General features: G+C 72.2%; 50 protein-coding genes, 1 tRNA gene, 1 pseudogene and 1 riboswitch. Of the genes and pseudogenes, 27 read left to right on the forward strand and 25 right to left on the reverse strand.

Annotated elements, in window-relative coordinates; genetic code table 11:
- Window positions 1–146 precede the first annotated feature (146 nt).
- Window positions 147–803, forward strand: coding sequence for a nucleoside triphosphate pyrophosphohydrolase (mazG, locus tag LP52_RS16050; RefSeq protein ID WP_052809935.1), 657 nt, complete (start codon window positions 147–149; stop codon window positions 801–803).
- 7 nt (window positions 804–810) lie between these two features.
- Here mazG and LP52_RS16055 read toward each other — a convergent pair whose 3' ends face one another.
- Entirely contained in the window at window positions 811–2,250 is a 1,440-nt protein-coding gene (locus LP52_RS16055; protein WP_052809921.1) for an FtsW/RodA/SpoVE family cell cycle protein, read from the reverse strand.
- 222 nt (window positions 2,251–2,472) lie between these two features.
- Window positions 2,473–3,399 (reverse strand): sulfite exporter TauE/SafE family protein, encoded by a 927-nt coding sequence (locus tag LP52_RS16060; RefSeq protein WP_040274616.1) that lies wholly within the window; start codon window positions 3,397–3,399, stop codon window positions 2,473–2,475.
- A gap of 594 nt (window positions 3,400–3,993) precedes the next feature.
- Here LP52_RS16060 and eno point away from each other — a divergent pair.
- Both eno and LP52_RS28775 read left to right on the forward strand, forming a co-directional pair.
- Entirely contained in the window at window positions 3,994–5,277 is a 1,284-nt protein-coding gene (eno, locus tag LP52_RS16065) for a phosphopyruvate hydratase (RefSeq protein ID WP_040274617.1), read from the forward strand.
- Between the two features lie 11 nt (window positions 5,278–5,288).
- Window positions 5,289–6,293, forward strand: a complete 1,005-nt coding sequence (locus LP52_RS28775) for an FtsB family cell division protein (protein ID WP_084723249.1) — start codon at window positions 5,289–5,291, stop codon at window positions 6,291–6,293.
- 49 nt (window positions 6,294–6,342) lie between these two features.
- On the opposite strand, the gene LP52_RS16075 is transcribed toward LP52_RS28775, so the two are convergent.
- A complete protein-coding gene (locus LP52_RS16075; RefSeq protein WP_040274620.1) occupies window positions 6,343–6,960 on the reverse strand; it encodes a DsbA family protein in 618 nt (205 codons plus the stop codon).
- Between the two features lie 106 nt (window positions 6,961–7,066).
- On the opposite strand from LP52_RS16075, the gene LP52_RS16080 reads away from it, so the two are divergent.
- From LP52_RS16080 to LP52_RS16100, 5 genes are all read left to right on the forward strand, one after another.
- Window positions 7,067–7,669 (forward strand): DUF501 domain-containing protein, encoded by a 603-nt coding sequence (locus LP52_RS16080; RefSeq protein WP_084723268.1) that lies wholly within the window; start codon window positions 7,067–7,069, stop codon window positions 7,667–7,669.
- Complete coding sequence (locus LP52_RS16085; protein ID WP_040274622.1) at window positions 7,666–8,691, forward strand: Ppx/GppA phosphatase family protein; 1,026 nt, start codon at window positions 7,666–7,668, stop codon at window positions 8,689–8,691. Before LP52_RS16080 ends, LP52_RS16085 begins: the two co-directional genes overlap by 4 nt.
- 407 nt (window positions 8,692–9,098) lie before the next feature.
- Entirely contained in the window at window positions 9,099–10,478 is a 1,380-nt protein-coding gene (locus LP52_RS16090; protein WP_040274624.1) for an NAD(P)/FAD-dependent oxidoreductase, read from the forward strand.
- Between the two features lie 234 nt (window positions 10,479–10,712).
- Window positions 10,713–10,786: transfer RNA gene (locus LP52_RS16095), tRNA-Leu, on the forward strand.
- A 624-nt stretch (window positions 10,787–11,410) separates the two neighbouring features.
- Window positions 11,411–12,271 carry a nitroreductase/quinone reductase family protein gene (locus LP52_RS16100; protein ID WP_052809922.1) on the forward strand — a complete coding sequence of 287 codons (861 nt, stop codon included), beginning with the start codon at window positions 11,411–11,413 and terminating at the stop codon, window positions 12,269–12,271.
- Window positions 12,272–12,743: 472 nt separating this feature from the next.
- On the opposite strand, the gene LP52_RS16105 is transcribed toward LP52_RS16100, so the two are convergent.
- Window positions 12,744–14,480, reverse strand: coding sequence for a PucR family transcriptional regulator (locus LP52_RS16105; protein WP_040274776.1), 1,737 nt, complete (start codon window positions 14,478–14,480; stop codon window positions 12,744–12,746).
- A 203-nt stretch (window positions 14,481–14,683) separates the two neighbouring features.
- Between LP52_RS16105 and pruA the strand changes: the two genes are divergently transcribed.
- The 3 genes from pruA to LP52_RS16120 all read left to right on the forward strand — a co-directional run bounded on the left by pruA (window position 14,684) and on the right by LP52_RS16120 (window position 18,650).
- Complete coding sequence (pruA, locus tag LP52_RS16110; protein ID WP_040274625.1) at window positions 14,684–16,309, forward strand: L-glutamate gamma-semialdehyde dehydrogenase; 1,626 nt, start codon at window positions 14,684–14,686, stop codon at window positions 16,307–16,309.
- 147 nt (window positions 16,310–16,456) lie between these two features.
- Window positions 16,457–17,383: a proline dehydrogenase family protein gene (locus LP52_RS16115; RefSeq protein ID WP_040274627.1), complete on the forward strand. Its 927-nt coding sequence runs from the start codon at window positions 16,457–16,459 to the stop codon at window positions 17,381–17,383.
- Between the two features lie 376 nt (window positions 17,384–17,759).
- The gene (locus LP52_RS16120; protein ID WP_193790002.1) at window positions 17,760–18,650 is read left to right on the forward strand and encodes a Bax inhibitor-1/YccA family protein; all 891 of its coding nucleotides are present in this window, start codon (window positions 17,760–17,762) and stop codon (window positions 18,648–18,650) included.
- Between the two features lie 147 nt (window positions 18,651–18,797).
- On the opposite strand, the gene LP52_RS16125 is transcribed toward LP52_RS16120, so the two are convergent.
- The 3 genes from LP52_RS16125 to LP52_RS16135 form a co-directional block, all read right to left on the reverse strand.
- Window positions 18,798–19,055: a DUF4287 domain-containing protein gene (locus LP52_RS16125; RefSeq protein ID WP_040274631.1), complete on the reverse strand. Its 258-nt coding sequence runs from the start codon at window positions 19,053–19,055 to the stop codon at window positions 18,798–18,800.
- Between the two features lie 244 nt (window positions 19,056–19,299).
- The gene (locus tag LP52_RS16130) at window positions 19,300–20,523 is read right to left on the reverse strand and encodes an acetyl-CoA C-acetyltransferase (protein WP_040274633.1); all 1,224 of its coding nucleotides are present in this window, start codon (window positions 20,521–20,523) and stop codon (window positions 19,300–19,302) included.
- Window positions 20,524–20,586: 63 nt separating this feature from the next.
- Window positions 20,587–21,687 carry an SGNH/GDSL hydrolase family protein gene (locus tag LP52_RS16135; RefSeq protein WP_193790005.1) on the reverse strand — a complete coding sequence of 367 codons (1,101 nt, stop codon included), beginning with the start codon at window positions 21,685–21,687 and terminating at the stop codon, window positions 20,587–20,589.
- A gap of 367 nt (window positions 21,688–22,054) precedes the next feature.
- Between LP52_RS16135 and LP52_RS16140 the strand changes: the two genes are divergently transcribed.
- From LP52_RS16140 to LP52_RS16150, 3 genes are all read left to right on the forward strand, one after another.
- Window positions 22,055–23,422, forward strand: coding sequence for a cystathionine beta-synthase (locus tag LP52_RS16140; protein WP_040274635.1), 1,368 nt, complete (start codon window positions 22,055–22,057; stop codon window positions 23,420–23,422).
- A gap of 181 nt (window positions 23,423–23,603) precedes the next feature.
- Complete coding sequence (locus LP52_RS16145) at window positions 23,604–24,398, forward strand: hypothetical protein (RefSeq protein WP_040274638.1); 795 nt, start codon at window positions 23,604–23,606, stop codon at window positions 24,396–24,398.
- 134 nt (window positions 24,399–24,532) lie between these two features.
- Window positions 24,533–25,243, forward strand: coding sequence for an acyltransferase (locus tag LP52_RS16150; protein ID WP_238580945.1), 711 nt, complete (start codon window positions 24,533–24,535; stop codon window positions 25,241–25,243).
- Between the two features lie 77 nt (window positions 25,244–25,320).
- On the opposite strand, the gene LP52_RS16155 is transcribed toward LP52_RS16150, so the two are convergent.
- The gene (locus tag LP52_RS16155) at window positions 25,321–26,325 is read right to left on the reverse strand and encodes a lysylphosphatidylglycerol synthase transmembrane domain-containing protein (protein WP_052809923.1); all 1,005 of its coding nucleotides are present in this window, start codon (window positions 26,323–26,325) and stop codon (window positions 25,321–25,323) included.
- 142 nt (window positions 26,326–26,467) lie between these two features.
- Here LP52_RS16155 and LP52_RS16160 point away from each other — a divergent pair, with 142 nt between their 5' ends.
- On the forward strand, window positions 26,468–26,866 hold the full coding sequence (locus LP52_RS16160) for a DUF6416 domain-containing protein (RefSeq protein ID WP_040274639.1): 399 nt from the start codon (window positions 26,468–26,470) through the stop codon (window positions 26,864–26,866).
- Window positions 26,867–26,997: 131 nt separating this feature from the next.
- Here LP52_RS16160 and LP52_RS16165 read toward each other — a convergent pair whose 3' ends face one another.
- Window positions 26,998–27,927: an alpha/beta fold hydrolase gene (locus LP52_RS16165; RefSeq protein WP_052809924.1), complete on the reverse strand. Its 930-nt coding sequence runs from the start codon at window positions 27,925–27,927 to the stop codon at window positions 26,998–27,000.
- Window positions 27,928–28,157: 230 nt separating this feature from the next.
- On the opposite strand from LP52_RS16165, the gene LP52_RS16170 reads away from it, so the two are divergent.
- The 4 genes and pseudogenes from LP52_RS16170 to LP52_RS28435 all read left to right on the forward strand — a co-directional run bounded on the left by LP52_RS16170 (window position 28,158) and on the right by LP52_RS28435 (window position 32,907).
- On the forward strand, window positions 28,158–28,865 hold the full coding sequence (locus tag LP52_RS16170; protein ID WP_157036358.1) for a class I SAM-dependent methyltransferase: 708 nt from the start codon (window positions 28,158–28,160) through the stop codon (window positions 28,863–28,865).
- 165 nt (window positions 28,866–29,030) lie between these two features.
- Window positions 29,031–31,658, forward strand: a complete 2,628-nt coding sequence (locus LP52_RS16175) for a bifunctional FO biosynthesis protein CofGH (RefSeq protein WP_084723252.1) — start codon at window positions 29,031–29,033, stop codon at window positions 31,656–31,658.
- A 387-nt stretch (window positions 31,659–32,045) separates the two neighbouring features.
- A pseudogene (locus LP52_RS28430) lies at window positions 32,046–32,456 on the forward strand (RNA polymerase sigma factor); the annotation flags it as partial.
- A 52-nt stretch (window positions 32,457–32,508) separates the two neighbouring features.
- Window positions 32,509–32,907 (forward strand): hypothetical protein, encoded by a 399-nt coding sequence (locus LP52_RS28435; RefSeq protein ID WP_169775378.1) that lies wholly within the window; start codon window positions 32,509–32,511, stop codon window positions 32,905–32,907.
- A 277-nt stretch (window positions 32,908–33,184) separates the two neighbouring features.
- Here the strand turns inward: LP52_RS28435 and LP52_RS16190 are convergent, their stop codons facing one another.
- The gene (locus tag LP52_RS16190) at window positions 33,185–34,180 is read right to left on the reverse strand and encodes a chitinase (protein ID WP_040274649.1); all 996 of its coding nucleotides are present in this window, start codon (window positions 34,178–34,180) and stop codon (window positions 33,185–33,187) included.
- Between the two features lie 436 nt (window positions 34,181–34,616).
- Between LP52_RS16190 and LP52_RS16195 the strand changes: the two genes are divergently transcribed.
- Window positions 34,617–34,892: a DUF397 domain-containing protein gene (locus LP52_RS16195; RefSeq protein WP_084723254.1), complete on the forward strand. Its 276-nt coding sequence runs from the start codon at window positions 34,617–34,619 to the stop codon at window positions 34,890–34,892.
- A gap of 271 nt (window positions 34,893–35,163) precedes the next feature.
- Here LP52_RS16195 and LP52_RS16200 read toward each other — a convergent pair whose 3' ends face one another.
- The 7 genes from LP52_RS16200 to LP52_RS16230 all read right to left on the reverse strand — a co-directional run bounded on the left by LP52_RS16200 (window position 35,164) and on the right by LP52_RS16230 (window position 42,630).
- The gene (locus LP52_RS16200; RefSeq protein ID WP_040274652.1) at window positions 35,164–35,919 is read right to left on the reverse strand and encodes a DUF1266 domain-containing protein; all 756 of its coding nucleotides are present in this window, start codon (window positions 35,917–35,919) and stop codon (window positions 35,164–35,166) included.
- A 211-nt stretch (window positions 35,920–36,130) separates the two neighbouring features.
- Complete coding sequence (locus tag LP52_RS16205) at window positions 36,131–36,613, reverse strand: PaaI family thioesterase (RefSeq protein WP_040274654.1); 483 nt, start codon at window positions 36,611–36,613, stop codon at window positions 36,131–36,133.
- Window positions 36,614–36,688: 75 nt separating this feature from the next.
- Window positions 36,689–38,098 carry an L-serine ammonia-lyase gene (locus LP52_RS16210; RefSeq protein WP_040274656.1) on the reverse strand — a complete coding sequence of 470 codons (1,410 nt, stop codon included), beginning with the start codon at window positions 38,096–38,098 and terminating at the stop codon, window positions 36,689–36,691.
- 103 nt (window positions 38,099–38,201) lie between these two features.
- Window positions 38,202–39,473, reverse strand: coding sequence for a serine hydroxymethyltransferase (locus LP52_RS16215; RefSeq protein WP_040274658.1), 1,272 nt, complete (start codon window positions 39,471–39,473; stop codon window positions 38,202–38,204).
- Window positions 39,474–39,477: 4 nt separating this feature from the next.
- On the reverse strand, window positions 39,478–39,858 hold the full coding sequence (gcvH, locus tag LP52_RS16220; RefSeq protein ID WP_040274660.1) for a glycine cleavage system protein GcvH: 381 nt from the start codon (window positions 39,856–39,858) through the stop codon (window positions 39,478–39,480).
- Window positions 39,859–40,027: 169 nt separating this feature from the next.
- Window positions 40,028–41,149, reverse strand: coding sequence for a glycine cleavage system aminomethyltransferase GcvT (gene gcvT, locus LP52_RS16225; protein ID WP_040274662.1), 1,122 nt, complete (start codon window positions 41,147–41,149; stop codon window positions 40,028–40,030).
- 141 nt (window positions 41,150–41,290) lie between these two features.
- Window positions 41,291–41,390: riboswitch (glycine riboswitch) on the reverse strand.
- 184 nt (window positions 41,391–41,574) lie between these two features.
- A complete protein-coding gene (locus LP52_RS16230; RefSeq protein WP_040274664.1) occupies window positions 41,575–42,630 on the reverse strand; it encodes a 3-deoxy-7-phosphoheptulonate synthase in 1,056 nt (351 codons plus the stop codon).
- A 451-nt stretch (window positions 42,631–43,081) separates the two neighbouring features.
- Between LP52_RS16230 and pip the strand changes: the two genes are divergently transcribed.
- Together pip and LP52_RS16240 are read left to right on the forward strand one after the other, a co-directional pair.
- A complete protein-coding gene (pip, locus tag LP52_RS16235; protein WP_040274666.1) occupies window positions 43,082–44,041 on the forward strand; it encodes a prolyl aminopeptidase in 960 nt (319 codons plus the stop codon).
- Between the two features lie 111 nt (window positions 44,042–44,152).
- Entirely contained in the window at window positions 44,153–44,344 is a 192-nt protein-coding gene (locus tag LP52_RS16240; protein ID WP_040274667.1) for a ferredoxin, read from the forward strand.
- Here LP52_RS16240 and LP52_RS16245 read toward each other — a convergent pair.
- On the reverse strand, window positions 44,328–45,545 hold the full coding sequence (locus tag LP52_RS16245) for an NAD(P)/FAD-dependent oxidoreductase (protein WP_193790003.1): 1,218 nt from the start codon (window positions 45,543–45,545) through the stop codon (window positions 44,328–44,330). The genes LP52_RS16240 and LP52_RS16245 overlap by 17 nt on opposite strands.
- Before the next feature lie 182 nt (window positions 45,546–45,727).
- A complete protein-coding gene (locus tag LP52_RS16250; protein WP_040274669.1) occupies window positions 45,728–46,690 on the reverse strand; it encodes an asparaginase in 963 nt (320 codons plus the stop codon).
- Window positions 46,691–46,830: 140 nt separating this feature from the next.
- Between LP52_RS16250 and LP52_RS16255 the strand changes: the two genes are divergently transcribed.
- On the forward strand, window positions 46,831–47,796 hold the full coding sequence (locus LP52_RS16255; RefSeq protein WP_238580946.1) for a 3'-5' exonuclease: 966 nt from the start codon (window positions 46,831–46,833) through the stop codon (window positions 47,794–47,796).
- A 51-nt stretch (window positions 47,797–47,847) separates the two neighbouring features.
- Here the strand turns inward: LP52_RS16255 and LP52_RS16260 are convergent, their stop codons facing one another.
- The 3 genes from LP52_RS16260 to LP52_RS16270 form a co-directional block, all read right to left on the reverse strand.
- Entirely contained in the window at window positions 47,848–48,042 is a 195-nt protein-coding gene (locus LP52_RS16260; protein ID WP_040274671.1) for a hypothetical protein, read from the reverse strand.
- Window positions 48,043–48,172: 130 nt separating this feature from the next.
- Complete coding sequence (locus LP52_RS16265) at window positions 48,173–48,796, reverse strand: TetR/AcrR family transcriptional regulator (RefSeq protein ID WP_040274785.1); 624 nt, start codon at window positions 48,794–48,796, stop codon at window positions 48,173–48,175.
- 86 nt (window positions 48,797–48,882) lie between these two features.
- Window positions 48,883–49,611 (reverse strand): biliverdin-producing heme oxygenase, encoded by a 729-nt coding sequence (locus LP52_RS16270; RefSeq protein WP_084723256.1) that lies wholly within the window; start codon window positions 49,609–49,611, stop codon window positions 48,883–48,885.
- A 326-nt stretch (window positions 49,612–49,937) separates the two neighbouring features.
- Here LP52_RS16270 and LP52_RS16275 point away from each other — a divergent pair, with 326 nt between their 5' ends.
- From LP52_RS16275 to LP52_RS16290, 4 genes are all read left to right on the forward strand, one after another.
- The gene (locus LP52_RS16275; RefSeq protein ID WP_157036359.1) at window positions 49,938–51,170 is read left to right on the forward strand and encodes a PP2C family protein-serine/threonine phosphatase; all 1,233 of its coding nucleotides are present in this window, start codon (window positions 49,938–49,940) and stop codon (window positions 51,168–51,170) included.
- On the forward strand, window positions 51,167–52,984 hold the full coding sequence (locus tag LP52_RS16280) for a sensor histidine kinase (protein ID WP_052809925.1): 1,818 nt from the start codon (window positions 51,167–51,169) through the stop codon (window positions 52,982–52,984). The genes LP52_RS16275 and LP52_RS16280 overlap by 4 nt, the downstream gene beginning before the upstream one ends.
- Window positions 52,981–53,427: a response regulator gene (locus tag LP52_RS16285; protein ID WP_040274675.1), complete on the forward strand. Its 447-nt coding sequence runs from the start codon at window positions 52,981–52,983 to the stop codon at window positions 53,425–53,427. Before LP52_RS16280 ends, LP52_RS16285 begins: the two co-directional genes overlap by 4 nt.
- A 65-nt stretch (window positions 53,428–53,492) precedes the next feature.
- Entirely contained in the window at window positions 53,493–54,026 is a 534-nt protein-coding gene (locus tag LP52_RS16290; RefSeq protein ID WP_040274791.1) for a low molecular weight protein-tyrosine-phosphatase, read from the forward strand.
- Between the two features lie 146 nt (window positions 54,027–54,172).
- On the opposite strand, the gene LP52_RS16295 is transcribed toward LP52_RS16290, so the two are convergent.
- From LP52_RS16295 to LP52_RS16305, 3 genes are all read right to left on the reverse strand, one after another.
- The gene (locus LP52_RS16295) at window positions 54,173–54,859 is read right to left on the reverse strand and encodes a methylated-DNA--[protein]-cysteine S-methyltransferase (RefSeq protein ID WP_052809926.1); all 687 of its coding nucleotides are present in this window, start codon (window positions 54,857–54,859) and stop codon (window positions 54,173–54,175) included.
- Window positions 54,860–54,942: 83 nt separating this feature from the next.
- Window positions 54,943–55,503: a hypothetical protein gene (locus tag LP52_RS16300; protein WP_040274677.1), complete on the reverse strand. Its 561-nt coding sequence runs from the start codon at window positions 55,501–55,503 to the stop codon at window positions 54,943–54,945.
- On the reverse strand, window positions 55,500–55,838 hold the full coding sequence (locus LP52_RS16305) for an SHOCT domain-containing protein (RefSeq protein ID WP_052809927.1): 339 nt from the start codon (window positions 55,836–55,838) through the stop codon (window positions 55,500–55,502). The genes LP52_RS16300 and LP52_RS16305 overlap by 4 nt, the downstream gene beginning before the upstream one ends.
- Window positions 55,839–55,919: the final 81 nt, after the last annotated feature.

Raw genomic sequence — 55,919 nt, forward strand, 5'->3', positions numbered from 1 at the left:
CCGGTGGGGTGGTGGCGGGAGACGGGAGGGACATGAACACCGATACCGGCGGATCCGAGGAGAGCGGCGGTGCTGAGCCGAGCGGAGGCGCCTCCGGCGCCGACCGGGCCGCTCGCGGCAGCCGGGTGCTGGACCTGGTCGAGGTGATGGACGTGCTGCGGCGCGAGTGCCCGTGGGACGCCGCCCAGACCCATTCCTCGCTGGCCAAGTACCTCATCGAGGAGGCCTACGAGACTCTGGAGACCATCGAGCAGGGCGACCTGGCGACGCTGCGCGAGGAGCTGGGCGACGTGCTGCTGCAGGTCGTTTTCCACTCCCGGGTGGCCGAGGAGCGCGGTGACGACGGCTTCACCGTCGACGACGTCGCCGCCGGCATCGTCGACAAGCTCACGCGTCGCCATCCTCATGTGTTCGGCGCCACCGAGGTCGAGGGAGCCGACGACGTGCGCGCGAACTGGGAGACCATCAAGGCCGCCGAGCGCGCCGAGAAGGGCCGCGGAGCGTCGGTCCTGGAGGGCGTGCCCTTCGGCCAGCCCGCTGCGCTGCTCGCCTACGAGCTGCAGAAGCGGGCGGCGCGCAACGGCGTCCCCGAGGACCTGATCGGCGACGACGGAGAAGGCGGGGGTGCGCTGTTCGCCGGTGTGGCCGAGGAGCGCCGCAGCGGTGCCGACCCCGAGATGGACCTGCGCTCGGCCGCGCGCCGCTTCGACGCGCGGGTGCGTGCGGCCGAGGGCCGTGCGCGGGACGACGGGCTCGACCCGCGTTCGCTGACTCCCGAGCAGTGGCGCGCCTACTGGGAGTGAGTCGAGTTCACGGGGCTTGGAACAGCGCCCGGGTCGGCTGCGGACCGGCGTCGGGCATCCCGGCGGAGTCGCGCGCGGGCGCGGCCGAGCTCGGGCGGCGCGCTGTGTCGCTGAGACGCAGCCACAGCCCCAGGATCATCCACGTCGACACCAGGGACGACCCGCCCGCCGACAGCAGCGGCGTGGTCATGCCCGTCATCGGGATCAGCCGCGTCACGCCGCCCAGCACGACGAACGTCTGGAAGGCCAGCAGGAACGCGCTTCCGGACGCGGTGAGCTTGGCGAAGACGTCGCGCGAGACCAGGGCTGTGCGGTAGCCGCGCTCCGTCAGCAGCAACAGCGTCAGGAGCACGGCCGTAAGCCCGGCCAGCCCGAACTTCTCCCCGATGGAGATGAGGATCAGGTCGCTGTCGGAGGCGAAGAGCGTGGCCGTGCGCCCGTGTCCGAACCCGATGCCCGTCAGGCGGCCGTCGGCCAGCGCGAACAGGCCCTGCACGAGCTGGTGACTGCCGCCGACGGACTGGTAGACGTCCTGGTCGAAGGGGTCGAACCAGATGGTCACCCGTTGGCGCACGTGCCAGAAGACCGCCCAGGCCGCCACGGCGCCGGCGAGGAACATGGCCAGGCCGATGCCCACCCAGGATTTGCGGCGGGTGGCGGTGTAGAGCATCGCCAAGAAGACGGAGAACAGCACGAGCGAGGTGCCCAGGTCGCGGGTGCCCACCAGGAGCAGGAGGGCCACCGCCCAGGCCGCGGTCATCGGTCCCAGGTCGCGCATGTGCGGGAGGCTGAAGATCTTGACCGGGCCCACTCGCAGTTGGCGGGCGGCCAGCGACAGGACGTCGCGCTTGTGGCCGAGGTAGCCGGCCAGGAAGACGATCAGCAGGATCCGGGCGAACTCGGAGGGCTGCACGGTGTAGCCGCCGAAGCCGATCCAGCGTCGCGCGCCGAAGACCTCGATGCCGACGACGGGCAGCATCGGCAGCATGATCAGCGCAAGACCGGCGGTGAGGGTGATGTAGCGGTAGCGCTGCAGAAGTGCGGGCCTGCGTATCGCGGCGAATACGGCGACGCAGGCGGCCATGCCCAGTGCGGTCCACAGCAGCTGGCGGTCGGATTCGGCCGGGCCGTCTCCTGCGGCGGTGTGCAGCCCCCAGATCACGGCCAGACCGATGCCGTTGAGCGCGGTGGCCAGCGGCAGGATCAGCGGGTCGGCCCAGGGGGTGAGGAAGCGCACGGCGATGTGGGCGGCGGCCGCAAGCCCGCCGAACGTGCACGTGTAAAGGGCGAACCGGTCGGGGACCCGGTCGTCGATCTGCAGCCCGGCCAGGCACAGGCACAGTGCGGTGAGTGCGACGGCGGCGACGGTCAGCACCAGTTCGGCGTTGCGCCGCCGCGCCGGGACGTTCGGCGGTGGAGCGCCCGCGCCGGGTGCTGGAGTGGCCATTCCGTCTCGCCTCGAAGTCGCCGGTCGGTTCCGCTTTCCGCGTGGTGCGGCACGCGGCCGCCGAGGGGCGGGGTATGGGGGCGTGAGGGGAGGGGCACCGGTCGCGGTGGGTGGTTCTGGGCACTATAGGCGCGCGTGAGCGGCTTTCCCTACAGGCGCGACGGAAAACGCGGTTTCGGGCGTGTCTGCGGCGAACGCGCGCGAATCGCCGGCCGTGTCGGCTCAGTCGGCGGCGTCGGCGGCGGCGAAGTGCTCGGTGGTCGTAGCGGCGGTCCGGTGCTCGCGCCGTTCGATGCTGTGGGCGCGCAGCGACCAGCCGACGGCGCCCGCCCACACGAGGGCGACCGCGCAGTAGACGGCCAGGGAGGCGCCGGGGGAGGCTTCGACGGCTTCGCTGCCCATCAGCACGCGGGTGTTGGTGAAGACGATCAGCCCGCCCACCAGCGAGCCGAGCATGCGCGCGGGCACGTGGCTGGCGAGCCAGGCGGCGATCGGCGCGGCGAGCAGCCCGCCCAGCAGAAGCACCGCCACCCAGGTGATGTTGATGCCGGTGAAGCCCAGCCCGACGGCGAACCCGATGCTGCCCGCGACCACGACGGCCGATTCGCCCACGCTGATCGACCCGATGACCTTGCGCGGTTCCAGCCGCCCGCTGGCGAGTAGCGCCGAGGTCCCCACCGGGCCCCACCCGCCGCCTCCCGTGGAGTTCATGAAGCCGGCGAACAACCCGACGGGGGCGAGGAACACGGTGCGCAGCGGACGGCTGAGATCGGGCCGGGGCAGCTTGCGGAAGGTGAAGCGCGCGAGCAGGTAGGTGCCCAGAACGAGCAGGATCGTCGACATCAGCGGACCGGCCGCATCGGTGGAGAGGCGGCTGAGGAAGACAGCGCCGGCGAACGATCCCGCGGCGCCGGGCACGGCGATGCGCCAGACCACCGCCCAGTCGACGTTGCCGAACCGCCAGTGGGCGAACCCCGAGGCGAATTGCGAGCCCACCTGGGAGAGGTTGACGGTGGCCGAGGCCAGCGCCGGGCTGGTGCCGATGACCAGCAGGGCGCTGGTGGTGCTGATCCCGTAGCCCATTCCCAGGCTGCCGTTGATCAGCTGCCCGAGAAGGCCGACGAAACCCAGGAGTACGAGGGTCTGCATAGCGGGCGGCCTTCCGAGTTCCGGGTGTGCCCCCGGCCGGCAGCCGGGTGCGTCAGAGCAACACCTCTATTTATACCTCTTTGGTAGGGATAGACGCCATGCGTCGCCGAGCGGTTGCCCGCAACCGCACCGCCGTTTCGCTGCGGTCCGCTTTTCACGTGCCGTTCACCGCGTGCGGCGACGCTGTGCGGTCGACTCGCGCCGCTGAGAGAAAGCGGGTCCGGCGGCGTGTCGCCGGGCGTGTCGCGCGGCACCCGCGTCTGTGAGCCCCTGCTGGGCTGGACCGCCAGGGAGCGGAGTTGCGGATGCCCGGTGTGGACTAGACCAATTCTCGGTGGCCCGCGAGACCGCGGCAGGCCCTACTCGCTAGGGTGTCGGGTGGATGGGCGCTGGACGCGCCGCACACCGCGGGCGCCGTCGGCGCGGGCGGCCGGCGGACCGGCGGGCGCCCGTCGCACACGCCCGTGGCTCGGGGCGGATCGCACAGGGTGACGGGTGGGGCCTGCGCCTGGAAAGCAGGAGGCCGCACCTGCCGTGTCCCATCCGCGTAAGCGCCGGAGCCGCGTCCGCACGCGAATCGAAGGAGTTGCAACGTTGTCGTCGATCGAGGCAGTGCAGGCGAGGGAGATCCTCGACTCCCGCGGTAATCCGACGGTCGAGGTGGAGGTCCTGCTCGACGAAGGGACCACAGCACGCGCGGCGGTCCCCAGCGGCGCGTCGACCGGGCAGTTCGAGGCGGTGGAGCTGCGCGACGGCGGCGACCGCTTCGGCGGCAAGGGCGTCGAGAATGCGGTGGCCGCCGTCAACGACGACATCGCCGACGAGCTGATCGGTTTCGCGCCCGAGGAGCAGCGGCTCATCGACCGCGCCATGATCGAACTGGACGGCACCCCCGGAAAGTCCCGCCTGGGCGCCAACGCCGTCCTCGGCGCGTCCCTGGCCACCGCACACGCCGCGGCCGACAGCTCGGGCCTGCCCCTGTTCCGCTACATCGGCGGCCCCAACGCCCACGTGCTGCCGGTGCCGATGATGAACATCCTCAACGGCGGCGCCCACGCCGACACCAACGTCGCGATCCAGGAGTTCATGATCGCGCCGATCGGAGCGGGGAGCTTCCGTGAGGCGGTGCGCTGGGGCGCCGAGGTCTACCAGGCGCTGAAGTCGGTGCTCAAGGGCTACGGCCTGGGTACGGGCGTCGGCGACGAGGGCGGGTTCGCGCCCGACCTCGACAACAACCGGGCGGCTCTGGACCTGATCATCGAGGCGGTGCAGAAGGCCGGTTACACCCCCGGTCGCGACATCGCCCTGGCCCTGGACGTCGCCGCCACCGAGTTCTGCACCGACGGCGTGTACGACTTCGAGGGCAAGTCCCGCAGCGCCGAGGACATGGCCGCCTACTACGGGGAGCTGGCCGACGCCTACCCGCTGGTCTCCATCGAGGACCCGCTGGACGAGGACGACTGGGCAGGTTGGGTCCACCTGACCTCCACTCTGGGCTCGCGCCTGCAGATCGTGGGCGACGACCTGTTCGTCACCAACCCCGAGCGCCTGCAGCGCGGCATCTCCGAGGGCGCGGCGAACTCGCTGCTGGTCAAGGTGAACCAGATCGGCACGCTCACCGAGACCCTGGACGCCGTCTCGATGGCTCAGCGCAGCGGCTACACGGCGATGATCTCGCACCGCTCCGGCGAGACCGAGGACACCACCATCGCCGACATCGCCGTGGCCACCAACGCCGGCCAGATCAAGAGCGGCGCTCCGGCGCGCAGCGAGCGCGTAGCCAAGTACAACCAGCTGCTGCGGATCGAGGAGGAGCTCGACGACGCGGCGCTTTACGCCGGCGTGTCGGCCTTCCCGCGCTACCGTCGGCAGGACTAGTCTGCCCGCTCATGCCCGAGGTGCCAGAGGAGTCGAAGCGGTCGCGGAGCGCGAAGGCGCGGCCGCCGGCCTCTGGCGCCTCAGGCGGCGGCAGCGGCGGCCGGCGGGGCCGCGCCGGAGCGAAGGCGGAGAAGTCCGGCACGGGCGGCAGACGGAAGGCGGCCACGACGGGCGCGTCCGCCAAGGGCGGCTCCGCCGGCTCCGCGAAGACGGGCGGTGCCGCCAGGACCGCCAAGGGCGCGAACTCCACCGGTTCCGCGAAGACCACCGGTTCCGCGAAGACCGGCGGTGCCGCCAAGGGCGGCGGCACTGCGCAGGCCGGTAGGACCGGCGGCGCGGCCACGACCGGAAAGTCCGCCAAGGCCGGTGACGCGGCGGCGCCGAAGAAGGCCGCCCCCGGGAAGAAGAGTGCGTCGGGCTCGAAGGTGGTGCCGATCGACGCGGCGCCCTCGTCCAAGGGCCGCGGCGGCGCGGCCAAGGAGAAGGCGGAGGGCGGCCGCGCCAAGGGCGGCGGTTCCGCCGGGGGATCAGGCCGCGGCGGCGGAAGCGGCTCCGGTCCGCGCAGCGGTGGCACGTCCGGTTCCGGCGGCGGTTCGGGCTCCGGCGGCGGGCGCCCCCGCCCGGCTCTGACCAGCCGCGCCGCGATCCTCGCCCTGGTGATCTGCATGATCGCGCTCAGCCTGGCCTACCCGCTGCGGGAGTACCTGGCCCAGCGGGCGCGCATCGCCGAGTTGCGCGAGGAGAAGGCCCAGACCGAGCAGGCCGTCGACGAGCTGCGGGAACGCCGCGAGCACCTGAAGGACCCCGCCTACATCGAGCGCGAGGCCCGCACCCGGTTGCACTACCAGTATCCGGACGAGCGCGCCTACGTCGTCGTCTCCGACGAGGACCAGCAGGATGCCGCCGCCGACGCCGGTTCCGGCGAGCCGTGGTTCACCCGCCTGTGGCAGTCGGTCCTGGAGGCCGACAGCCCGAAGCAGGAGCCGGAGATCCCCGAGGCCGAACCGACCGGCTGACGGTGCGATCGGGTTTCGCCGAGGCGCCGTCCCGCCGTGTGGACGCGGCTCAGTCGCCGATCTCGGCCTGCGGCGGCCCCTGGATGGTGTGGAAGCCCGGCGTGCCCGCAGCCAGCACCGTGCCGTCCCACAGCCGGCCGGCGGCCTCGCCGCGCGGCACCTGCGAGATCACCGGGCCGAACACGGCGGCGACGCGCGTGCCGTCGGGCGCCGCCGCGGCCAGGATCGGGCTGCCGACCTCGCCGCCGACGAGCCCGAGGCCCGTGGAATGGGAGGCGCGCAGCGCGCCGTCGTAGGAGTCGGCGAAGCCCGCCTGCGCGAGTTCGGCGGGCAGGCCGGCGTGGGCCAGCGCCTCCTCGAACCCCGTGATCCGCTCGCCCCCGCTGTGCTCGCGCGCAGCCCACAGCGCGTCGTAGAAGCGGCCCAGCGCGTCGTGCCCGTGTTCGACCTGCACCGCGGCGCAGATCCGGGCGGGGATCCACAGATAGCCTTCCGAGTCGCCTTCGGGATCGTCGTCGCGGCCCTCGTTGAGCACCGCCAGGCTCATCACCCGCCAGCGCAGGCTGATCGGACGCACGTGTGCGGCCTCCGCCAGCCACCGTGCGGTCAGGCGCGAGTAGGGGCAGGACGGGTCGAACCACAGATCCGCGGTCCAGGTGTCGGACATGGCTCCACCCTAGGGTGTGCCGCCTCTGCGCGCAGTGAACGACGGACGCGGCGCGGCCCAGGTCGGGTGCGCGGCGGGTGCCGCCGGCGGCTACGCTGAGAGCGCGATGACTTCCGCCGACCACACATCAGCCCCAGACCGCGTCGCCGACTCCGACGCCGCGGCGGTGCAGCGCCAATTGGGGCGCCCGCCGCGCGGCCTGCGGGCGGTGGCCCACCGCTGCCCGTGCGGGCTGCCCGATGTGGTGCGCACGGCGCCGCGTCTGGAGGACGGCACGCCGTTCCCGACGCTTTACTACCTCACCTGCCCGCGCGCCGCCTCGGCCATCGGCACCCTGGAGGCCGGCGGACTGATGCGCCGGATGCAGGAGCGCCTGGCCGAGGACCCCGAGTTGGGCGCGGCCTACGAACGGGCGCACCGCGACTACCTGGAGGAGCGCGCCGAGCAGACCCGGCGCGACGCCTCCGCGCCGCTGCCCGAGGGCATGCAGAGCGCAGGCGGCATGCCCGAGCGGGTCAAGTGCCTGCACGCGCTGGTCGCCCACGAGCTGGCGCGGCCGGGCGCCAATCCCCTCGGCGGTGAGGCGCTGGATTCGCTGCCCGAGTGGTGGGCAGAGGGGCCCTGCGTGTGCGCCGGCCGGGACGGCGGCGGCAGCGCGGCGGGCGACCCGCACTCAGCAGACGACGACACCGAGGGGACGACCAGGTGACCACCGTGGCCGCCGTGGACTGCGGCACCAACTCCATCCGCTTGCTCATCTCGGCGCTGATCGGGATGGAGGACGAGGAAGTCGAACTCGTCGACCTCGAACGGCGCATGGAGGTGGTCCGCCTGGGCCAGGGAGTGGACCGCACCGGCGCGTTCGCCCCCGAGGCGCTGGAGCGCACGTTCGCCGCCCTGAGCGAGTACGCCGACCTGATGCGCGAGAACGGCGTGGAGTTCGGCCCGGAGTCGGTGCGCATGGTGGCCACCAGCGCCACCCGCGACGTGCGCAACCGCGGCGAGTTCGTCGAGGGCGTGCGCGGGATCATCGGCGTGGAGCCCGAGGTGATCACCGGCGACGAGGAGGCGGAGCTGTCCTTCATCGGCGCGACGGCCGAGTTGGAGGACGAGGACACCGGCTTCGACCCTCCGTTCCTGATCGTCGACATCGGAGGCGGGTCCACCGAGTTCGTGCTGGGCCGGCCCGATCCACGCGGCGCCCCCGACGACGCCGGGCCGGTGCGCGCGGCCCGCTCGGTCGACATCGGCTGCGTGCGCCTCGCCGAGCGCCACCTCACCGACGACCCGCCCACGGCCGAGCAGGTGGCCGCGGCCACGGCCGACATCGACGCCGCGCTGGAGGAGGCCGCGGGGTCGGTGCCGCTGGAGGAGACGGCCTCGCTGGTGTGCGTGGCAGGCACCGCGACCACTGTCGCGGGCATCGCCATGGATCTGCCCGAGTACGACCCCGAGCGGATCCACCACGCCTGGGTTCCGGCTGCGCGGGTGCACGAGATCTCCCAGGAGCTCCTGGGGATGGACCACGACCGGCGGGCGGCGATCGGCGTCATGCACCCCGGCCGCGTGGACGTGATCGGCGCGGGCGCGCTCATCCTCTCCCGCGTGGTGGCCCGCACCGGAGCGAGCGGGTTCGTGGCCAGCGAGCACGACATCCTCGACGGGATCGCCTGGGGCCTGTGCCTCGGCGCGCCGGAGGGGAGCGCACACGGCGCCGCGGACACGCCGTAGTCCGCCCGGGGCCGTCGGCGGCGGTGACGCGCCGCTTTGGGCCGCCGATCGCCGCGCTGCGCTGGGGTGGAGCGGCGCCGTTCGTGTGACCTCGACCGGAGTCCCCGGTGAGACGCGTCACCTGCGATCTGGCGCGTGAATCCATTCACAAGGTCTCTGACCTGCATGAATGCGTCGCAGGGTCGGTATTTCATGGTCTAAACCTGTACGGCTCCTCGCTTTAATGTTACGAGGGGCTTGTGAAAGAATGCACAAGCAAGGCGAGATAGAGGGACCCTCGGCTCCCTTGGCAAAGAAGAGCATTCTTTCCGTTGAAAGCCGATCGGGAACATGCCAGTCAACGAAGACTTACCGAACTTCGCGCCTCGGACTGGGGGCGCGGAACGGGACTCAGGGGCGGATGCGCGATGACCGAAGGCAGGAACTACCGCCTGGTGCACGGCGGCGGTGACGAGGACCAGATCCCGCACGTACTCGTCGTCGGCGGCGGGTACCTGGGGATGTACACCGCGAAGCGGCTGGAGAAGCAGCTGGGGCCGGGCGAAGCCCGCATCACCATCGTCGACCCCAACTCCTACATGACCTACCAGCCGTTCCTCCCGGAGATCGCGGCGGGCAGCATCTCCCCGCGCCACGTCGTCGTTCCGCTGCGCGACGTCTTCGACCGGGTGCGCGTGCTCACCGGGCGCGTCATCCACGTGGACCACGCCAACCGCTCGGTCGACTTCGAGCCCGTGGTCGGCGAACCGCGCAGGATCGCCTACGACCACATCGTGATGGCCGCAGGCGCCGTCTCCCGCACGCTGCCCATCCCCGGGCTGGCCGAGTGGGGGATCGGCATCAAGACGGTCGAGGAGGCCGTTTACCTGCGCAACCACGTGCTGGACCAGCTGAACATCGCCGACTCCACCGACGATCCCGAGATCCGGCGCAAGGCGCTCAACTTCGTCTTCGTCGGCGGCGGCTTCGCCGGTGCCGAGGCGATCGCCGAGCTGGAGGACCTGGCCCGCGACGCCACGCGCATCTACTCCTCCATCGACGTCGACGACCTGAACTTCTACCTGGTCGAGGCCGCCGACAAGATCCTGCCCGAGGTGGGCCCCGACGTCGGTGAGAGGACGCTGAACCAGCTGAAGCGGCGCGGGATCGACGTGCGGCTGTCCACCTTCCTGGAGTCGGCCGTCGACCAGCGGATCAAGCTCAGCGACGGCGCCGAGTTCGACGCGGGAACCCTGGTGTGGACCGCAGGCGTCAAGCCCAGCCCCGTCGTGCAGGCGGGGGACCTGCCGCTGGGGCCCAAGGGCCACATCGACACCAGCGAGTACCTCACCGTCAACGGTGTGGAGAACGCCTTCGCCGGCGGCGACAACGCCCAGGTGCCCGACGGCAAGGGCGGCTTCTACCCGCCCAACGCCCAGAACGCGGTGCGCCAGGCCCCGGTGCTGGCCGACAACGTCATCGCCGCGCTGCGCGGCCGGGAGATGACCCCCTACGTGCACGGCAACCTGGGCGCCGTGGCCGGACTCGGCCTGCACAAGGGCGCCGCCCAGCTGTTCGGCAGGATCAAGCTGACCGGCAGGCTCGCCTGGTACGCCCACCGCGCCTACCACCTCTACGCGGTGCCGACCTTCAACCGGAAGGCGCGCGTCCTGGCCGACTGGATCGTCGGCTTCATCCTGCGGCGCGACTACGCCGCGCTGCCGGAGATGCAGGAGCCGCGCCAGGCCTTCGAGGAGGCGGCCAAGCCCCAGGTGGAGAACGGGCAGCTGCTGCGCCGCGTCAGCTGAGGCGGCGGCGCGTCGAGCCACGGCCGGTCCCCGACGGGGGCCGGCCGTTTCCATCGTGTGCGGACCCGTGTGCGCCGCGGCCGCGTCGCCGCGACCGGTCGCGACCCTTCGGTCGCCGTGGCCGGGCGGCGTGCGAATCGGCCACCTGCACCGTACGGAGGGGCCGTTTCGTCCGTCGCCAGGCCGAAGCAGCGCGAATCCCGCTGAATCGGCCATCCCCGGTATGATGGTGCCGCCCTCGTAGCCCAATGGTAGAGGCAGGCCCCCTAAAAGGGTCACAAGTGTCGGTTCGAGTCCGACCGGGGGTACCGCTTCGTGCCCAGCGGCGCACGTCCGGTGCTGGGCGCCGTCGAGCGGCGGCGCACAGCACGTCGGCACGCCCGCACGGCGCTTCGTCCCGCCCCTCGCCCCCGGCCCGGCATCGCCGTGGCCGAAGCCGGTCGCCGCCGCGTTCGGCCGTTGACAGCGGTCCACGCGTGGGATTGGATTCTTCGCGTGCCGACTGCCGCCGGGGATGGATGCGGCTCGCGGGCGGCACCCGGACCGCCGAAGGGGATGATCGTGTGAGCAGCCGTTCCACAGGCGCCGCCTGACCCCTGCGAAGCCGCGCGCCGTCCCCGCTTTCCACGGTGCCCCGCACAGCAAGGGCCTGTTCGCCCCGTGCCGTCCTCGAAGGCGGCGCTGTGTATCGTGCCGCCGCCTTTTCGCACACCGCTCGCATCGCCCCGCGCCGTCGAGCGCGGCCGCGCCGGTGTGCTCCGGCCCTGATCCCGCCGCGACGCAGCCGGTGAGCAGGGGCGACGCGCCTTCGCCGAACCGCCGATCGACGAGTTCCCGCGCACCCGCCCCGGCGCCTCCGCGCCGTCGACGCCGTGCGCGCTCGTCGCCCAGTCACCGCGGCAGCGGATTCACCACACTCGGAGTACGCAGACATGACCGACGAGCAGACCTATGACCACACAGGCATCGACGACTTCAACAGCGCGGTCATCGAGGAGTTCCGCGCCAACGGCGGCCGCGTCGGCGGGATGTTCGAAGGCGCCCGCCTCCTGCTGCTGACCACCACCGGCGCGCGGACCGGCATCCGCCGCACCGTGCCTGTGGCCTATCTGCCCGACGGCGAGCGGACTCTGATCATCGCCTCCGCCGGCGGCGGTCCCCGCCACCCGGCGTGGTTCCACAACCTGCGCGCCGAACCGCGGGTCACCGTCGAGAACGGGGTCTTCGCCGTCGAGGCCGACGCCGTCGTGCTGGAAGGCGAAGAGCGCGACGCCGTGTTCGCCCGCGCCGCCGAAGCCGACCCCGGCTGGGCCGAGTACCAAGCCGAGACCGAACGCACCATTCCCGTCGTCGCCCTCAACCCCGTCAGCGGAGAGGCCGTCGAACAGCGCCTGGGCAAGGGGCTGATCGCCGTGCACGACGCGTTCCGCCGCGAACTGGCCATGGTCCGCGACGAGATCGCGCGCTCGGGTCCGGGACTCGGCGCCCAGTTGCGCATCAACTGCCTGACCGTCTGCCAGGGACTGGCCTACCACCACACCATGGAGGACACCGGGATGTTCCCGGCCCTGGCCGAGGCCCGTCCCGAGCTCGCCGACGTCATCGCCCGCCTGGGCGAGGAGCACACGCGCGTCGAGACCCTGCTGGAGCAGCTCCGAATCCAGCTCGACGGCGCCGCCCCGGACCCGGCCGCCGTGCAGTCGGAGGTCGAGCGGCTCACCACCGAACTGGAGGCTCACCTCGCCTACGAGGAGGAGCAGCTGGTCCCGATCCTCGACACCATGACACCGTGAGAAGCCGCCGCCGGCGACCGCGCCCCTGACCGGCGCCGGGCGGAAGGCGCGGCCTCCGGCCGGCGGCCGCGGGGCTGAAACGCACTCGCACCGGGACCACCCGTGTGTCGTGGTCGTGCAGCACCGCAAGGCAGGCGGACATGTCGTCCGGATCGCTGGTGAACACCACCGCCTCGGCGTGCTTCATCGCGGTCCATGCCACTGGGGCGGCCACGGCGTCCGGGCGCTTCGTGGGCGGAAGCTCGGCGGTTCCCAAGGCGGCGCCGGTGCGCCGAAGCGGAGGAAGTGACCATCTCGCAAGGGGAACAGTGCAGTCCTTCAGCAGAGGGCTCAAGGAATGAGGAAGCCCTGGGGCGGGCCGCCACGCGTGGACGAAGACGAGACGTCCCGGGAGCGTTCCCGCTGCCCCTCCTGCCACTCCTCGGTCCGGAACCACCGCTGATCGGCGGGGATCGATGCGGGGCACGGCGCGTCATGTTCCTCGCTCCATCAGCAGTTGCAGGTGCGTGAACAGCCGCTGGGTCGGGTCGGAGAGGTCGATGCCGCTGACCGACTCGGCCCGGCGGACCCTGTAGCGCAGGGTGTTGGGATGGATGTGCAGGCGGGATGCCGCGGTGCGGACGTCGCCGAAGTCCTCCAGGTAGGCCAGAAGCGACGTCACCAGGTCCGACCCCTGGGCGGCGTCGTGCTCGGCCAGAGCGCTGACGCGCGGGTCGCGCAGGGCCGGAGTGCCGCGCAGGTAGGCCAGGGTCTCGCTGATGAGCACGTGGGTGCGCACGTCGGACATCGTGGCGACGTCCATGGCCAGGTCGCGCCCCATGGCGTCCAGGATGCGGTCGGCTTCGGCACGGGAGTCGGGGATGGCGGCCAGCGAGTCCACCGGCGAGCCCACCGCGCCCTGCACCGTGACGCCCAGGGTGGCGCGGGCCGCCTCCACCGTCTTGCGGGTCAGCGCCAGTACCGCCGATTCCGCCGAGCTGCGGGCGGATTCGGCCGTGGAGTCCGCTCCGCCCGAGCCTGCTCGGGAGATGTCGGGCATGAGGACGTAGATCCGTCCGCCCACGAGCGTGACCAGCGACGTGCGGCGGTAGGCGGCGGTGTGCACGGTGATCAGGTCCACCAGCCGCCGCCGGTTCAGCTCCCGGCCGGAACGGTCGGTGTCCTCGGCGCGGGCGGACTCGCCCCGACCGCCGGTGCCCGGCGCGCCGGCCGGCGACAGCGCGAACGCCGCCACCAGTGCGGGGCGGTCGGCGTCGACCTCGATGGTGTCGGCCAGCGCCGCCGCCTCGATGCTGCCTTCCAGCAGGCTCGCCAGCAGGTCGTCGCGCAGCCGCAGCCCCACCGTCGCCTCGGTGCGGTGGCGCACCAAGTGCAGCGCCGCCATCCGGGCAGCGCCCAGCAGCGCCTCCTCGGCGTCCTCGGCGAACGGCTCGGAGCCCTCCTGCACCCAGATCGTGCCCAGCGGCTGGGTGCCCGCGTGGATGCCCACCGCCAAGCGCCGCCGGATGCCCAGCTGCGGGTGCTCGTCGATGCGCACCACCTCCTCGCCGGCGCGCAGCCGGGAGAACACCCCCCACTCGCGCAGCAGGGCGAGATACTGCTCGGGGCCGCGGCGTCCCAGCACCGACAGCCGGCGCAGCTCATCGGCCTCCTCGCCGCTGGAGTGGGCCAGGACCCGGCTCGCCGCGTCCTCTATGGTCACCAGCCCGCCGGTCAGCGCAGAGATCGTCTGGGCCAGCGAGTAGAGGTCGCCGGCCGACTCGCCCAGATCGGCCTCTGCGGTCAGGCGGGCGTCGTCGAGCACGCTGCGGCACAGCGACTGCAACTGGTCCCAGCGCACTTCGGGCCGCACCCCCAGCAGCGCCACCCCGGCATCGCTGGCCTCGCTGCGCAGCAGCGCCACCTCGTCGCCGCCGCGGCGCACCTTCGCGGCGGCGCCCCAGCCCTGCGGCGGCGGGTAGGCGGGCTCGTCGGAGTGCACCTTCACCGCAACGGCCGCCGCGCCGCGCCGCGCGGCCGCGCGCACCAGGTGCCGGGCGGCGCTGCCCCGCGCGCCGATCAGCAGGACCAGGTCGCCGGCGAACGCCTCGGCCTCGTCCTCGGGGTCGACGATGACCACGTTGTCCACCCGCACATCCAGGCCCGCCGGCGCAGCGAGCACGTCCACGAGCGGGTCGCCCACCGCCAGCAGCAGCCTGCGCAGCGGGATACCCGTGCTCTCGCCTGCGGCGTCGGCTGCCGCGGATGCGCCGTAGGGCTCTGAGGGAACGTCCATGGCCGTCCATTGTGGACCATCGTGCTTTGTCTCATCGGCCAAAAGCGCTCGGGGAATCGTGGCTTTCGAGACAAGGTGTACCCGGGGACCCGTCTTCTAGGTTTGTCCGGTTCCACCGATTCACCGAGGGAGGGCCCATGGACGCCGTGACGAACGTCCCCACACCGGTCAACGAGCCGGTACTGACCTACGCGCCCGGGAGCCCGGAGCGGGACGAGCTCTCCGCCACGCTCACCGAGCTGGCCAAGGAGCCCGTCGACCTGACCATGACCATCGGCGGCGAGCGCCGCATGGGCGGCGGGGAGCGCGTGGACGTCGTGCAGCCGCACAACCACGCCCACGTCCTGGGCACCCTCGGCACCGCCACCGCAGACGACGCCCGAGCGGCCGTGGCCGCGGCCAAGCGGGCGGCGCCCGCCTGGCGCGACATGCCCTTCGACGAGCGCGCCGCGGTTCTGCTGCGCGCCGCCGATCTGCTGGCGGGCCCTTGGCGCCAGACCATCAACGCGGCCACCATGCTCGGCCAGTCCAAGACCGCCATCCAGGCCGAACTCGACTCCGCCTGCGAGCTGATCGACTTCTGGCGCTTCAACGTCTCCTATGCTCGCAAGCTGCTCGCCGAGCAGCCCTACAGCCCCGCCGGGCAGTGGAACCGCGTCGAGCAGCGCCCGCTGGAGGGCTTCGTCTACGCGGTGACCCCGTTCAACTTCACCGCCATCGCCGGCAACCTGCCCACCGCTCCGGCGCTGATGGGCAACGTCGTGGTCTGGAAGCCCGCCGTCACCCAGCAGTTCGCCGCCCACCTGCTGATGCAGCTGCTGGAGGAAGCGGGAATGCCTCCCGGCGTCATCAACATGGTCACCGGCGACGGCAAGGACGTCTCCGAGGTCACCATGGCCGACCCGGACCTGGCCGGCGTCCACTTCACCGGCTCCACCCGCGTCTTCCAGCAGTTCTGGCGCACCGTCGGCGAGAACATCGAGAACTACCGCTCCTACCCGCGCATCGTCGGCGAGACCGGCGGCAAGGACTTCATCGTCGCCCACTCCTCGGCCGACCCCGACGTCGTGCGCACCGCCGTCGTCCGCGGCGCCTTCGAGTTCCAGGGCCAGAAGTGCTCGGCCGCCTCGCGCGCCTTCATCGCCCGCTCGGTGTGGGAGCGGATCCGTGAGGACCTGGTCGCCGAAACCGAGGCGCTGCCCATGGGCGACGTCTCCGAACTGGGCAACTTCCTCGGCGCCGTCATCGACCGCCGCTCCTTCGACAAACTGTCCGGCGTCCTGGAGCGGGCGCGCGAGGACGAGACGCTGGAGATCATCGCCGGCGGAACCTGCGACGACTCCACCGGCTACTTCGTGCGGCCCACGATCATGGTCGGCACCGACCCCGAGAACGACGTGTTCCGCACCGAGTACTTCGGCCCCATCATCGCCGTGCACGTCTACGAGGACGGCGACTACGAGCGCATCCTCTCCGTCGTCGACCAGGGCTCGCCCTACGGGCTGACCGGCGGGGTCATCGCCGACGACCGCAAGGCGGTCGAAACCGCCCAGCACGCGCTGCGCTTCGCCGCGGGCAACTTCTACGTCAACGACAAGCCGACCGGTTCCGTCGTGGGCCAGCAGCCCTTCGGCGGCGCCCGCGCCTCGGGCACCAACGACAAGGCGGGCAGCGCGCAGAACCTCGCCCGCTGGGCGAGCCCGCGCTCGATCAAGGAGACCTTCGTCCCGCCGAAGTCCTCCGCCTACCCTCACCAGGGCTAGGACAGCGGCGGCCCCGTCCACCCGACCAGGGCCAGGACGGCCCCGCCGGGCCCGCGGCCCGAACGGGCGCGGGCCCGGCGGGCCTCAGCAGAGCAGCGCCGCCGGGCCGCGACCGGGTCGGCGGGCACGAGGAGAACGAGGTCACACATGCTTCGTACGACACTGCTGGCCGCGGCGCGGTCGCGTGCCTGCCGCACGCTTGTGGAGCGCGCGCCCGTCACCCGCGGGCTGGTGTCCAAGTACGTCGCCGGCTCCACCCTGGAGCGGGCGCTGCCGGTCGTCGAGCAGCTCACCGCCGACCGCCTGGTCACGCTGGACCACCTGGGGGAGGACACGACCGACACGTCCCAGGCCCAGGACACCGTCGACGCCTACAGCCGGTTGCTGTCCGAGCTGGACCGGGCGGGCGTCGCCGACCGCGCCGAGGTCTCGGTGAAGCTGTCCGCGGTGGGCCAGTTCCTGCCGCAGGACGGCGAGAAGATCGCCCTGGAGAACGCCCGGCGGATCTGCGAGGCCGCCGCGCGGGCGGGCACCACCGTCACCCTGGACATGGAGGACCACACCACCGTGGACTCCACGCTGTCCATCCTGACCGAGCTGCGCGTCGACTTCCCGTGGGTGGGCGCGGTCCTGCAGGCCTACCTGCACCGTACGGAGGGCGACTGCCGCGACCTCGCAGGCGCCGGTTCGCGGGTGCGGCTGTGCAAGGGCGCTTACGACGAGCCCGCTTCGGTGGCCTACCGCGGCAAGGGCGAGGTCGACCGCTCCTACGTCCGCTGCCTGCGTGTGCTCATGGAGGGGGAGGGCTACCCGATGGTGGCCTCGCACGACCCCCGGCTGGTGTCGATCGCCGGCGTGCTGGCCGACGCCGGCGGCCGCGGCCCCGGCGACTACGAGCACCAGATGCTCTACGGAATCCGGGAGAACGAGCAGCGGCGCATCGCCTCCGAGGGACGGCGCATGCGCGTCTACGTGCCCTACGGCGACGAGTGGTACGGCTACTTCATGCGCCGCCTGGCCGAGCGCCCGGCCAACGTGGCCTTCTTCGCCCGCTCGCTGCTCACCAAGAGCTGACCTCCGCCGAGCGGAGTCTGATCGCGCCGCCGGTCCGGGAGGCACCCCGCCGGCCTTCCGGACCGGAGGCCGTACCGCAGCCCGCCGTCCGCGCTGCCGCGCACCCGTCCTGCGCGCGGCCGGCGGCCGCCGGGCTGCGCGGCGGGGCGCCCGACCGGGGCAGGGGCGCCCCGCTTCGCCGTTCGGGCCCGGGCGCGTGCGCCCTGCGACCCGCCGACCACGAGTCTTCCCCCGGGCGAGGAGGGCTCGGGCGCCTGTGCGCTCCGGCGCCGGAGGATGGTGATTCCGAGCTGTGATGGTCGGTGGGAACCGGGCGGCGGTCCCGTACGTTACGTTAGCGGCAGACACGTCACGCCCTGGAAAGGCTTGCTCAGACATGGCGATGAGGAGTTCGAACCCCGTTCTCAAGCGGGCGATGCGGTCCGGCAAGGCCGGATACGGTCAGGCGCCGTACGGCCAGGGCGCCCCGTATCAGGCCGGCCACCCGTCGCCCCAGCCCGGATACGGCTACCCCCAGCCCGGCTCCCCGCAGCCGGGAGCGCCGCAGGCCCCCTCCGCAGGGGAGCGGATGACCATCGACGACGTGGTGGTGCGCACCGCGATGTCGCTGGGTGTGGTCGTGCTGACCGCGGCGCCCACCTACTTCCTGGCCGTGTCGGGCAGTGCCCTCGGTATGGGACTGGCGCTGATCGGTGCCCTCGGCGGGCTGGTGCTGGGGCTGGTGATCGCGTTCAAGCAGTCCACCAACCCGGCGCTGATCCTGACCTACGCCGCCCTGCAAGGCCTGCTCGTCGGGGGTCTCAGCGGCATCTTCGAGATGTCGCTGATGAGCCAGAACGGCATGCCCATGGGCGAGCTGGTGACACAGGCGGTCGTCGGCACCCTGTTCGCCGCCGGGTCGGTGCTGGCCGTCTACAAGCTCCGGATCATCCGGGTGACCAACACCTTCGTCAAGGTGGTCACCGCCGCCACCATGGGCCTCGTGCTGCTGCTGATGGTCAACTTCGTGGCGGCGATGTTCATGGGCGGCGGCGGCCTCGGCCTGCGCGAGCCCTCGTGGCTGGGCCTGGGCATCTCGCTGCTGGCGGTCACCCTGGCCGCCGCCATGCTGATGATCGAGTTCCGCCAGGTCGAGGACGCGCTGAACATGGGGCTGCCCCGCAAGTACTCCTGGCAGCTCGCGTTCGGCCTGACCGTCACGCTCGTCTGGCTCTACATCGAGATCCTGCGCCTGCTCTGGATTCTGAAGTCGCTCTTCAGCGAGTAGTCGGCGGGTGGTCCGACGGATAAGGCCCGCGACGCCCGATCCCGGACCCCCGCGCAGCGGGTACCGAAACACCGACGCCCCGCCCGGTCCGACCGGGCGGGGCGTCGCCGTGCTCACAGTGCCGGCGCCGGCGCGGGGGTGCGGAGTTCATCGGCTGCTGCTGGTGCGCTGATCGGGAACGGGTGTGCGGTTGCGGCGGCGCCGGTCGTACTCCTGGACGATCGCCTGAGCGTAGCCGTGACTGAGGTTGTACTCGTCGGCCAGCCAGTTGGTGCGCTCCAGGCAGCGGGTGAGACCGGGGCCCTTCTCCAGAGTGTCGAACCACTCGCTGAGTTCGCGGCCGGTGACGGTCGGGATTCTTTCGATCAAGCGCGCGTGCATCTCCGGCGAGTGGGTTACCGACATTGGCACCTCCGTAGGTGAGTGGCACTTACCTGCGACACTGCACCAGCATCACGGTTTGGACAAGACCTCCGGGCGGTCTTTTACCCCGCTGATTTGTCGGTCCCGCGTCCCGGTTCGGCCACCGGCCGTTCACCTCCGATACACCCGCCGGCGCGCACTCCCCGCCGCCGCGCCTGTGGCGGCCGGAGGCGGAACGCGCCCCCGGCCGCCCCTGCCGCGCCGGTAGGCGCCGCGATTCGCCCGGTCAGTTCAGGCGCTCGAAGACGGCCGCCATGCCCTGGCCGCCGCCCACGCACATGGTCTCCAGGCCGAAGGTCTTGTCGTGGAAGTCCAGGCCGTTGAGCAGTGTGCCGGTGATGCGGGCGCCGGTCATGCCGAACGGGTGGCCGACCGCGATCGCACCGCCGTTGACGTTGAGCTGGGAGTCGATGTCGATGCCCAGTTCGTCGGCGGCGGGCAGCACCTGCGCGGCGAAGGCCTCGTTGATCTCGACGAGGTCGACGTCGCCGATGCTCATGTTCGCCCGGGAGAGCGCCTGGCGCGAGGCTTCGACCGGGCCCAGGCCCATGATCTCCGGGGACAGCGCGCTCACGCCGGTGGAGACGATGCGTGCGATGGGGGTCAGGCCCAGCTGGGCGGCCTTGGTGTCGCTCATGATCACCAGCGCGGCGGCGCCGTCGTTGAGCGGGCAGGCGTTGCCGGCCGTCACGGTGCCGTCCGGGCGGAAGACCGGCTCCAGCTTGGAGACCTTCTCGTAGGTGGTCCCCCGGCGAGGGCCGTCGTCGGTCTCGGCGACCGTGCCGTCGGGTGCGGTGACCGGGGTGATCTCGCGGTCCCAGAATCCGTTGTCGATGGAGCGCTCGGCCAGGTTCTGCGAGCGCACGCCGAACTCGTCCTGGCGCTGGCGCGAGACGCCGCGGATCTGGGCGACGTTCTCGGCGGTCTGGCCCATGGAGATGTAGACGTCGGGCAGCCGGTCGTCCTGGCGGGGATCGCGCCACGCCTCGGCGCCGCCCTCGGCGCGCTTGGCCGTGCGCTCCTCGGCTTCGGCGAACACCGGGTTCTTGGTGTCGGGCAGCGAGTCGCTGTTGCCCTTGGTGAAGCGGCTGACCATCTCCACGCCGGCCGAGACGAACACGTCGCCCTCGCCGGCCTTGATGGCGTGGTAGGCCATGCGGGTGGTCTGCAGCGAGGAGGAGCAGTAGCGGGTCAGCGTGGTGCCGGGGACGGTGTCCAGGCCGAGCTGGACGGCGACGATCCGGGCGAGGTTGTTGCCCTGCTCGCCGCCGGGCAGCCCGCAGCCCAGCATGAGGTCGTCGATGCCGGCGGGGTCCAGCTGCGGGACCTTGGCCAGCGCGGCGGAGACGATCTGGGCGGTGATGTCGTCGGGGCGGATGTCCTTGAGGGAGCCTTTGAACGCGCGTCCGATCGGCGAACGCGCGGTTGCGACGATGACGGCTTCGGGCATGTCGCGGCCTTTCTGGTACGAGGCGGTTACCGACCAGTAGGTCGGTCGCTGTGATACCCGACGTTAGCCTGTCGCGGAGCTTTCGCTCACCTCCGGGGCCGTATAGCCGGGCGCCTGCTGACCGCTACCCGCCGTCGCGGCGGCGCTATCACCGCCGACGCCCTCGTCAGCCGCCTGCGGTGCCTCCACGCGGTCCTTCGGGGCCGTGCTGCGCGGCCGCCGGACGAGCGCCGCCCACCGGCCCCGCGGCCCCCGCTCGCGGCCGTCCACGCGGGTCCGGCTGACCTCGCTGCCGCCCGCCTCGGCGGCCTCCACCGCGGCCCGGTGCACCGGCAGCGGTTGCCGGTCCGAGGCGGCGGCGGGCTGCTCCGCGGGCTCGGGCAGCAGGTCCAGCGCCGCACACGCCGACGGCAGCACCGCGGCCGCGGCGTAGGCGTAGCCCTTCGCCGAAGGGTGGAATCGGTCCGGACCGAAAAACTCCTCAGGTCGGGCCAAAAAGTCGGAAGCGAGCAGGTCGCTCAGCGACACGGTCCTGCCGCCCTCCTCGACGACCGCGATCGTCTGGGCGGCGGCCAGCTGGCGCGAGGCTCGGCGCACGATGGAGCGCAGCGGCTGCCCGATCGGCTGGACGGTGCCCAGGTCCGGGCAGGTGCCCACCACTACCGCGGTGCCCGCGCCGACGAGTTCGCGCACGACCTCGCGCAGGTGTCCCACCGCATCGACCGGGCGCTGCCGGCGGATGACGTCGTTGGCGCCGATGAAGATGACCGCGAGGTCGGGCGGGTTGCTGCGCAGCCGGTCCAGCTGCCTCGACAGGTGAGCCGAGGTGGCGCCGGTACGGGCCACACGGCGCAGCCGCACCGGGCGGTCGGCCACGGCGGCGATGCCCGAGGCCAGCATGCTGCCCGGCGTCTGGCCGGACTCGGCGACGGCGAAGCCCACCGCGGTGGAGTCGCCCATCATCGCGAACCGGATCGGCTCGCCCTCGCCCTGCCCGTAGATCCCGTTGACGCGGGGCGCCTGCCACCGGGTGAATCCCACGGCCTTCACCGCCTGGCGAGCCTGCAGGTACAGCAGACCGACGGTCGAGGCCCCCAGCAGGGTCAGCCCCCCTCCGAACGCGGTGGCCGTGGCGATCCGCCGGGCACCTGCGGCGCGCAGCACCATATCCGCCTCCCTGCAACGCACGGTCGGGTATCACGACCCGCCCGCCGGGCCCGCCCGCGCGCTGCGAGCGGCGGCTTCCCGGCGACGGGACCTGCACCCGCTGGAACGGCGTTCTGACAAGCGGTGTTCCCGTCGGCGCGAAGGTTCACATCCTGTACGGTGCCGCGCCTCCGAAGTGTCACCGCGGCGTCAGTGGGGTAGCACTACCGCCCCGCGGCAGCGGAAGCCGAAGACGTCGGAACTCCCTGCTCGGGCGGGGCGCGCGGCAGGATGCCTCCGGTTACAGTCGGGTCAGCGGCGGTCCGCCCCCGATCGGGCGCGGGCGGTCCTCAGCAACGTTGCTGAACGTGAGAGGGGCACAGGAATGCGGGTGCACAACACCCTGATCGACCTCGTAGGGGACACCCCCCTGCTGCGGATGAACAAGGTGACCAGCGGGGTCTCTCCGACGGTTCTGGCCAAGGTCGAGTACTTCAACCCCGGCGGATCGGTCAAGGACCGGATCGCACTGCGCATGGTCGAGGAGGCCGAGAAGAGCGGCGCACTGCGCCCCGGCGGAACCATCGTGGAGCCCACCTCGGGCAACACCGGCGTGGGCCTGGCCATCGTGGCCGCCGAAAAGGGCTACCGCTGCGTTTTCGTCTGCCCGGACAAGGTCGGCAACGACAAGCTCGCGGTGCTGCGGGCCTACGGCGCCGAGGTCGTGGTGTGCCCGACCACCGTCGCCCCCGACCACCCCGACTCCTACTACTCGGTCTCCGAGCGCATGGCCGAGACCGTCCCGGGGGCGTGGAAGCCCAACCAGTACGCCAACCAGGCCAACCCCGAGTCGCACTACCGCTCCACCGGCCCGGAGATCTGGGAGCAGACCGAGGGCCGGATCACCCACTTCGTGTGCGGGATCGGCACCGGCGGCACCATCACCGGGGCCGGACGCTACCTCAAGGAGGTCTCCGAGGGCCGGGTGAAGATCATCGGCGCCGACCCCGAGGGTTCGGTCTACTCCGGCGGTAGCGGGCGCCCCTACCTCGTCGAGGGCGTGGGCGAGGACATCTGGCCCGAGACCTACGACCCCTCGGTGTGCGACGAGGTCGTCCCGGTCAGCGACAAGGAGTCGTTCCTGATGACCCGGCGCCTGGCCCGCGACGAGACGCTGCTGGTGGGCGGCTCCTGCGGGCTCGCGGTGGTCGCCGCGCTGCGCGTGGCCGAGCGGGCGGGACCCGACGACGTCATCGTGGTGCTGCTGCCCGACGGCGGTCGCGGCTACCTGGGCAAGATCTTCAACGACGAGTGGATGGCCGATTTCGGTTTCCTGGCCGAGGAGACCGGCGAACCCACCGCGGGCGACGTGCTCGCGGCCAAGGGGAGCGAACTGCCCGAGTTCGTGCACATCCACCCGCACGAGACCGTAGGCACCGCCGTGTCGGTCATGCGCGAGTACAGCGTGTCGCAGGTGCCGGTGATGAAGGAGGAACCGCCGGTCATGGCCGCCGAGGTCGTGGGCGCGCTCGCCGAGCGCGACGTGCTCGACGCGCTGTTCAACCAGCGGGCGCAGTTGGAGGAGCCGGTCGAGCGGCATATGGGCCCGCCGCTGCCGGTGGTCGGCTCCGGCGAGCCGGTCAGCCGCTGCGTCGAGCTGCTGCAGCAGGCCGGCGCGGTCGTGGTGCTGATGGACGGCAAGCCCTCCGGCGTGGTGACCCGCCAGGACGTGCTCAAGCACCTGTCGGGCTGAACCGCGAGACGACGGCGGGGGCGGTGCGCGTACGGCGCCGCCCCCGCCGCCTGCGGCCGTCGGGAGCGGCCGTGCTGCCTGCGGCCCGCGCCGTCGGCGGCGGGATGCCAGAATGGCGGTTTCAGCGCAGGTCGGAGTCGCCGAAGGACACGGCGGAGATCCGCGATCACAAGGAGCACGGGTGGGCTTGTTCAACCAGGGCGGCGACGACGCATCGGGCGGCGGAGAGAAGCCGCAGGACGCGGCGCCGCTGCTCGACCGCGCGGCGGCGATGTTCGACTCCGGCGACTACGCCGCGGCCGAGCCGCTGTTCGTCGAGGCGATCCGGATCCTGGGACAGCGGCCCGCGAACGGTGCCGAGGAGGCGGCCGAGCTCACCTTCCAGGTGATCGCTGTGCACATGATGCTCGCCCGGACCCGCGAGGCGCTCGGCGACGACGACGGAGCGCAGGGTGCGGCGATGGTCGCCGAATCCGCGGTGCGCGACCTCGTCGACGTGGACCGATTGGACGACGTCGCTCAGCGCGCGCCCGATCTCGCCCGCGAGTACCTGTCCATCGCCGACTTCCTCGCGGCTGTGGCGGTGAAGACGATGTTCGCGCGCCTGGACGACGACTCCCTGGGCGAGTCCGAACTGGAGGGCCGCCTGCGGTGGACGGGCAACGCGGTGGGGGCGTTCGCCCTGGCGGCCCAGGGCGACCCGAAGCCTGATGTGTGCACGGGACTGGGCCGGGTGCTGGTGCGGCACGCGCTGGTGGCGCTGACGGCGAACCGGCCGCAGGAGGCCCTGGACCACCTCGATCAGGCGATGGGGCTCATGCCCGATTACGAGCCGCAGCAGCGGTGGTTCGGCACCGTCCGCGAAGCCCTCGACTCGATCGAGGCGGTCGATCCCGGCATGCTCGACAGTCTGGCGCCCGACTCCGACCTCGCCCGCTTCCGCCGCGGCGAGGTGACGGGCCCCGGCCAGGCCTGAAGGAGGCCGGGGCGCTGCGCGCCGCGTGCTTTCCGGTCTCCCGCCTCCGCCCCGAGCGGAGGCGCTACGCGCCGCGTGCTGATTGGGCGACATCAGGCATAAACTGGACATCCCCTCGTTACCGACCAGTAGATATGGGGATACGGGTGTCACGACTGGTGTCCTGGATCCTGCGCGGACTGTGGTCGTGGGCACGGCGTCATGCCGATATCCGTGCCGACTCGCGCGCGGCGCGCCGCTTCGCCGCCTATGGAACGGGCACCTCGATCGCCTTCCCGCCCGCGACCGTCTTCGGCGAGCCGTGGATCGCGCTGGGCGCGCACACGCTGGTGGGCGCCGACATCACGCTGACGGCGGGCATGGTGCCCGGCCAGGAGCTGGGCACCGGCGGGCTGCTGATCCGCATCGGTGACGGATGCACGATCGGGCGCGGCTCCCACGTGGTCGCCCACTGCTCGATCGAGCTGGGAGACGACGTGTTCACCGGGCCCTACGTCTACATCACCGACCAGAACCACGTCTACACCGACGTCGACGTCCCTGTAGGCCGCCAGTGGCCCGCCGACGACCCGGTACGCATCGGCGACGGCACCTGGATCGGTGCCAACGCCGTCGTGCTGCCCGGTGTGCGCCTGGGCCGCAACTGCGTGGTGGCCGCCGGGTCCGTGGTGCGTCCGGGCGACTATCCCGACCACAGTGTCGTCGCGGGCATCCCCGGCAAGATCGTGCGCCGCTACCACCCGGAGGCCGGCTGGGTTCCTCCGCTGCGCAGCGGCGCGTCCGAAGGAGACGAAAGCGCTTCGGCGCACGTGAACGGCGGCAGCATGGCGCCGCCGGAGGTCTGAGCCGCCGCCCGGATCACCGACCGCACCGTCGCACGGGCGTTCCCGGCACCGTGGGCCTCGGGGCCGCAGACCGGGGCTCAACCGGCGGCCGGATCGCCTCCTGCGGTGTCGGAGCCGGAGCCGGAGCCGTCCGCGGCCGGGCGGCCGGGGCGTGGCGCCGCGGCCGCCCGCGTGGCAATGAGCGCACCGCCTGCCCACAGCAGGTCCGCGGCGGTCATGACCAGGCGCGACAGGGCGGCGACGACCAGCGCGGAGCCGGGGTCGAGGACCGGCGCCAGGCCCACCACCAGCACCAACTCGCGCACACCCAGGCCGGCGGGGGCGAAGACGACCAGCAAGCCCAGCGTCCACGCCAGCGCATAGGCTCCGGCGGCGACCGGCAGCGCGCGGGCGTCCTGACCGCCGCCCGCGGCGGCGACGAGCACCCACACGTGCAGGGAAAGCGGGATCCAGGCGACCAGCGACCACCCCAGGGCGCCCGCCATGCCGCGCCCGGAGACGCGCTCCACCTCGGCCGCCTGCGCCTGCCGGAAGCGGCGCGCCGGCCGCATGGCCGTGTTGATCAGCGCGGTCACCACGCGCGGATGCAGCAGGGCGAGCAGAACCGGAGCCACCGCCAGCACCCACCACCACCGGCGAGCCGCGTCGGCGCTGACGAAAGGCAGGGTGCCGGCGGCCACCGCGAGGTTCACGGTCAGCGTCACGGCCACCGCCAGCACCGTCGCGGCGATGCCGCGCCGCCGGGCGACGTCGTGGTCGCGGGCCAGCTCGACCTGGGCCACGAACGCCCACACCGACCCCGGCAGATACTTGCCGAGCTGCCCCAGGAACATCACCCGCGCGGCCGTGCCGACCGGGAGCCGGGACCCCAGCCCCGCGAGGATCGATCGCCAGGCCATCATCTGCGCTCCGAGACCGGCCAGCGCGGCCGGCAGCGAGGCGCCCACCGCCCACGGCGACAGCGCCGCCAGCGCTTCGCGTGCCTCCTCCCACCGGCTGTACAGAGCGATCCCGGCACACGCCAGCACGACCACGACGACGACCAGGCGCACCCACCGGTTGGCGCGAAGGCGGTTCAGCACCCCGCCAGCCTAGTCCCGCAGACGCCGCCGGAACCGCGTCGTCTGGGCGCGGACGGCCGGTTGCCGTAAGCGGCTGTGCAAGCGGTGGGTCGCTGCGATACTCGTCGTACCGGACGCTCCAGCAGACCGGAGGACCGCTGCCATGACGCGCATCGCCGACGACGATCCCCGATGGACCCGACACGACGGCGGATCGGGGCACTACGGAGCCGAGTGGGCATCGGACGACCACGCGGCCGCAGTCGCCTACTGGGACGTCCTGGACGGGACGGGGCGCCGCGTGCACTCCTACCTGTTCGCCGACCCCGGGCGTCTCATCGGTTGCCGGGAGATCGCCGATCAGCTGGGCCTCGATCCCGAGGGGACCAAAAATGCGGCCAATGTGGTCGCCGGATCGCTGAACGGTGCGGGCGCGGCGTCCAAGGCGGCGAAACGCTCGCTTCCCTTCCGCTGGTGGGAGAAGTCCGGCGGCGCGGAATACGCGGTCAAGCACGAGGTCGCCGCCCTGTTCCACGAGGCCGTGGAGCCGGGCGAGGCGTAGCGAGTGCTCTCGATAACCGTCCGAGGCCGGCCGCTGCAGCGGCCTCCGCGGCGGGGAACGCATGCGGGAAGCGCGTGGGCGCCTGCGTCGGGCACGTGTGCAGCGACGATCGGCCGGCCGTGGAGCGCCGCCTATTCCCGTGCGAGTCCCGCGAGGAACGCTTCGATCGCCTCGGTGACCGCCTCCGGGCTGGTCATGTGGGCCGGGTGCGGGGCGTCGAGGCGTTTGGGGGTGCGGTTGGGGGAGGGGGCCGCGAGTTCGTGGGCGGCCTGGGCGGCCATGATCGCGGGAAGGAGCGCGGGGGCGCCGGGCAGCGGGGGGAAGGCTCCGTGGGCGACCATCGTCAGGGACGGGACCCGCGGGTCGGCGGTCAGGCGGTGGAGGTCGTAGGCGGCGAGGTCGGCCGTTATCGCCCGTACGGCGCGCGGGCCCGGGCGCAGCGAGACCAGGCGGTCGTCGCGCACCGATCCGCGCAGCGCGGTGGCCTCCACGACCGCGCCCGGCAGCCCCGAGGCGCCGGTCCGGTAACTGGCCACCAGCCGGTCGAACACCTCGGCGGGCATCGGCGAGCAGGTGGCGACCAGGTGGTCGACGAGGAACGCGCGGGCCACCGCGGTGTTGGCCGCGGCCTGCTCGAAACCGATCCCCAAGCGCTCGGCGACCACGCCCGCACGCGGCCAGCAGTGGCCGTCGACGCTCACCGCCGCCGTCAGGTCCGCGCGCCGTGTGGCGAACAGGGCGGACACCACGCCCCCGAAGCCGTAGCCCGCCACCACCGGGGCGCGCATCCCGAACCGCTCGACCACGCGGCCCAGATCGGCGACGCAGCCCTCGACGGTCCAGTCGCCGTCGGCCGAGTGTCCGTGACCGCGCAGGTCGTAGGTGTAAACGGGGTGCCGAGCAGCCAGCAGCCCGGCCACCGGCTCCCACTCCTCCAGGGTGCCGCCCAGCCCGTGCAGCAGGACCAGTGGCGTTCCGGCGCCGTCGCGCCCGCGCACGGCGAGGCTCGGGGCGTCCGGACCGCCCTCGACGACCGCATCCCAGGGCGGCGCAGTCGGCATCGGGCACCACCTCCTGCATCGTCCGCGACGCCGCGCGCCGCGCCGTCCGCTCTGCGGCGGCCACGCACGGAACGCTAATCGGCGCTGCTGCCGCCCGCCTGACAGATCGCTGATGCGGGGGGCGTGCGGGGTCCGCCGGGGCCGTGCGGACCGCGATTACGGGACGACAGGTTCCGCGGGCACCTCCCGCGGCCTCCAGCGCCTTCTCCCGTAGGCTGTGGCGCGTGGGAATGCCTGATGTCGTCGCCTTCGCCGGTCACCAAGTCCATGTCTGCCGCTACCGCGAGGCCAACACGCTGCTGCGCTGGCTCGGTGCGGACCTGCGCGGACAGACCGTGCTGGACGTCGCGGGGGGCGACGGCTACTGGGCCGGCCAGGCCCGGCGCCGCGGGGCCAAGGCCGTCTCCGTCGACCTGGCCCGCTCCAAGATGCTGCGGGGCGCCAGACTGCGCCACGCGCCGGAACTCGTGGAGGGCGACGCGCTGCGGATGCCGTTGCGCGCCGCATCGGTCGACAAGGTGCTGTCCATCTGCGCGATCGAGCACTTCGACGACGGCCCGGCGGCGCTGGCCGAGATGGCGCGGGTCCTCAAGCCCGGCGGCGAGCTGGTGATGTCGGCCGACTGCCTGTCCCGCCGCGACCGCTGGCCGCACCTGTTCGCCGCGCACAGCCGCCGCTACCACGTCAAGCGGACCTACACCCACGAGTCGCTCACCGGCCTGCTCGACTCGCTGGGCCTGGAGGTGCTCGCCCACAGGTACCAGTTCCGCGGCCCGCTGGCCGAGCGCACCTACCTGTCGGTCTCGGCCCGCGGCGGCCGGGTCGGCTTCAACGCCGCCGCCCCGCTGGTTCCGCTGATCGCACTCGGCGACGCCCGCAGCCCCAACACCCGCGGCAGCATCGTGCTGATCCGCGCCCGCAAGCGCGACTCCGGCTGAGGTCCGCTGCTTCCGGCACACCCCTGTGCGCGCCGACGACCGGCGACGCAGTGAAGGCCGGTGCCGCCGGGCCCATCGGCGGGCGCGGCGTGGGGTCGGGCACACCCCGGCGCATCCGGCGGGGCGGACTGGGGCGCGGGTCGGGGCCGCCGTATCGTGCGAGCCATGACTCGTGCCGGACCCCGGAACAGCGAACCCGACGAATCCGCCCCCGCGCCCTCGGCCATGCGCCGCGCGCTGGCCCGTGCCCGCGACGGTAAGACCCTCGATCCCGCCGAAGCCGAAGTCCTGCTGCACGCGCGCGGCGACGACCTCGACGCGCTCCTGGACCACGCCGGCCGCGTCCGCGACGCGGGCCTGGAGGCCGCGGGCCGCCCCGGCGTCGTCACCTACAGCCGCAAGGTGTTCATCCCCCTCACCCGGCTGTGCCGCGACCGCTGCCACTACTGCACCTTCGCCACCGCCCCCGGCCACCTCGACGCCCCCTTCCTCTCGCCCGACGAGGTGCTGGAGACCGCGCGCCAGGGCGCCGCTATGGGCTGCAAGGAGGCGCTGTTCACCCTCGGAGACCGCCCCGAGGACCGCTGGCAGCAGGCCGCCCAGTGGCTGGACGAGCGCGGCTACGAGGACACCCTCTCCTACGTCCGCGCCATGGCGATCATGGTGCTTGAGGAGACCGGTCTGCTGCCCCACCTCAACCCCGGCGTGCTGAGCTGGTCGGACTTCCAGCGGCTCAAGCCCGTCGCGCCCTCCATGGGCATGATGCTGGAGACCACCTCGGAACGGCTGTTCACCGAGCGCGGCCAACCGCACTACGGCAGCCCCGACAAGGACCCGGCGGTGCGGCTGCGCGTGCTGGAGGACGCCGGCCGCTGCACGGTCCCCTTCACCACCGGCGTGCTCATCGGCATCGGCGAGACCACCGCAGAACGCGCCGACTCGATCTTCGCCATGCGCCGGGCGGCGCGCGAGTACGGGGCGGTCCAAGAGGTCATCGTGCAGAATTTCCGGGCCAAGCCCGACACCGCGATGATGCACCGCCCCGACACCGAACTGGCCGAGTTGGCCGCCACCATCGCCGTAACCCGCCTGGTCATGGGCACCAAGGCGCGCGTGCAGGCACCGCCCAACCTCATCGGCGACGAGTACGCGCTCATGCTGCGCGCGGGCATCGACGACTGGGGCGGCGTCTCGCCGCTCACACCCGACCACGTCAACCCCGAGCGCCCCTGGCCCCAGATCGAGGAGCTGTCCCAGCGCACCGCCGAGGCGGGATTCCGGTTGCGGGAGCGGCTGACCGTCTACCCCGAGTACGTCCGCCAGGGGGAGCCGTGGCTGGATCCGCGCGTGCTGGGCCACGTGGCCGCGCTCGCGGACCCGGAAACCGGCCTGGCCCGCGAGGACGCCGAGGTCGTCGGGCGGCCCTGGCAGGAGCCCGAGCCCCAGCAGACCTCCAGCGGCCGGACCGACCTGCACACGGCGATCGACACCCAAGGCCGCACCGCCGAGCGCCGCGGTGACTTCGACGCCGTCTACGGCGACTGGGACGAACTGCGAGAGCGCATTCCCCGCCCCGAGTTGGGCGTCGGCGCGCCGCGCCGATTCGACCCCGAGATCCGCGACGCGCTCCGGCACGCCGAACGCGACCCGGCCGGGCTCGACGACGAGGAGTCGCTGGCGCTGCTGCACGCCCACGGTCCCGAGTTGGAGGAGCTGGCCGGCCTGGCCGACCGGGTGCGCCGCGACGCGGTCGGCGACGACGTGACCTTCGTCGTCACCCGCAACATCAACTTCACCAACGTCTGCTACACTGGCTGCCGCTTCTGCGCCTTCGCCCAGCGCCGCAACGACGCCGACGCCTTCACCCTCTCGCTGGACCAGGTCGCCGACCGCGCCGCCGAGGCCTGGGAGGCCGGCGCCGACGAGGTGTGCATGCAGGGCGGCATCCACCCCGACCTTCCCGGCAGCGCCTATTTCGACCTCGCCCGCGCGGTCAAGGAGCGTGTGCCCGGTATCCACGTGCACGCGTTCAGCCCGATGGAGGTCGTCAACGGCGCCGCCCGCACCGACACGTCGGTGCGGGCGTGGCTGGAGCGGGCGCGCGATGCCGGGGTCGACTCGCTGCCGGGCACAGCCGCCGAGATCCTCGACGACGACGTCCGCTGGGTCCTGACCAAGGGCAAGCTGCCCGCCTCGGCGTGGATCGACGTCGTCACCACAGCTCACGACCTGGGCATCCCCACCACCTCGACGATGATGTACGGACACGTGGACACCCCCGGCCACTGGGTCGCCCACATCAAGCTGCTGCGCTCGCTGCAGCTTCGCTCCCTGGAGCGCAACGGCCGCCCGGGGTTCACCGAGTTCGTGCCGCTGCCGTTCGTGCACACCAGCGCGCCGATCTACCTGGCCGGGCTGGCGCGCACCGGCCCCACCGTGCGTGAGAACCGCGCAGTGCACGCGCTGGCGCGGCTGCTGCTGCACGGCACCATCGACAACATCCAGTGCTCGTGGGTGAAGATGGCCGAGGACACCTGCCGCGAGTTGCTCGCGGGCGGGGTCAACGACGTCGGCGGCACGCTGATGGAGGAGACGATCAGCCGCATGGCCGGCTCCGACAACGGCTCCTTCAAGACGATCAGCGACATCCGCGCCCTGGTGGAGCCCACCGGACGTCCGCTGCGCCAGCGCACCACCCTGTACGGGCGCGTCCCGCCCGAGCGCCGCGAGATCGCCGAGGCCAACGACGGCGTGGCCGCGAGCATCCGCGGAACGCGCCTGCCCGTGGTGTGAGCGTCGGGTATCGGCGAGTAGCGGAGGCGCGCGGGGATTCCGGCCCCGCGCGCCGCCGCCTCCACTGACCGCGCCGTGTCTGCGAGCGCCCTGCCGCGCTTCTCAGGCTCCCTGCGCTGTTCCCAGTCCAGGCCCCTGCCCCGGCCTGGGCCGGTAACGCCTCGCCCCGGTCCTGCCGAGTACCTGTGAAAGCGGACGGAGAGAGATCCGGACGCTCATCAGCCCGCGGTCGGCGCGGACGGTTTCGCGAGGGCCGCAGGCACCGGGGACGCTCCGGTGCGGAACTCGGTGAAGGCAAGCGGAGGCGACCAGGATGCTGAGAGGCGCCAAGTGGCAGGTGAGAGCAGCAGACGCGCAGGACCTCGGGAAGCCGCGCGCGACCCGCACGTGTTCGAGAAGTTCTACCGGCGGCACGTCGACAGGATCACCAGGTTCGTGGCACGCCGGGTCGACGACCTGCACACCGCGGCGGATCTGACCGCAGACGTCTTCTTGGCGGCGATCCGCTCCGCGGAGGCCTTCCGCCCCGAGAAGGGGAACGAAGAGGCCTGGCTGTTCGGGATCGCGCGCAACGTGGTCTCGGCCGAGCGCCGACGCGCCGCGCGGGAAGCCGACAGCGCCGGCCGCGTGGCCGGCCGCCGACTGCTGGACTCCGACGACATCGCCCGCATGGAGGAGCGCATCCACGCCGAGGACCAGGCGCGCCGGCTGCTGGGAGCGATGGCCGCGCTGCCCGACGGCGAACGGCAGGTGATCGAACTCGTCGCGGTCGACCGGCTCAGCGTCACCGAGGCCGCGGCGGCGCTGGGAAGAGAAGCCCGGCGGCGGGGTGCAGGTGACGGTCGACGACATGGCGTTCGACAAGGAGCAGCAGGAGGCGCTGGCGGCGGAACTGGAGGATGCGGGCGTCCACGTCGAGATCAGGGATCCCGAACCGGGCACGAGGTGTGCGCGCGACGAGAGGTACAGCACCTCGACGACCCTGATGCCCACGAAGGTCGTCGACGGCGAGGAGGATGTGGAGGCGCTCGGCGTGTCCTGGTACTCCGACGGGTCCGACCGGTCCCGCGGGGCGGACGCGTCGGAGTACCGCACCCGGATCGACCTGACCGGCGACCACTCGCTCGTCATCGAGAACGTCGTTCCGAACGAGGGCATGCGGCACCGCCCCACGTTCCTCCCCGTCGAGGGCGCGCCTCCCGCGTGCGACCCGGTCCCCTACGACGCGCACTGGAGGATCGACGAGTAGCCGCCCGCAGGGCGGGTCGCCGGCGCGGGTGCGGCGGCAGGGGATCGCCTGAGGCGCTCCGCCGCACCCGCGGGTACCCGGCCCGGCGGCCGGGGGCGCCGTCCGGACCGGGGAGCGAGGACGGAAAACGGCGTGTGACGGCGGCCGGTCCCCGGGTGCGGGGTGTGGGGACCGGCCGCCGCATTCGGCGGACTCAGGACCGCCCGGCGCGGCTCCGCTGCGCGCTGCGCGGCGGAGCCGCGCCGGGCGGCGGTCGCCGTCTGCCCGGTCTGCCCGGTCAGCCCGTTCCCAGCCGGGCGCCGAGCGCATCGGCGTAGGCGTAGCCGTTGGTGGCGTCCCAGTTGATCGACCACGTCATCGCACCGCCGATGGGCCCGTAGGGCTCGCTCGGGGTGAAGGAGCCGCAGTTGCGCCCCTCTTCGAGGCAGTCCAGGGCGCGGACGACGTTGTCGGTCGGCTGGTATCCGCCGCCGGCCGCGTCGGGCGTGGCGGGCAGCCCCAGCCCCACCTGGTCGGGACGCAGTCCCAGCTCCAGCTGGATGCAGGCCTGGGAGGTCAGGAAGTCGACGCTGCCCTGCGAGTAGACCTGCTGGTCGCAGCCCAGCATGGAACCGGAGTTGTAGTACTGCATGTTGACGATGGTCAGGATGTCGCCGATGTTCTCGGCGAGCTGGTAATAGGCGTAGCTGGGCGCCTGGAAGTCGATGGTCTGCGGCGCCATCGTGATGATGAGGTCCGCGCCGGCCTTGTCCCGCAGCGAGCGCAGCGCCTCCTCCATGTACTGGGCGTTCATGCCGTGTTCGAGGTCGATGTCGACGCCGTCGAACCCGTACTCCTGCATCAGCGCGTAGGCGGTGTCGGCGAAGTTGGCCGCCTCGGCGGAGTTGGTGACGTCCACATGGCCGTTCTGGCCCCCGATGGACAGCACGACCTTGCGGCCCTCGGCCTGGACGGCGGCGACGTCGTTCTTGAACTGCTGGTCGGTGTAGCCGCCCAGTTCGCCTTCGGCGACGTCGAAGGTGATGCCTCCGGGGGAGGCGGTGTTGCCCGCGAAGGCCACCGCGATCATGTTGTAGGCGGAGGGGACTTCGCTGATCGGCATCGTGGTGGAGCCGTTGTCGAAGTTGTGCCAGTAGCCGGTGAGCCACTGGCCGTCTGCCGCCGCGGCAGGGGCGGCGGAGGCGGGCTCGGGTCCGTCGAGGACGGCGGGGGCGGCGACCGCGACGACTCCGAGCGTGGCGACCGCGGCGGTTCCGGCCAGTACCGCGGACATTCCCGGGAGGCGGGAGAGCAGGCCGGCGGTACGGCCGCGGCGGCCGTGTCGGGGAGGTCGGGGGTGTCGGGGAGCGGTCACGAGGGCTCCTTCCAGATCAATGCGTCCGTGAGCGGGGAAAGGACGCAAACCCGGGCGTTCGGGGGCCGGGTTCGCTCTCGGTGTCGGGACCCGCACTTGAAGTGTTAAGAAACCTAGGAGTCCCCGTGCGGTCCCGTCAACAGATCAGGAAGGATTATTTCCAAAAACACCGGGTATCCGGCGCGGTGCGGTTCGCACACGCGCTGCCCGAGCGATCCGGGAGGCGCCGGAGCACTCCGGACGAGCGGGGCAGGCCGACCGAAAGAAAACTTCATCGGCGAGTGCGCCGACGAATCCTTCCTTTTACCTGCGGGTAAGTGGTTCCGTTCGGTGCGCGCGTGGGAAGGCTGCGGCCATGGACCTCCCCACAGAAGCCGGGCCGCACCGCTTACCCGCGAGCGGCTGCGGCAGCGTCAAGGGCGTGAACCGCGCGCACGCCGTCGTCGACACCTCCGCCGCCCGCTTCCGCAAGTCGACCTACTCCTTCAGGGAGAACTGCGTCGAAGTCGCGAACGAGTCGAGCACGGGAGTCGCCGTCCGCGACTCCGTGAACACGGCTGCGGGCCACCTCGCCTTCTCCGCCGCGGCGTGGGCCGCCCTCCTCGGTCTCGTGAAGGCGGGGAGGATCTAGGTGTGATGTCCCGGGAGGTTGCGGCTGGCGGCAGTGCGGCCGGGTTGGACGCGGTGATCGCCGAGATCGACCGGCCGGCGGCCCTGCCCGAGGTCCGCGCGGTCGGCGAGACCGGCCTGGCCTAGGTGACGGCGCTTTCCCCCGTTGATCTTGTACCTACGGTCACATGTGATCGCTCACAATGACCGTAGGTACAAGATCAACGCTAATGCGGAGGTCCGGGATCGGATCGGCTGTCCTAGACGGTATGTAGGGCGGGTTCAGGGCCCGCTCAGATGCGGAAGGGAAGGTGCAGCCACGGGCTCTGCGGGTGCGACATCATCAGGTGGTGCACCTCCAGCGGCGCCGTGTACCAGTGGCCGAACTCGCCGTTGTCGAAGTGCAGGCAGCGCCCCAGGATGTAGGCCGCCGAGAAGTCCGCCCACGTGGCGTAGTGCCGGCGCGCCTGCTCGCTCGCCTGCACCGCGTACCACTGCGAGGTGTGCATGTCGGCGTAGCCGCACTGCACACCCCACCGCGCCATGTTCGCGCCGCGGCCGAAGTCCCAGGCCTTGATCGAGGGGACGATCCCGCCGGGCGGCAGCAGGCCGTCGGCCGCGAACCGCTGCTCGTAGTGCAGGATCAGGCCGGCCAGATCCACCGACTGCCGGTAGGCGGCCTCGTCGAGGCCGTGCTGCCAGCACATCTGGGCGATGCCGTCGCGCCAGACCCCCGGATCGATGGGCTGCTGGATCGCCTGTGACGAAACCCTGCGCAGCTCCAGCAGCACACTGGCGGGGAAATTGCTGTCCCTGTCGCTGATCAGCGATTCCGTCTGCTGCCGCCAGCCGTCGGGAGATTCGATCCCCCAGTCCTCGCGCAGACCGGCCCGCTTCTGTTCGGGCGAGCAGCAGGAACAGCCGGCAGGATGGTTCCACGGTGCGTCGTTGGCGACCTGGATGTGCACGGCGCACGCATAGGCGTGGGCGAGAGGGCCGTGGAACGGGCCGTTGGGGTCCGCGTTCAACCCGAGTCCGTTGCGCTGCACCGTGCCCCCTGTCCAACAGCCGACGCAAGCCGGAGCGCCGGCACTCGAATCGACCACGGGCCCGGTATACCACGCCACAAGCCGGGGGCACACCCGGGGAGCAGGCGCCGTATCTCCAAAGCCCTGCACACGCAGGGGATTCCGGCGTTCGCAGCCCCTGTCCCGACGCCTCTCGGGCGGGGGCAGAGCCGATCTGCACCTCCGGCACCGGCTAACCGCGTTGCTCGGACGTCGGTGGAACCGCCGCGGCCGGGGTCTCCATCGGCTGGATGCGGGCGGTCGCGGTGCCGGTGGCCAGGAGCCGGTCCTCGGCGTCGGTGAGACGTCCGGAAAGGAAGCAGACCTCCCTGCCGCGCTTGACCACCTCGCCGTGCCCGAGGATCCGGCCCGGCCGTGCCGGGCGCAGGAACTGGACCTGGAGGTCCAGCGTCGGCGCGAAGTAGCCGGGCGGCAGGGTGGCGACCAGCGCCGGACCCATCGTGTCGTCCAGCATCGCGGCCAGGAACCCGCCCTGGACGGTGCCCGCGGGGTTGAGGAACCGCTCGCCGGCGTCGAACGCGAGGTCCAGGGTTCCGGATTCGGGGTCGACGTCCACGACCTCCCACCCCAACGTCACCGCGGCAGGCGGAGTCGGCACCCGCCCTGCCTGGATGTCCCAGAAGACGCCCTCGCGGGGTTGTTCACGTCGGTCCATGTCCGACAGTGAACCAGCCGGGTGGGACATCCGCCGGGTCCGCCGGTCCGGCGGCCGCAGCCGGCGGATCCACCTTCAGCACTCGATGACGTTGACCGCCAGTCCGCCCCTGCTGGTCTCCTTGTACTTGTCCATCATGTCCCGGCCGGTGTCGCGCATGGTCTGGATGACCTTGTCGAGGGAGACGAAGTGGCTGCCGTCGCCGCGCAGGGCGATGCGGGCCGCGCTGATCGCCTTGATCGAGGCCAGGGCGTTGCGCTCGATGCAGGGGACCTGGACCAGGCCGCCGATGGGGTCGCAGGTCAGACCCAGGTTGTGCTCCATGGCGATCTCGGCGGAGTTCTCGATCTGGGCCGGAGTGGCGCCCCAGGCCTCGGCGAGGCCCGCCGCGGCCATCGACGACGCCGAGCCGACCTCGCCCTGGCAGCCGACCTCGGCACCGGAGATCGAGGCGTTGTGCTTGTAGAGGATGCCGATCGCCCCCGCTGCGAGCAGGAACCGGATCGCACCCTCGTCGCCCGCGCCCTGGGTGAAGTGCACGTAGTAGTGCAGCACCGCGGGGATGATGCCGGCCGCGCCGTTGGTGGGGGCGGTGACCACACGGCCGCCCGCGGCGTTCTCCTCGTTGACGGCGAGGGCGTACAGAGTGATCCAGTCGGTGCCCCGCATGGGGTCGCCCGGGTCGCTGTGGTCGGGCCCGGACAGGCCCTCGGCCTCGCAGTGGCCGCCGAGCTGGCGGTACAGCCGCGGCGCCCGCCGCGTGACCTTCAGGCCGCCGGGCAGGGTGCCCTCGGTGCTCACGCCCCGGCGCACACACGCGCGCATGGCCCGCCAGATCTCCAGTAGCCCCTCGCGGATCTCGGCGGCGGAGCGGCCGAACGCCCGCTCGTTGGCGAGCATGACCGAGCTGATGGACATGCCGGTCTCGCGGCAGATCTCCAGCAGTTCGGCGGCGGAGGCGAACGGGTAGGGCTGCGGGGTGTCGTCGGCGGTGATCCGGTCCGCGCCCACCGCCTTCTCGTCGACGACGAAGCCCCCGCCCACCGAGTAGTAGATGTGCGCCCGCAGTTCGTTCCCGGCGGAGTCCTCGGCGACGAAGCGCATCCCGTTGGGATGGCCGGGCAGCGTCTCCTTGCGGCGGAACTCCAGGTGGGTCTCGGGGTCGAAGGCGACCGCGTGCCCGCCCTCCAGCGCCAGCCGGTGCTGCGTGCGCACACGGTCCACCATCGCGGGCGCCGCGTCGATGTCGACGCCCTCGGGCGTCTCGCCGAGCAGGCCGAGGACGACGGCGCGGTCGCTGCCGTGCCCCTTTCCGGTCAGCGCGAGCGAGCCGTAGAGCTCGACGCGAACCGCGGCGGTCCGCTCCAGCAGCCCGGACTCCGCCAACCCTTCGGCGAACCGGTGGGCGGCCCGCATCGGTCCGACCGTGTGCGAACTCGACGGGCCGATGCCGATCGTGAACAGATCGAAAACGCTGATTGCCATGGTCCTGCCCTCCTAGCGGGCACAGGAGCGATGTTGGTGTTCGGTGCGGCCGGGACGCAATGCGCCACGCCCCGGCCGCACCAGGAGGGCAGGATCCCGCCCTCTACAGCTCCGGGTAGAGCGGGTGCTTGCGCACCAGAGCCTCGACGCGGCCGCGCAGCGCGGCGGCGTCGTATTCGGGCTTGAGCGCTTCGGCGATGATGTCGGAGACCTCGGTGAAGTCCTCGTCGCCGAACCCGCGCGTGGCCAGCGCAGGTGTGCCGATGCGCAGCCCCGAGGTCACCATGGGCGGCCGCGGGTCGTCGGGCACCGCGTTGCGGTTGACGGTGATGCCGATCTCGTGCAGCCGGTCCTCGGCCTCCTTGCCGTTGAGCTGGCAGTTCACCAGGTCAACGAGCACAAGATGGACGTCTGTTCCGCCGCTGAGCACCCGCACGCCGTTCTGCACCGCGTCCTCGCGCATCAGCCGCTCGGCCAGGATCCGCGCGCCGGAGACGGTGCGCCGCTGCCGGTCGGCGAAGTCGTCGCCCGCGGCGACCTTCAGCGCGACGGCCTTGCCCGCGATCACGTGCTCCAGCGGCCCGCCCTGCATACCGGGGAACACGGCCGAGTTGATCTTCTTGCCGTACTCTTCCTTGCACAGGATGAGCCCGCCGCGCGGGCCGCCGAGCGTCTTGTGCGTGGTGGTGGTCACCACGTCGGCGTGCGGTACCGGGTTGGGGTGCACCCCCGCGGCCACCAGTCCGGCGAAGTGCGCCATGTCCACCATGAACAGTGCGTCGACCTCGTCGGCGATCGCGCGGAAGCGCGCGAAGTCGAGCTCGCGTGGGTAGGCCGACCACCCGGCGACGATCATCTTCGGCCGGTGCTCCTTGGCCAGCGCCGCGACCTCGTCGTAGTCGACGGTGCCGTCCTCGGGGCGCACGTGGTAGGCGACCGCGTTGAGGATCTTGCCGGAGTAGTTCAGCTTCATGCCGTGGGTCAGGTGCCCGCCGTGGGCCAGGTCCAGGCCCAGGATGGTGTCGCCCGGCTTGAGCAGCGAGAAGTACACCGCGGTGTTGGCCTGGGCGCCCGAGTGCGGCTGCACGTTGGCGTGCTCCGCGCCGAACAGCTCCTTGGCGCGGTCGATCGCGAGCTGCTCGACCACGTCGACGTGCTCGCAACCCCCGTAGTAGCGCTTGCCGGGGTAGCCCTCGGCGTACTTGTTGGTCAGGACCGTGCCCTGGGCCTCCAGCACCGCCTGCGGAGCGAAGTTCTCCGAGGCGATCATCTCCAGGGTGTCGCGCTGCCGGCTCAGCTCAGCGCCGACGGCTGCGGCGACCTCGGGATCGAGCTGGTCGAGGGTCTGGTCGAGCAGATTCCGCTGAGAGGGCATGTGATTAACCTTCGCCTTCGGTCAACTGCGTGTACTGCTCCGGAGAGAGCAGCTCGGACGGTTCCTCGGTGACCTCCACCTTGAATAGCCACCCCTGGCCGTAGGGATCGGTCCCGATGACCTCGGGATTGTCCACCGCTGCCTGGTTGACGTCGACGACTTCGCCGTTCACCGGTGCGTACAGGTCGCTGACGGACTTGGTGGACTCCACCTCCCCGCAGGTCTCGCCGGCGGCGACGGTCGCGCCCGTCTCCGGCGGCTCGACGTAGACGATGTCGCCGAGTGCTTCGGCGGCGAAGGCGGTGATGCCGATCGTGGCAACACCGTCGTTGATCGCCACCCACTCGTGCTCGCTCGTGTAGTTCAGCTCCGCGGGAACGCTCAATTCAACTCTCCAGGAGGTCGTCGTTGTCCGGGTATGGCGCGGCGCCATAGGCGTGTGGCCGTCCGACCGGGTCGGCGTGTGGACCGCACGGCGGTTCCACCCGCGTCGAATTCTGCCGCTTCGGCCTGCGGCCCCGCACGCGGTGTGCGCGGTTCGGGTCGGCGGAAGCTCAGCGCCCCCGCTGGTAGAAGGGCAGGTCGACGACATCGACGGCCTCGGCGCGGCCGCGCACGTCCACGGCGGTCTCGCCGGTGGAGGGATCGGCGCCGCTGTCGATGTAGGCCATGGCGACGGGCTTGCCCAGCGTGGGCGAGGGCGCCCCGCTGGTGACCACGCCAACGGGCTCGCCGCCGAGCAGCACGGGGTTGCCCTTGCGCAGCGGACGGCGGCCGCGGGCCACCAGGCCCACCAGGCGGCGCCGCGGGCCGGAGTCGGCGACGCGCTGGAGCGCATCGCGGCCCACGAAATCGCCCGGCTTGTCCAGTTTGACGACGCGCCCCAGATTGGCGTCGAAGGGGGTGGTCCCGGTGTCGAGTTCGTTGCCGTAGAGCGGCATCCCGGCTTCGAGCCGCAGCGTGTCGCGTGCGGACAGCCCGGCGGGAACCAGGCCGTGCGGCTCGCCGGACTCCAGCAGGGCCGCCCACACGGCGGGCGCGGCGTCGCCGGGGGTGAGGAAGATCTCGAAGCCGTCCTCGCCGGTGTAGCCGGTCCGGGCCAGCAGCGCCGGGTACCCCGCGACATCGTGGGAGTAGCCCGCGAAGTACTTGATCGTGCTCAGGTCGGCGTCGGTGAGGGGCGCGAGGATCTCGGCGGCGGCCGGGCCCTGCACGGCGATCAGGGCGTAGTCGGGGGAGCGGTCCTCGACCAGGGCGTCGAAGCCCGCCGCGCGTTCGCTGAGCGCGGCCAGGACGGTCTCGGCGTTGGCCGCGTTGGCCACCACCATGTACTCGTCCTCGGTGAGCCGGTAGACGATGAGGTCGTCGAGGACGCCGCCGTCGGCGTCGGTGATCATGGTGTAGCGGGCGCGGCCCGGGGTCACCTTCGACAGGTGGCCCGCCAGGGCGTAGTCGAGCATGTCGGCGGCCTGGGGGCCGCTGACGGCGATCTCGCCCATGTGCGAGAGGTCGAAGAGACCGGCGGTCTCGCGCACGGCCGTGTGCTCGGCGCGCTCGCCGCCGTAGCGCAGCGGCATCTCCCAGCCTGCGAAGTCGACCAGGGTGGCCCCGGCCCGTTCGTGGACGGCGTGCAGCGGTGTGGTTCGCAGTGCCGATCCCTGGTCCGGCGCAGTCATTCTCACTCCCGAGAGGATGGACGTCGTTTCGTCACAGGCGTTGCCATCCTCCCCCTCTGTCATGGTGCCTGAGAGCTTCGCCGCGCGGACGCGGTTTGCACCTTCGGCGAGGGGCCCGACGCCCCTGCTTTCCAGAGTGGTCTCGACCGTACGGTCCACAGCGCCTGAGAGGTTCTCTGGGGAGGAATTGCTCCTTCGGCGGCCCGCGCCGGCTGCACGGACTCTCTCCCGTACGGATTCAACGACCGATTCCAGGCTAACAGCGCGGCCTTCGAGCGAACAGACAAGGGCACGCGAAACGCCCCGGTCAACGTGTCGACCAGCGGTAACGCGCGGCTATGGGGCGGGGCGGCGCGACGCACGAGGGCCGCCGGCGCTTACGCGGCGGCGGCCCTCGAACGGGTTCCGATGTGCTGTGCCGACCGCTACACCGAGCGGCGCTTGCGCACCGCCTCGGCCAGCTTGCCGAGCACCTGCTCGGTGGTCGACCAGTCCATGCACTTGTCGGTGATGGAGCGGCCGTAGACCAGGTCGGCCGGGTCGCTCAGCTCCTGGGCGCCCTCCTCGATGAAGCTCTCCAGCATCACACCCACGACGCCGCGCTGGCCGTCGGCCACCTGGGCGGCGATCGCCTCGGCGACGCCGGGCTGGCGGGTGTGGTCCTTGCCGCTGTTGGCGTGGCTGGAGTCGATCATCAGCCGCCGCGGCAGCCCGGAGCCCTCGATCGCGTCCAGCGCCGAGGAGACGTTCGCCGCGTCGTAGTTGGGGCCCGTACGCCCGCCCCGCAGGATGACGTGGCAGTCGGGGTTGCCCGCGGTGACCACGACCGAACCCGCCCCGGCGGGGTCGACGCCGAAGAAGGTGTGCGAGGCCGCCGAGGCCCCGCAGGCGTCCACGGCCACCTGGACGTCGCCGTCGGTGCCGTTCTTGAAGCCCACCGGCATGCTCAGGCCGCTGCCGAGCTGGCGGTGCACCTGGCTCTCGGTCGTACGGGCGCCGATGGCCCCCCAGGCGACCGCATCGGCGATGTACTGCGGCGTGATGGGGTCGAGGAACTCGGTGCTGGCCGGAACGCCGATGGAGCCGATGTCCAGCAGCAGCTTGCGGGCGGTGCGCAAGCCGCGGTGCACGTCGTAGCTCTCGTCCAGGCCGGGGTCGTTGATCAGCCCCTTCCAGCCCAGCGTGGTGCGCGGCTTCTCGAAGTAGACGCGCATCACCACGCACAGATCCTCGCTGACCGACGGGATCAGCGCCTTGAGCCGCTGGGCGTAGTCGACCGCGGCCTCGGGGTCGTGCACCGAGCAGGGCCCCACGATGACCAGCAGGCGGTCGTCGGCCCCGTCGAGCACCCGCTTGACCTCGGCGCGGGCGTCCTCGACGAGCGCCGCGCGCTCCGGCCCCATCGGGAGCTCGGCCAGCAGGTCCTTGGGCGCGATCAGCGGTTGGTAGCTGGCGACGCGCGTGTCGTTGGTGTTGGGCATGCCTTCTGTGTCCCTACTTCCGTCTCCCCTGCGACCCACGATGAACACTAACGCGATGAGGGCCCGCGCACGTCTTCGGCACCGGCGCGCGGCGTACGGGCCGCCGCGACGCGAGCCCTCCGCAACGCGTGCACATCCGGAGCCGGTGCGGTGAGTGTGACCCTGGTCACTTCACCGGTGCGGCCCGTGCGGCGGCGGCGCCGTGCTCCGGGCCCCGTGCGAGGCCCGGACCGCCGCCCGGCGCACGGCCGACTGCGACGGCGGTGCCGTGCGCAGGAACGAATCGGAGCCGTTCGCCGCCGGGCTCGCCGGATTCCGGACGCATCGGCGCTTCCGGTGTTCCGCGGCGGCGCCCGCGGCATCCGGGCGGCCGCGCGGGAACGAATCCGCGGCCTCTGCTCCCGGTTCTAGGATTGACGCGGCCACATCTGCGACGAAGGACGCCTAACCCATGCGCACGCTGTACCCGTCCATCGAACCCTACGACTCCGGCATGCTCGACGTGGGCGATGGACACCGGATCTACTGGGAGCTGTGCGGGAACCCCGCGGGCAAGCCGGCGGTTTTCCTGCACGGAGGACCGGGGGGCGGATGCAACCCCGACCACCGCAGGCTGTTCGATCCCGAGCACTACCGGGTGCTGCTGTTCGACCAGCGCAACTGCGGCCGCAGCACCCCGCACGCCAGCGGCATGGACGTCGACCTCAAGACCAACACCACCTGGTCCCTGGTGGAGGACATCGAGCGGCTGCGGGCCATGGTCGGAGTGGACCGCTGGCAGGTCTTCGGCGGTTCATGGGGGAGCGCCCTGGCGCTGGCCTACGCCCAGGAGCACCCGCGCCGGGTCAGCGAACTCGTGCTGCGCGGCGTCTTCACCCTGCGCAACGAGGAGCTGCTGTGGTTCTACCAGAGCGGCGCCTCCTACCTCTTCCCCGATCTGTGGGAGGACTACCTGGCGCCCATCCCCGAGGAAGAGCGCGACGACCTCATCGGCGCCTACGCGCGCCGGCTGAACTCACCCGACCCCGAGGAGCGGCTGACCGCGGCCCGCGCGTGGAGCACGTGGGAGGGCTCGACCATCACGCTGCTGCCCGACGAGGAGATCCGCGCCCACCACGCCGAAGCCGACTACGCGCTGGCCTTCGCCCGCATCGAGAACCACTACTTCGCCCACGGCGGGTTCTTCACGCCCGGCCAGCTCGTCAACAACGCCGACCGGCTGCGCGACATCCCCGGCGTGATCGTGCAGGGCCGATACGACGTCTGCACGCCGGCCAAGACCGCCTTCGATCTGAGCCGCGCCTGGCCCGAGGCGCGGTTCCAGCTGGTCGACGACGCCGGCCACGCCTTCAGCGAACCCGGCATCCTGCACCACCTCATCGAGGCGACCGACGCCTTCGCGCGTACCTGAGGCACCGAGCCGGCCCCCGGCCGGAGCCCCCGCAGCGGCGGCGCCCGCCGGTCCCGGGGTTAGGCTCGGTTTTCGAACCAGCGGCGGAGCGAGCGCAGAGCGAGGAGAACCATGCGGGTCAACGTCGATTTCGACCTGTGCGAGAGCAACGCGGTGTGCATGGGCGTGGTTCCGGAGGTCTTCGAGGTACGCGAGGACGACTTCCTCTACGTGCTGCAGGACGAGCCTCCCGAGGAGCTGCGGGCCGAGGTCCAGGAGGCCGCCCGCATGTGCCCCAAGCAGGCGATCACGATCGAGGGCTGACTTCGGCCAGCGCGTCCTGCCAGGTGGTGGGCTCGCTCAGGAGCCGCCGGTAGCGCATCACCTTCGGCGTGGAGCGCAGTCCCAGCACGCCCACCAGCATCCCGGCCCGGCCGAGGAACGCTACGAACTTGCGGTCCTCGGCCGAGCCGTGCACGATCTCGGCGGTGTCGGCGGGCGCCGCCTGCCCCAGCAGTTGGATCTTCATTCCGTACTGGTCGGACCAGAAGTAGGGGACCGGCGTATACGGCGTACCGGTGCCGTCGCCCGCCAGCAGGTTGGCCACGGTGGCGGCGGCCTGCTCGCCGGCGTTGGTCCAGTGCTCCAGACGCACCAGGCCGCCGTAGCGCCTGTGCGGCCAGGCCGCGACGTCGCCCGCCGCGTACACCCCGGGCACCGCCGTGCGGCAGTACTCGTCGCAGAGCACGCCGCCGGTCTCGGCGGCCAGCTCCACCCCCGATCCCTCAAGCCAGTCGGTGTTGGGCAGCGCGCCCAGGCCCGCCACCACCAGCGAAGTCTCGATCGCGTCGCCGTCGCTGAGCCGGACGCGCTCCACGCGCCCCCGGCCCTCGAAACCGGTCACGCCCACGCCCAGCCGGACGTCGACGCCCTGGTCGCGGTGCAGCTCGGTGAACACACCGCCGACCCGGGGGTCGATCACCCTCGTCAGCGGGGTGGCAGCGGCCTCCACCAGAACGACGTCCAGCCCGGCGGCGCGGGCGCTGGAGGCGACCTCGGCGCCGATGAAGCCGGCGCCCACGACCACGACGCGTTCAGCGGTCGTGAACGCGTCGCGCACCGCTTCGGCGTCCTCGACGGTGCGCAGCACGTGGACGCCGTCCAGCGCGGTGTCGGGGCGGCGTGCGCGGGCACCGGTGGCGACGACAAGGCGATCGGCGGTCACCGAAGAGCCGTCGTCGAGTTCGACCGCGCGTTCGCGCGGCCGCAGCCGCTGCGCGCGCCGGCCCAGGCGCACGTCGAGGTCCAGCGCCTCGAACGAGGGGCCGTCGCGCAGGGCCACGCCGACCGGCGCGCCCTTGCCGGTGAGGAACTCCTTGGACAACGGAGGGCGGGAGTAGGGGCGGTGCTCCTCCTCGCCGATCATCGTGATGCGGCCGTCGAACCCGGCCTCACGCAGGGATTCGGCCGTGTGCAACCCGGCCATGCCCGCTCCGGCGATCGCGACGTCGCGGATCTCGCCCATCTGCCGCCCTTCGTCGAACGTCGGCGTGCGGGGCCGCGGCGCACGGCCCCGTCTGCTCGAAACATAGCCCGGAGCGTCCGGATTCCGCCTGCGGCGCCCGTTTCCTTCCGCTTCCCTGCCGCGCCGGGCCCTTCCAGTGGACGGATCCGGCTCCGATGCGGAACCGCAGGCGGGTGCGCCGGTCAGATCGACCGCAACCGTCCCACCGTCTCGCCGCCGCCCCGCACCTCGGACGCTCTCAGCTCGCCTACCGCATCGACGTCGGCGCCGACGGCCTCCAGCGCGTCGAGGACCGCGATGGTGCGGGCCCGGAACAGCGGGTCGCCGTCGCTCATCTTGACCGCCGCCACCTCGCCGGTGGGCGCGGCCACGGCCAGGACCCCTTCGGCGCCCATCTTGGCCACCGCACCCGGCAGCCGCCGCATCAGCAGGGTGTCGATCCGCCCCTCGCCGGCGACGTTCTCGGGGAACTCCCGCATGGCCTCCAGCACCCGCGACTCGGCCGAGGACTCCGGCGCGCGCGCCATCGCCTGCAGCCCGCGCGCCAAGCCGGCCAGGGAGACGGCCGGCTGCGGCGCTCCGCACCCGTCCACGGTGGTGTGGGCGACGGATTCGCCGCACATCTCCTCGATCACCTGGCGTACCAGCTCCTGCACCGGGTGGCCGGGTTCGAGATAGTCGCCGATGCTCCATTCGCGGGCTATGCAGGCGGCGAGCATGGCGGCGTGCTTGCCTGAGCAGTTCATCAGCAGCCGGGTGGGTGTGCCCCCCGCCCTGAGCAGCCGGTCGTGTTCGCTGCGGTCCAGCGGCCAGTCGGCCGGACAGTGCAGCGCATCGGCGTCGAGCCCGGCTTCGGCCAGCATGCCCACCACCGTCTTGACGTGGTGGGGCTCGCCGCTGTGGCTGCCGGCGGCGATCGCGGTCTGCGGGGGTTCGAGCCCGGCGCCGGCGCGCAGCGCGGCCGCCGCTTGGAAGGGCTTGGCGGACGAGCGCGGCAGCATAGGGGCGTGGGCGTCCCCCCGTGCGTAGCCGATCTCACCCTTCGAGCTCAGTCCCACTGCCGTGCCGAAGTGCACCCCCTCACCGAATCCCGACCGGACCACCTCGATCAGCGGGACATACTGCGGCTGCGGGTTACGGGGCATGGGCACTCCTTGGTCAGGGGAAGCTCGTGCTTCGGGCGGCGCGGCCCGCGGCGCGGCCCGGCGGGGCCGCTGGTTCAACGCCTCTGAGGGCGCTCGTCTTCCTCCGCGTGTCGTAGTGTCGGCCCGCGGGAGGTGCCGCGATGACGATCGGACGGGGGCTGGACGAGGTGCTGGACGCCGAACCCGACGCCGGACGGATGGTCCGGATGGGGTCTGTGACCCGCCGCCGGAGCGCCGCCCGCAGCGCGCGCGAACTCGAGTACGCCGTAGTCGACGTGGAGACTACCGGGCTCTACCCCGGCGAGGGCGCCCGGATCTGCGAGATCGCGGTGGTGCGGATGCGCGGCGACGGCACGCTGCTGCGGGAGTTCAGCACGCTGGTCGACCCGGGCGTGGCGATCACCGGCCAGGAGTTCCACGGCATCGGTGCCAGCGACGTCGTGGGCGCACCCAAGGCCGCCGAGCTGGTGGGCGTCCTGCAAGGGCTGTTCTCCGGCGCGGTGCTGGTCGGCCACAAGCTCGACTTCGAGGGCCGCTTCCTGGCCTCGGAACTGCTGCCCGTGGGACTGCCGGGAAGTCTGCCGGGATTGTGCACACTGCTGGCGCTTCGGTCGCAGGTGGACCTGCCCCGCTACTCGCTGCCGCGGGCCACCCACGCTCTCAGCGGCCACTGGCCCACCGCCCAGCACACCGCGCTGGGCGACGCCCGCGCCTGCGCCCAGCTGCTGGCCGAGCTGCTGGCCAACGCCCCGGGCACACTGCGTTACACCGGACCCGAGCCTGTCGAATTGGATTCGGGCGAACCGGATCCGGGGCCGATGAAGCCGCGTACCCCCTACGCGTCCACGCCCACAGCCGTCGCGCTGCGCGGCCATCCCGAGCGCCCGCCGGCGGCGTGGCCGCGCCGCTGGCGCAGGCTGGAACTGGACCCGCGCGACTGCGGGGGCCGCTTCAGCGCCGAGCAGCGCGCGGCCGCCCAGCGCGAGGCGGAGTACCGCAGCGCGGCACGGGAGGCTGCGGCCGCATCCGCGGCGCTGACCGCGGCGGTGGCCGCCACCGGCGCCGCGCGCCTGGTGGGACGCCGCCTGCGCTCGCTGCTGCCCTGAACCGCGGCGCGTCTGGGACGCTCGCCGCCGCCTGTGAGCACCGGCCGGGGCTCAGATCCCGGACAGCGCCAGGAAGAAGGCGATGATCAGCGCGCTGCCGCCCACAGCGGTAAGCGCGGCACGGCCGGTCTCGGTCAGCCGGGCTCGGACCAGCTGGGGTGCGCCGCTGGGCTGGAAGCGCGGGACGCGGTTGGACATCGCGATGGCCACCAAGGCGGCGCCGGCCAGGATCAGCAGCAGGGACACGGGGGGTTCCTCCGGGGGCGGGAGACCTGGGCGGTGCCCGATTCTGCCGCACCCCGCGGCCTGTCGCGTTCCCGGTATGCGGCCCGCGGCCGGTTCCGGTCGCGCCGCTATAACCCGGGGTGTGCGGGGTTCACAGGGCGTCACCGCAAGCGCCCGCCGTGGCGGCACCCAGGGCACGCAGAGTGAACGCCGACACCAGCCGACCGGCGTCGTCGGGGGTGGTCTCGCCGCGCAGCAGCGGTACGCGTTGCGCGCCCAGCATCGCCAGCACGAGGCGGGCCACGGGATCCACCGGCGCCGCGGCGAACTCGCCGTCGGCCACGCCTTGGCGCAGGATGCCGGTGAGCAGGCGCTGCATCGGCGCGACGTGGTCGGCGAGGGCCTGGTAGGCGTCGGGCCCCAGGCTGGCTCCCAGCTCGGCGGCCGCGGGGTGGGGGTGTTCGGCCAGCGCCTCGACCTGTAGGCGGATGAAGGCCTCCAGCCGCTGAGCGGCCCCCGCTCCCTCGGGCAGTTCGCGGTGGAAGCGGTCGACGAAGCCGGCGGTGGCCTGCTCGGTGAACGCCAGCAGCAGCGCGGGCTTGTCGGGGAAGTAGTTGTAGAGCACGGTGCGGGTGATGCCCGCCGCGGCCGCCACATCGGTCATGGAGATCTCGTCGATGCCCTGGGCACGCGTGAGTGAGGCCACCGCGTCGAGGATGCGCTCGCGGGTCTGAGCGCGGTGCGCGGCGATGGTCGGCGCCGAGATCTTGGGCATGGTTCCCATGGTGTCACGCGGGCCCGGGGGCGCGTCTTCGTCGGCGGTGGAGGAGGCCGGGCGTCCTCCGCGGGGCGCCGCGGCGATCAGACGGCGGCGTCGGCGGCGAAGGAGGCGCCGAGGTCGGCCAGCACGGCCATGTTGAGCCGGTAGGCCAGCCGCGTTTCGTCTACGACGTGCTCGCGTGCCGCCGCGTCCAGCTCCAGCTCCAGCGCGTCGAGCTGCGCGCGGTAGCGCGCCTTGAACCGCGGCAGACTGCCCAGGGCGGAGAAGTCGTAGAAGGCGGTGCCGCCGCGCTGGTCCAGCCCGTAGGCGCGTTCCGCCACCCGGCGGATGAACTGCCCGCCGGAGAGGTCGCCGAGGTAGCGGGTGTAGTGATGGGCCACATAGCCCGCGGGGTCCTCGGCGGTGCGCTCGATGCGCTCCGTGTAGGCGCGGGTGGGGGCTGTGGGGGCGATGCGCTCGCGCCAGTCGGCGCCGTAGAGGGCGGTCAGGTCGCGCTCCAGGGCCGGAACACGGAACAGCTCGGGGTGGACGACGCGGCCGGCGACGGGGTCGGCGGCCAGCGAACGGCCCACCTCCTCCAGCGCAGCGTAGGCGAAGTAGTGCTGGGCGACCATCGCCGCGTAGCTTTCGCGGGGCAGTGCGCCCTCCAGCAGAGCGCGGCTGAAGCCGTGCTGCTCGGCGTCCTCGTGTGCCGACCAGGTGGCCCGCTTCAACCGTTCGGAGAACGGCGCGTCCGCTGCCTCGTCGGCGTCGCGGCGGGTGCCGCGGTCGGGGTCCTCGGTGGGGTGGCGGCCGGCTTCAGTGGGCACATGCCCTCCTATGTCGCCTTTCGTCCCGATCGGGATGCTGACATGATGTCAGCACGCTGGAAGTCGTTCAAGAGCGAGATGACACCGTGTCGACAAAGCATGCTGGCGGAGGGCGGGTAGCCTGGGTTCGCACGCAGGTGCGATCGAGCGCACCGAAGGTGCGGTGCCCCAGCCGCCGCTTGCCCCCTCTCGTGCAATCCCGCTAGCGACAACACGTGCAGGCAATTATCGTTTGACTGCCGCAACGGCTGACGACGTGCACCGCGCACCGGTCGACGTAGAGGCGATGTGTGGATACAAGGAACCCAGGATCCGATTCCGTGACCATGACCGATACCGAGCAACCGTGGCCGGCCGACGCCGGCCGCGCTGCTGAGGCCGTCATGGAGCGGCAGTCCCCCTCCACCGCCGAGGCGGTCGACGTGCTCCTCGTCGAGGACGACGCCCAAGACGCGTTCCTGGTCGAGGAACTCCTCGCCGACGCCGCACTGGACACCCGTATCACATGGGTGAGCACTCTCGCCCAGGCCCGCGAGTACTTCGCCGGGTTCCGAGGCTGTGTCCTGCTCGACCTCAACCTCCCCGACGCCCGGGGCATGGAACTGCTGCGCGAGGTCCTCACCACCGCGTCCTCGGCGGCCGTCGTGGTGCTGACCGGCTTCAACGACGAGCACGAGGGCATCGCCGCCGTCGCCGCCGGCGCCCAGGACTACCTGGTCAAGGGCCACGTCGACGGCTCGCTGCTGGCGCGCAGCCTGCGCTACTCCGTCGAGCGCCAGCGTGCCGACGAGAACGCCCGCCAGCTGCGCGAGGCCGAACTCTACGCTCGCGAGAACATGCGCCTGGAGCGCGGCCTGCTGCCCCAGGTGCTGCTGGACAGCTCCCCGCTGAGCCACCGCTCCTTCTACCGGCCCGGCCGCAAGCGAGCCCTGGTCGGCGGCGACTTCTACGACGCCGTGCAGAAGGGCGGCACCACCTACGTCCTGTGCGGCGACGTCAGCGGCCACGGCCCCGACGAGGCCGCGCTCGGAGTCAGCCTGCGCATCGCCTGGCGCGCCCTGGTCATGGGTGGAGTGGCCGAGGAGGAGCTGCTGCCGGCGCTGGAGGAGATCCTCATCAGCGAGAGGGCACAGGAGGAGATGTACGCCACCCTGTGCCAGGTCAGCCTCGACTCCGGCAGCGAGGACGCCAGGATCCGGCTGTTCGGGCATCCGCCGCCGCTGGTCCTGCAGGAGGGCGGGGTCGAGGAGGTCCCCGTCGCGCCCCGCCCGCCGCTCGGCGTCTTCCCCGACCGCGAGACCGAGGTCGAACGCTTCCGGCTGCCCCGCGGGGCCACCCTGATGCTCTACACCGACGGCCTGGTCGACGCCTACGACGGCAGGCCGCCGGACCGCCTGGAGGTCGGCGGCCTGCGCCGCATGGTCGGCGACCTGCTGGCGCGCGGCACCTCGATCGTCGACCTGCCCGAGCACCTGGTCGACGAGGCAGAGCACTACAACGGGGGTCCGCTGCAGGACGACGTCGCCATGCTGCTGATCACGCACGAGGAGCGGCAGTGAGAAGGTGGCCCCTGCGCCGCCGTGTGACCGTCCTGCTCGCCTCGGTGGCGGTGGTGCTGGTCGCCTCGGTCTCGACGATCACCCTCGCCGCCTTCAACGCCCGCGAGTCCCTGAACCGGCAGGTCGACGAACTGACGCCGGCCCAGAGCGCCGTCCGCCAGACCATGTCGGCCTACCTCAACATGGACAACGGCATCCGCGGCTATGCGCTCACCAACGACATCGACTTCCTGGCGCCCTACCAGCAGGGCAAGCAGGACCTCGCCGAGAGCCTGCCGCAGCTGCGCTCCGTGGCAGCGGAGAACAAGGACGTCGACGGCTACATCGACCGGCTCATCGAGGCCGGCCGGGACTGGCAGGAGGACTTCGCCGAGCCGACCCTGGAGAAGGCCCGCTCCGGTGAGGAGATCACCTCCGCCGACTACCGGGCGGGCCGCGAGCGCTTCGACGACCTGCGTGCGGCGGGCGCCCGCGCCGAGCAGCGCATCGACGAGGAGCTGCACCAGGCCCGCGACGGGCTGACCCTGGCGACCCAGCAGGTCGTGGCGCTGCTGGTCTTGGTCGGCGCGGTGGTGGTGGTGCTGTGCTGCTTCCTGTGGGTGATGCTGCAGAGCTGGGTCCTGCGGCCGCTGGACGAACTCGGCCGCCACCTGGTCCAGGTCTCCGAGGGCTACTACGCCCACCGCATCGAGCTGCACGGCCCGCCCGAGATCGAGCGCGTCGGCCGCGACGTCGACGCCATGCGCGAGCGCATCGTGCGCGACCTGGACGAGGTCGGCACGGCGCGCAGGACCCTGCAGGAGCAGTCGGAGCTACTGGAACGCCAGACCGACGAACTGCGCCGCTCCAACCTGGAGCTGGAGCAGTTCGCCTACGTCGCCTCACACGACCTGCAGGAGCCGCTGCGCAAGGTGGCCAGCTTCTGCCAGCTGCTGCAGCGGCGCTACAAGGGGCAGCTCGACGAGCGCGCCGACGCCTACATCGACTACGCGGTCGAGGGCGCCAAGCGGATGCAGACCCTCATCAACGACCTGCTGGCGTTCTCGCGCGTGGGCCGCACCAAGGACGACGCACCGGTCGACCTGAGCGAGGCGCTCGCCGATGCGCTGAGCAGCCTGGAGACCCGCCTGGAGGAGGCCGGCGCGGTCGTCACCGCCGACGACATGCCCACCGTCCGCGGCGACCGCACCCTGCTCACCCAGGTCTTCTTCAACCTCATCGGCAACGCCGTGAAGTTCCGCGGCGAGGACCCCTCGCGCGTGCACGTCAGCGTCCGGCGGCAGGACGACGAGTGGGTGTTCTGCTGCGCCGACAACGGCATCGGCATCGAGCCGCAGTACGCCGAGCGCGTGTTCGTGATCTTCCAGCGGCTGCACACCCGCGACAGGTACGGCGGGACCGGCATCGGCCTCGCGATGTGCAAGAAGATCGTGGACTTCCACAACGGCCGCATCTGGCTGGACACCTCGTCCGGCGGGGGTGACGAGGCCGGCGAAGGCGGGGAACCCTCGCACGGGACCCGCATCTGCTGGTCGCTGCCCGTCGACGACGGTGCCGCCGCGGAGGCGGCCGCCGTCTCCGCAAGGGAGGATCCGGAGTCGGGCGATCAGGCCCGGGTAGCGGCGCCCGAGCCCGAGGAGGCGCAGGAGGCCGGCTCCGCCGACTCCACCGGTGCCTCCGAGCCGGACGGCCGAGGCGGTGCGGGCGAGCCGTCGGCCGGGACGGACCCGGACGGTTCCCACTCCCCGGGTGAAGGAGGCGACGCGCCCCCTGGCGTCTCCAGGGACGATTCGGGACAGGTTGGACGAGGATGAGCGAGGTCAACTTGGTGCATGCCATAGAGGTGCTGCTGGTCGAGGACGACCCCGGCGACGTCCTGATGACCAAGGAGGCGTTCCAGGAGCACAAGGTGGGCAACCGCCTGCACGTGGTGTCCGACGGCGTGGAGGCGCTGCGCTTCCTGCGGCGTGAAGGCGAGTACGCCGACGCACCCAAGCCGCACCTGGTCCTGCTCGACCTCAATCTGCCCCGCAAGGACGGGCGCGAGGTCCTCGAAGAGGTCAAAAGAGACGAGGAGCTCTCCCACATCCCGATCGTGGTGCTGACCACCTCCGAGGCGGAAGAGGACATACTGCGCAGCTACCGCCTGCACGCCAACGCCTACGTCGCCAAGCCCGTCGATTTCGAGCAGTTCATCCGCGTCGTCCGGCAGATCGACGACTTCTTCGTCACCGTGGTGCGCCTGCCCAACGGGTGAACGCGTCCGCACCCGGCCCGGCCGGGGCACGGCGGGAGGCGCCGTCCTGGGCTAACGTGGTGATCATGAGCCTGCCAGATCCCCTCGACCCCACAGGCCCCTACCGCGTGTCGGTGGTGTGCCTGGGCAACATCTGCCGGTCGCCGATCGCCGAGAAGGTCCTCACCGCCGAGCTCGAACGCGCGGGCATGGCCGACGAGGTGGTCGTGGACAGCTCCGGCACCGGCGGCTGGCACATCGGTTCGGGCATGGACCCGCGGGCGGCCGCCACGCTGCGCGCCCACGGTTATCCGACCCACCACACCGCGCGCCGGTTCGACCCCGCCTGGTTCGCCGACCGCGACCTGATCCTCGCGATGGACCTGGACAACCTGGACGAGCTGGTGCAGCTCGCCCCCGAACCGGCGGTGGTGGGGGACCGGCTGCGGCTCTTCCGGACCTTCGCGCCCGAAGGCGGCGGCAGCCCCAATCCCGAGGTTCCCGACCCCTACTACGGCGGCGACGACGGCTTCACCACCGTGCTGAGCATGGTCCAGGCGGCTGCCAAGGGCCTCACCGCCGAACTCGCCGGCCGCTTCGGTCCCGGAGCCGGGCGCTGATCACTCCCGCGAGTCGAGGACGAACGGGCGTCCGCGGGGACGGGTGCGTCGCGGCCTCGCGGATGTCGGCTTCCGCAGTCATGCCGTCACCGTGCGCACATGGACCACGGTCGGGCCAGTCGGATTCGTGTGGCCCGTGACCGCGCTCAGGCGCCGGCGTGGCGGGATTCCAGGGCCAGCAGCGCGCGCTTGGCCTCCACCCCGCCCGAGTAGGGGCCGGGGTCGTCCGGGTAGCCCTCGGCGACGACGCGGTGGCAGGGAAGGAACAGGCACAGCGGGTTCTCGGCGAGCGTGCTGGCGACGGCGCGGCGGGCGTTGGGCCTGCCGATGCGCGCGGCCAAGTCCCCCAGCGCGATGGTGGAGCCGTAGGGCACGTCCAGCAGCGAACGCAGCACCACGCGCCCGAAGTCGCCGGTCAGCCGCAGGTCCAGCGGGACGGCGAAGGCGGTCCGCCGTCCCGCGAAGTAGGCGTTGATCTCCCGGCGCACCGGCTCCAGGTGGGCGTCGTGCGGCACGATGTTGGGCGAGACCGCGCGTTCGAGCCGGTCGACCACCGTTTCCTCGGGGCCGAAGGAGCACGCCGCCAGTCCCGCCTCGGTCATCGCGCAGAACAGGAAGCCCACCGGGGTCTCCGCCACTCCGGTGACGACGTCGAAGGGGACGCCGCGCGCCTCCACCGGTGATGCGGCGGGGTCGGGGAGCCCTCCGCCGCGGCCTTCCGCGGCCCCCGGGGACGTGGCGCGGACGAGGGCGTCGATGTCGTCCGCGCCGGGGCCCGATCCGTCGGTTCCCTCGAAATCGGCGTAAAGGTCGCCGTGCCACGTGCCGGCCATGGTCCTCCCGCGTCTCGCGTGCCGGGACCGAGGATGCCACGGTGCCCCGCGGCTGTCGCTTCGGCGGGCGGGGCACGGCGAATTCAGCGGGAGGCGTTCGCGGAAGCGCGCATGAACGTCCCGGGACGCCGCGTTGCGCCCGCAGGCCGGGTGCCCTGCCGGGAGCGGATACGGCCGAAGGGCTTGACGGTCGACAACAGGGTGACCGCCACCAGCACCGACAGGGCCACGGAGAGGGCGACGACGTGGCTGAGGCGGTCGGCGTAGGCGGGCAGCACCGTGCCGCCGCGTGTCGCCTCGGCCAGGTCGGCCGTCGCCGGCATCAGCCGCAGGTTGCTGCCGACGACCAGGACCGCCGTCAGCGCGAGTTTGGCGGTCACCCAGTAGTGCCGGAACAGCCCCCAGGGCGTGCCCAGCGCGCAGACCAGCCCCGAGGCGAGCGCGGTCAGGCTCAGTACGGGCACCAGCAGCCAGCCCAGTGTGGCGGCCGATCCGTAGAGCGCGCCCGCGCGCTGAGGGGCGTCGGCGGCCAGCCCGGCGGCCACCAGCGTCAGGACGCCGGCGTGCACGCCGAGCCAGCCCACCGAGACGACGACGTGCACACTCAGCAGCGCCTTGCGGGGCAGGCCGGTCCGCAGCCTCACCTGCGGTCGCCCCCTCGCTCCCCGGGCGTCCAGTTCAGGACGCTGGCCCGCTCCAGGAACTCGTCGACGGTGATGTCGCCGCGGGCGAAGCGCTCGGCGAGCACCGTGCGGGCGGCGTGTTCGGGCGGCTCGGGCGCCGCCGCCCACGGCGGGCGGCGGCCCTTGGACCGCAGGAACCACAGGTAGGCCAGCAGGCCCAGCAGGAGCAGTACGAGCAGCATGGCGGCTCCGATCATCGGCGGGAACGGCGGACCGTGGTGGAAGCGGGCGGCGGGATCGGCGGAGAGGGCCGTTTCGGCGGCGAGGCCGGCCGCCGCCGTCAGTGCTGTAGCCATGCCCCAAGCCTGCGCCGCCGCCCCCATGCCGCGCGTCGCCCGTGGAGCGGCGATCGCGCTACGCGCTGCGCACCACGCCGC

The organism is Streptomonospora alba (assembly GCF_000826685.1).
Lineage (GTDB): Bacteria > Actinomycetota > Actinomycetes > Streptosporangiales > Streptosporangiaceae > Streptomonospora > Streptomonospora alba.

Bases quoted from the DNA above. Each gene is read 5' to 3' on its own strand.
- LP52_RS16120 (WP_193790002.1), top strand. From the start codon at position 17,760: ATGGCGATGAGGAGTTCGAACCCCGTTCTCAAGCGGGCGATGCGGTCC.
- LP52_RS16295 (WP_052809926.1), bottom strand. From the start codon at position 54,859: ATGGCCGGCACGTGGCACGGCGACCTTTACGCCGATTTCGAGGGAACC.
- LP52_RS16245 (WP_193790003.1), bottom strand. From the start codon at position 45,545: ATGGGCGAGATCCGCGACGTCGCGATCGCCGGAGCGGGCATGGCCGGG.
- LP52_RS16130 (WP_040274633.1), bottom strand. From the start codon at position 20,523: ATGCCCGAAGCCGTCATCGTCGCAACCGCGCGTTCGCCGATCGGACGC.
- LP52_RS16090 (WP_040274624.1), top strand. From the start codon at position 9,099: ATGACCGAAGGCAGGAACTACCGCCTGGTGCACGGCGGCGGTGACGAG.
- LP52_RS16100 (WP_052809922.1), top strand. From the start codon at position 11,411: ATGACCGACGAGCAGACCTATGACCACACAGGCATCGACGACTTCAAC.
- mazG (WP_052809935.1), top strand. From the start codon at position 147: ATGGACGTGCTGCGGCGCGAGTGCCCGTGGGACGCCGCCCAGACCCAT.
- LP52_RS16240 (WP_040274667.1), top strand. From the start codon at position 44,153: ATGCGGGTCAACGTCGATTTCGACCTGTGCGAGAGCAACGCGGTGTGC.
- LP52_RS16265 (WP_040274785.1), bottom strand. From the start codon at position 48,796: ATGCCCAAGATCTCGGCGCCGACCATCGCCGCGCACCGCGCTCAGACC.
- LP52_RS16285 (WP_040274675.1), top strand. From the start codon at position 52,981: ATGAGCGAGGTCAACTTGGTGCATGCCATAGAGGTGCTGCTGGTCGAG.
- LP52_RS16055 (WP_052809921.1), bottom strand. From the start codon at position 2,250: ATGGCCACTCCAGCACCCGGCGCGGGCGCTCCACCGCCGAACGTCCCG.
- LP52_RS16210 (WP_040274656.1), bottom strand. From the start codon at position 38,098: ATGGCAATCAGCGTTTTCGATCTGTTCACGATCGGCATCGGCCCGTCG.
- LP52_RS16190 (WP_040274649.1), bottom strand. From the start codon at position 34,180: ATGTCCGCGGTACTGGCCGGAACCGCCGCGGTCGCCACGCTCGGAGTC.
- LP52_RS16250 (WP_040274669.1), bottom strand. From the start codon at position 46,690: ATGCCCCGTAACCCGCAGCCGCAGTATGTCCCGCTGATCGAGGTGGTC.
- LP52_RS16275 (WP_157036359.1), top strand. From the start codon at position 49,938: ATGACCGATACCGAGCAACCGTGGCCGGCCGACGCCGGCCGCGCTGCT.
- LP52_RS16170 (WP_157036358.1), top strand. From the start codon at position 28,158: ATGCCTGATGTCGTCGCCTTCGCCGGTCACCAAGTCCATGTCTGCCGC.
- LP52_RS16290 (WP_040274791.1), top strand. From the start codon at position 53,493: ATGAGCCTGCCAGATCCCCTCGACCCCACAGGCCCCTACCGCGTGTCG.
- LP52_RS16075 (WP_040274620.1), bottom strand. From the start codon at position 6,960: ATGTCCGACACCTGGACCGCGGATCTGTGGTTCGACCCGTCCTGCCCC.
- LP52_RS16305 (WP_052809927.1), bottom strand. From the start codon at position 55,838: ATGGCTACAGCACTGACGGCGGCGGCCGGCCTCGCCGCCGAAACGGCC.
- LP52_RS16060 (WP_040274616.1), bottom strand. From the start codon at position 3,399: ATGCAGACCCTCGTACTCCTGGGTTTCGTCGGCCTTCTCGGGCAGCTG.
- LP52_RS16215 (WP_040274658.1), bottom strand. From the start codon at position 39,473: ATGCCCTCTCAGCGGAATCTGCTCGACCAGACCCTCGACCAGCTCGAT.
- LP52_RS16175 (WP_084723252.1), top strand. From the start codon at position 29,031: ATGACTCGTGCCGGACCCCGGAACAGCGAACCCGACGAATCCGCCCCC.
- LP52_RS16160 (WP_040274639.1), top strand. From the start codon at position 26,468: ATGACGCGCATCGCCGACGACGATCCCCGATGGACCCGACACGACGGC.
- LP52_RS16205 (WP_040274654.1), bottom strand. From the start codon at position 36,613: ATGGACCGACGTGAACAACCCCGCGAGGGCGTCTTCTGGGACATCCAG.
- LP52_RS16150 (WP_238580945.1), top strand. From the start codon at position 24,533: ATGGGGATACGGGTGTCACGACTGGTGTCCTGGATCCTGCGCGGACTG.
- LP52_RS16255 (WP_238580946.1), top strand. From the start codon at position 46,831: ATGACGATCGGACGGGGGCTGGACGAGGTGCTGGACGCCGAACCCGAC.
- LP52_RS16080 (WP_084723268.1), top strand. From the start codon at position 7,067: ATGACTTCCGCCGACCACACATCAGCCCCAGACCGCGTCGCCGACTCC.
- LP52_RS16165 (WP_052809924.1), bottom strand. From the start codon at position 27,927: ATGCCGACTGCGCCGCCCTGGGATGCGGTCGTCGAGGGCGGTCCGGAC.
- pruA (WP_040274625.1), top strand. From the start codon at position 14,684: ATGGACGCCGTGACGAACGTCCCCACACCGGTCAACGAGCCGGTACTG.
- LP52_RS16125 (WP_040274631.1), bottom strand. From the start codon at position 19,055: ATGTCGGTAACCCACTCGCCGGAGATGCACGCGCGCTTGATCGAAAGA.
- LP52_RS28435 (WP_169775378.1), top strand. From the start codon at position 32,509: ATGGCGTTCGACAAGGAGCAGCAGGAGGCGCTGGCGGCGGAACTGGAG.
- LP52_RS16115 (WP_040274627.1), top strand. From the start codon at position 16,457: ATGCTTCGTACGACACTGCTGGCCGCGGCGCGGTCGCGTGCCTGCCGC.
- LP52_RS16230 (WP_040274664.1), bottom strand. From the start codon at position 42,630: ATGCCCAACACCAACGACACGCGCGTCGCCAGCTACCAACCGCTGATC.
- gcvT (WP_040274662.1), bottom strand. From the start codon at position 41,149: ATGACTGCGCCGGACCAGGGATCGGCACTGCGAACCACACCGCTGCAC.
- LP52_RS28775 (WP_084723249.1), top strand. From the start codon at position 5,289: ATGCCCGAGGTGCCAGAGGAGTCGAAGCGGTCGCGGAGCGCGAAGGCG.
- LP52_RS16195 (WP_084723254.1), top strand. From the start codon at position 34,617: ATGGACCTCCCCACAGAAGCCGGGCCGCACCGCTTACCCGCGAGCGGC.
- pip (WP_040274666.1), top strand. From the start codon at position 43,082: ATGCGCACGCTGTACCCGTCCATCGAACCCTACGACTCCGGCATGCTC.
- LP52_RS16140 (WP_040274635.1), top strand. From the start codon at position 22,055: ATGCGGGTGCACAACACCCTGATCGACCTCGTAGGGGACACCCCCCTG.